The 57,671-nt window shown below is 63.6% G+C and carries 42 protein-coding genes (1 of these 42 running past the window's edge); 16 read left to right on the top strand and 26 right to left on the bottom strand.

What is annotated here, in order from left to right; translation table 11 throughout:
- The 6 genes from BLS08_RS17815 to cueR form a co-directional block, all read left to right on the top strand.
- Positions 1–608: part of a type VI secretion system Vgr family protein coding region (locus tag BLS08_RS17815; RefSeq protein WP_090337077.1), annotated on the top strand (this coding region is incomplete at its 5' end). The annotated region extends 1,285 nt beyond the left edge of the window; the window shows 608 of its 1,893 annotated nt.
- Between the two features lie 58 nt (positions 609–666).
- Positions 667–1,536, top strand: coding sequence for a DUF4123 domain-containing protein (locus tag BLS08_RS17810; protein ID WP_017678876.1), 870 nt, complete (start codon positions 667–669; stop codon positions 1,534–1,536).
- A gap of 2 nt (positions 1,537–1,538) precedes the next feature.
- Positions 1,539–2,282, top strand: a complete 744-nt coding sequence (locus tag BLS08_RS17805; RefSeq protein ID WP_017678875.1) for a hypothetical protein — start codon at positions 1,539–1,541, stop codon at positions 2,280–2,282.
- 7 nt (positions 2,283–2,289) lie between these two features.
- Positions 2,290–3,021: a hypothetical protein gene (locus BLS08_RS17800; protein ID WP_017678874.1), complete on the top strand. Its 732-nt coding sequence runs from the start codon at positions 2,290–2,292 to the stop codon at positions 3,019–3,021.
- Between the two features lie 414 nt (positions 3,022–3,435).
- Complete coding sequence (locus BLS08_RS17790) at positions 3,436–5,190, top strand: lipase family protein (RefSeq protein WP_017678872.1); 1,755 nt, start codon at positions 3,436–3,438, stop codon at positions 5,188–5,190.
- 148 nt (positions 5,191–5,338) lie between these two features.
- A complete protein-coding gene (gene cueR / locus BLS08_RS17785) occupies positions 5,339–5,770 on the top strand; it encodes a Cu(I)-responsive transcriptional regulator (RefSeq protein ID WP_017678871.1) in 432 nt (143 codons plus the stop codon).
- 152 nt (positions 5,771–5,922) lie between these two features.
- Here cueR and BLS08_RS17780 read toward each other — a convergent pair whose 3' ends face one another.
- Together BLS08_RS17780 and BLS08_RS17775 are read right to left on the bottom strand one after the other, a co-directional pair.
- The gene (locus BLS08_RS17780) at positions 5,923–6,810 is read right to left on the bottom strand and encodes a PA4780 family RIO1-like protein kinase (RefSeq protein ID WP_017678870.1); all 888 of its coding nucleotides are present in this window, start codon (positions 6,808–6,810) and stop codon (positions 5,923–5,925) included.
- A gap of 87 nt (positions 6,811–6,897) precedes the next feature.
- Entirely contained in the window at positions 6,898–7,785 is an 888-nt protein-coding gene (locus BLS08_RS17775; protein WP_017678869.1) for a LysR family transcriptional regulator, read from the bottom strand.
- 100 nt (positions 7,786–7,885) lie between these two features.
- On the opposite strand from BLS08_RS17775, the gene BLS08_RS17770 reads away from it, so the two are divergent.
- The gene (locus tag BLS08_RS17770; RefSeq protein WP_017678868.1) at positions 7,886–8,527 is read left to right on the top strand and encodes an NAD(P)-dependent oxidoreductase; all 642 of its coding nucleotides are present in this window, start codon (positions 7,886–7,888) and stop codon (positions 8,525–8,527) included.
- Positions 8,528–8,589: 62 nt separating this feature from the next.
- Positions 8,590–8,880: a DUF2218 domain-containing protein gene (locus tag BLS08_RS17765; protein ID WP_017678867.1), complete on the top strand. Its 291-nt coding sequence runs from the start codon at positions 8,590–8,592 to the stop codon at positions 8,878–8,880.
- Between the two features lie 4 nt (positions 8,881–8,884).
- On the opposite strand, the gene BLS08_RS17760 is transcribed toward BLS08_RS17765, so the two are convergent.
- Positions 8,885–9,628, bottom strand: a complete 744-nt coding sequence (locus tag BLS08_RS17760; protein ID WP_026088764.1) for a 5-oxoprolinase subunit PxpA — start codon at positions 9,626–9,628, stop codon at positions 8,885–8,887.
- 228 nt (positions 9,629–9,856) lie between these two features.
- Here BLS08_RS17760 and BLS08_RS17755 point away from each other — a divergent pair, with 228 nt between their 5' ends.
- Positions 9,857–12,085 carry a TonB-dependent receptor domain-containing protein gene (locus BLS08_RS17755; RefSeq protein WP_017678865.1) on the top strand — a complete coding sequence of 743 codons (2,229 nt, stop codon included), beginning with the start codon at positions 9,857–9,859 and terminating at the stop codon, positions 12,083–12,085.
- A gap of 186 nt (positions 12,086–12,271) precedes the next feature.
- Here BLS08_RS17755 and BLS08_RS17750 read toward each other — a convergent pair whose 3' ends face one another.
- The 5 genes from BLS08_RS17750 to BLS08_RS17730 form a co-directional block, all read right to left on the bottom strand.
- Positions 12,272–13,384, bottom strand: coding sequence for an alpha-hydroxy acid oxidase (locus BLS08_RS17750; RefSeq protein ID WP_017678864.1), 1,113 nt, complete (start codon positions 13,382–13,384; stop codon positions 12,272–12,274).
- Between the two features lie 62 nt (positions 13,385–13,446).
- Positions 13,447–14,115 (bottom strand): Fe2+-dependent dioxygenase, encoded by a 669-nt coding sequence (locus BLS08_RS17745; RefSeq protein ID WP_017678863.1) that lies wholly within the window; start codon positions 14,113–14,115, stop codon positions 13,447–13,449.
- 144 nt (positions 14,116–14,259) lie between these two features.
- On the bottom strand, positions 14,260–16,563 hold the full coding sequence (locus BLS08_RS17740) for a TonB-dependent receptor (protein WP_017678862.1): 2,304 nt from the start codon (positions 16,561–16,563) through the stop codon (positions 14,260–14,262).
- A gap of 271 nt (positions 16,564–16,834) precedes the next feature.
- Positions 16,835–17,998 (bottom strand): type III PLP-dependent enzyme, encoded by a 1,164-nt coding sequence (locus BLS08_RS17735; RefSeq protein WP_017678861.1) that lies wholly within the window; start codon positions 17,996–17,998, stop codon positions 16,835–16,837.
- Between the two features lie 417 nt (positions 17,999–18,415).
- Complete coding sequence (locus tag BLS08_RS17730; RefSeq protein ID WP_026088763.1) at positions 18,416–20,944, bottom strand: sulfite reductase flavoprotein subunit alpha; 2,529 nt, start codon at positions 20,942–20,944, stop codon at positions 18,416–18,418.
- 236 nt (positions 20,945–21,180) lie between these two features.
- Between BLS08_RS17730 and BLS08_RS17725 the strand changes: the two genes are divergently transcribed.
- A complete protein-coding gene (locus BLS08_RS17725; protein ID WP_017678859.1) occupies positions 21,181–22,764 on the top strand; it encodes a peptide chain release factor 3 in 1,584 nt (527 codons plus the stop codon).
- 82 nt (positions 22,765–22,846) lie between these two features.
- Here the strand turns inward: BLS08_RS17725 and BLS08_RS17720 are convergent, their stop codons facing one another.
- The 9 genes from BLS08_RS17720 to urtA form a co-directional block, all read right to left on the bottom strand.
- Positions 22,847–23,884: an AAA family ATPase gene (locus tag BLS08_RS17720; RefSeq protein ID WP_017678858.1), complete on the bottom strand. Its 1,038-nt coding sequence runs from the start codon at positions 23,882–23,884 to the stop codon at positions 22,847–22,849.
- Positions 23,885–23,978: 94 nt separating this feature from the next.
- On the bottom strand, positions 23,979–25,019 hold the full coding sequence (locus tag BLS08_RS17715) for an aliphatic amidase (protein WP_017678857.1): 1,041 nt from the start codon (positions 25,017–25,019) through the stop codon (positions 23,979–23,981).
- A 129-nt stretch (positions 25,020–25,148) separates the two neighbouring features.
- Complete coding sequence (locus BLS08_RS17710; RefSeq protein ID WP_017678856.1) at positions 25,149–25,496, bottom strand: FmdB family zinc ribbon protein; 348 nt, start codon at positions 25,494–25,496, stop codon at positions 25,149–25,151.
- Positions 25,497–25,592: 96 nt separating this feature from the next.
- On the bottom strand, positions 25,593–26,822 hold the full coding sequence (fmdA, locus tag BLS08_RS17705; protein WP_017678855.1) for a formamidase: 1,230 nt from the start codon (positions 26,820–26,822) through the stop codon (positions 25,593–25,595).
- A 275-nt stretch (positions 26,823–27,097) separates the two neighbouring features.
- Positions 27,098–27,787, bottom strand: coding sequence for an urea ABC transporter ATP-binding subunit UrtE (gene urtE / locus BLS08_RS17700; RefSeq protein ID WP_017678854.1), 690 nt, complete (start codon positions 27,785–27,787; stop codon positions 27,098–27,100).
- 97 nt (positions 27,788–27,884) lie between these two features.
- Positions 27,885–28,646: an urea ABC transporter ATP-binding protein UrtD gene (urtD, locus tag BLS08_RS17695; protein WP_017678853.1), complete on the bottom strand. Its 762-nt coding sequence runs from the start codon at positions 28,644–28,646 to the stop codon at positions 27,885–27,887.
- Positions 28,643–29,812, bottom strand: a complete 1,170-nt coding sequence (gene urtC, locus BLS08_RS17690) for an urea ABC transporter permease subunit UrtC (protein WP_017678852.1) — start codon at positions 29,810–29,812, stop codon at positions 28,643–28,645. The genes urtD and urtC overlap by 4 nt, the downstream gene beginning before the upstream one ends.
- Before the next feature lie 88 nt (positions 29,813–29,900).
- Complete coding sequence (gene urtB, locus BLS08_RS17685; protein WP_017678851.1) at positions 29,901–30,818, bottom strand: urea ABC transporter permease subunit UrtB; 918 nt, start codon at positions 30,816–30,818, stop codon at positions 29,901–29,903.
- A gap of 98 nt (positions 30,819–30,916) precedes the next feature.
- The gene (urtA, locus tag BLS08_RS17680) at positions 30,917–32,149 is read right to left on the bottom strand and encodes an urea ABC transporter substrate-binding protein (RefSeq protein WP_017678850.1); all 1,233 of its coding nucleotides are present in this window, start codon (positions 32,147–32,149) and stop codon (positions 30,917–30,919) included.
- Positions 32,150–32,506: 357 nt separating this feature from the next.
- Here urtA and BLS08_RS17675 point away from each other — a divergent pair, with 357 nt between their 5' ends.
- The 3 genes from BLS08_RS17675 (at position 32,507) to cobB (ending at position 37,476) form a co-directional block, all read left to right on the top strand.
- Entirely contained in the window at positions 32,507–35,902 is a 3,396-nt protein-coding gene (locus BLS08_RS17675) for an ATP-binding protein (RefSeq protein ID WP_017678849.1), read from the top strand.
- Positions 35,877–36,584 carry a response regulator gene (locus tag BLS08_RS17670; protein ID WP_017678848.1) on the top strand — a complete coding sequence of 236 codons (708 nt, stop codon included), beginning with the start codon at positions 35,877–35,879 and terminating at the stop codon, positions 36,582–36,584. Before BLS08_RS17675 ends, BLS08_RS17670 begins: the two co-directional genes overlap by 26 nt.
- A 184-nt stretch (positions 36,585–36,768) precedes the next feature.
- Positions 36,769–37,476, top strand: coding sequence for a Sir2 family NAD+-dependent deacetylase (cobB, locus tag BLS08_RS17665; protein ID WP_017678847.1), 708 nt, complete (start codon positions 36,769–36,771; stop codon positions 37,474–37,476).
- A 114-nt stretch (positions 37,477–37,590) separates the two neighbouring features.
- On the opposite strand, the gene BLS08_RS17660 is transcribed toward cobB, so the two are convergent.
- From BLS08_RS17660 to ptsP, 4 genes are all read right to left on the bottom strand, one after another.
- Positions 37,591–39,771: a hypothetical protein gene (locus BLS08_RS17660; protein WP_090337071.1), complete on the bottom strand. Its 2,181-nt coding sequence runs from the start codon at positions 39,769–39,771 to the stop codon at positions 37,591–37,593.
- Positions 39,772–39,918: 147 nt separating this feature from the next.
- Complete coding sequence (locus BLS08_RS17655) at positions 39,919–41,646, bottom strand: fructose-specific PTS transporter subunit EIIC (protein ID WP_090337069.1); 1,728 nt, start codon at positions 41,644–41,646, stop codon at positions 39,919–39,921.
- Between the two features lie 12 nt (positions 41,647–41,658).
- Positions 41,659–42,579, bottom strand: a complete 921-nt coding sequence (pfkB, locus tag BLS08_RS17650; RefSeq protein WP_090337068.1) for a 1-phosphofructokinase — start codon at positions 42,577–42,579, stop codon at positions 41,659–41,661.
- The gene (gene ptsP, locus BLS08_RS17645; RefSeq protein WP_090337066.1) at positions 42,579–45,440 is read right to left on the bottom strand and encodes a phosphoenolpyruvate--protein phosphotransferase; all 2,862 of its coding nucleotides are present in this window, start codon (positions 45,438–45,440) and stop codon (positions 42,579–42,581) included. Before ptsP ends, pfkB begins: the two co-directional genes overlap by 1 nt.
- A gap of 238 nt (positions 45,441–45,678) precedes the next feature.
- Here ptsP and cra point away from each other — a divergent pair, with 238 nt between their 5' ends.
- Complete coding sequence (cra, locus tag BLS08_RS17640) at positions 45,679–46,665, top strand: catabolite repressor/activator (protein ID WP_090337063.1); 987 nt, start codon at positions 45,679–45,681, stop codon at positions 46,663–46,665.
- A 53-nt stretch (positions 46,666–46,718) separates the two neighbouring features.
- Here cra and BLS08_RS17635 read toward each other — a convergent pair whose 3' ends face one another.
- Positions 46,719–48,776, bottom strand: a complete 2,058-nt coding sequence (locus tag BLS08_RS17635; RefSeq protein WP_090337061.1) for an AsmA family protein — start codon at positions 48,774–48,776, stop codon at positions 46,719–46,721.
- A gap of 136 nt (positions 48,777–48,912) precedes the next feature.
- Between BLS08_RS17635 and BLS08_RS17630 the strand changes: the two genes are divergently transcribed.
- The gene (locus tag BLS08_RS17630; protein WP_090337059.1) at positions 48,913–49,692 is read left to right on the top strand and encodes a TatD family hydrolase; all 780 of its coding nucleotides are present in this window, start codon (positions 48,913–48,915) and stop codon (positions 49,690–49,692) included.
- A gap of 207 nt (positions 49,693–49,899) precedes the next feature.
- Here BLS08_RS17630 and BLS08_RS17625 read toward each other — a convergent pair whose 3' ends face one another.
- From BLS08_RS17625 to BLS08_RS17610, 4 genes are all read right to left on the bottom strand, one after another.
- Entirely contained in the window at positions 49,900–51,930 is a 2,031-nt protein-coding gene (locus BLS08_RS17625; RefSeq protein WP_090337057.1) for a methyl-accepting chemotaxis protein, read from the bottom strand.
- 354 nt (positions 51,931–52,284) lie between these two features.
- Positions 52,285–53,118: a regulatory signaling modulator protein AmpE gene (ampE, locus tag BLS08_RS17620; RefSeq protein WP_090337054.1), complete on the bottom strand. Its 834-nt coding sequence runs from the start codon at positions 53,116–53,118 to the stop codon at positions 52,285–52,287.
- A 2-nt stretch (positions 53,119–53,120) separates the two neighbouring features.
- On the bottom strand, positions 53,121–53,672 hold the full coding sequence (ampD, locus tag BLS08_RS17615; protein WP_090337052.1) for a 1,6-anhydro-N-acetylmuramyl-L-alanine amidase AmpD: 552 nt from the start codon (positions 53,670–53,672) through the stop codon (positions 53,121–53,123).
- 388 nt (positions 53,673–54,060) lie between these two features.
- Complete coding sequence (locus BLS08_RS17610; protein WP_090337051.1) at positions 54,061–56,361, bottom strand: DUF1631 domain-containing protein; 2,301 nt, start codon at positions 56,359–56,361, stop codon at positions 54,061–54,063.
- Positions 56,362–56,764: 403 nt separating this feature from the next.
- Between BLS08_RS17610 and nadC the strand changes: the two genes are divergently transcribed.
- The gene (gene nadC / locus BLS08_RS17605; RefSeq protein WP_055984061.1) at positions 56,765–57,613 is read left to right on the top strand and encodes a carboxylating nicotinate-nucleotide diphosphorylase; all 849 of its coding nucleotides are present in this window, start codon (positions 56,765–56,767) and stop codon (positions 57,611–57,613) included.
- The last annotated feature ends 58 nt before the right edge of the window (positions 57,614–57,671 follow it).

Below are 57,671 nucleotides of genomic sequence, written 5' to 3'. Positions count from 1 at the left end.
CCGAGCAGATCTACATCCACGCCCAGCGTGACTGGGACGAAAACATCGAAAACAACCAGAAGATCCGCGTCGGCAACGAGCGCCACGATACGGTCGAAGCCAACAGCTACACCGAACTTCAGGCCGAAGAACACCGTACCACCGACCTCGACCGCAAGGTGGAAGTGCGCGCCAACGACCACCTCACCGTCGCCGTCACCCAGCACAACAAGATTGGCACCGGCCTGTTCATCGAAGCCGGCAACGAGATTCACTACAACGCCGGCAGCAAGGTGGTGATCGACGCCGGCATGGAGCTCACCGCCGCAGGCGGCGGCAGCTTCCTCAAGCTTGACCCGAGCGGCGTGACCCTGAGCGGGGCGACGATCAAGATGAATTCGGGGGGAGGGCCGGGTAGTGGAACGGGATTAAAGATTTTGATGCCGGTGATTCCGTGGGCAGCCGATCAGGACAAGGCCGGCGCCAAGCCTGAACGGGCGCTGGCCAACGTACAGCTGCAGATCGCGCGCCAGGCCCGGGAACTGGGCGCCAGCCGCTGCCCGATCTGCGAAGCCTGCCGCGAGGGCATATGCGACCTACCGGCTCCGGCCAGGGATTCCCGCCCATGATCGCCGCCATCAAGACCGACGCCCGGCAATGCAAAACGCTATTCATATGGAGGTTCGCATGAAACGGCATGACGACCTCCAACTCGACGCCTCATCGAATCAGGCTCGCGAGTGGATAACAGGGCAGTTTTCCCTGCAGCGCGACCTGCTGATCGTCCTCGACCCTCTCGCCGAGCCAGATCCGGTCGTGGCACTATTCGGCGCTGGCCTGGCGCAGGATCATCTCAACCTCTACCTGGGTACGGAATTCGCCGACCTGGCGCCGGTCGCCCCCTGGCTGGCACGTCTGCCCGATGGCGAGTCGGACTTCATCGACGACCTGCTGGCCAATCCTCAGCGCAACTGGGGCTGGCTGGCCAGCGTCGAGCGCTTCGACCGGGAGCTGCTCACCCAGCACTGGCGGGAACGTATGCTGATCGAAAACGACGGCCAGCGTGCACTGTACCGCCTGCAGGACAACCGGGTGATAGCGCACCACCTGGCTCACTTGCCGCCCGAGGATATCTCCCTGCTCCTGGGCCCTCTTACCAGTGCCCTGTGCTGGGATGGAGCAGCCTGGAGCAGTTTCGACAATCCCGCTCCCGGCCCCTGCCTGCGGCCATTTCCGACCCCATGGCAGGAGATCGCCGAACGGCAACCCGTCGCCGAGCGGATCGTGCGTCACAACCTGCTGCAATGGCTCTGGCAACGACATGCGACCGACACCGCTCGGCTGGCGGACTCAGAACCGCTGGACGACTGGCTGGACGGGCAACTGGCCAAGGCCAAAAACTGGCAATGGCAATCCCCCGAGCAGGTACGTTTCCTCATTCGCCACCAACTGACTCCCGAACTGGCGTCGCACCCGGCCTGGCCGGCACGGGAGGGGGAAACGCCCGAGCAGCACTTCATCCGCTGCCAAAGCCTGATCGATTCCGCGGAGGCCTGACCATGATGCGGCACGGCAACCCCACCTGGCTGCTTATCGGCACACTGCCCTTCGCCCTCAGCGCCTGCAGCTCGCTCGCGCCGCTTACCGGCGAGCGTTTCACCTTGGAGGGCGAACTGCCGGCCGATTTCGCCCTAAAAGCCCAGGCCCATTACGACGTGGCCAATAATTGCAATGGCCGCAGCCAGGCCCGTTCCTTCGAGAGTGATTTCCAGAGCACACCGCAGCAATATCGTTTCAATATCCCCGTCAGTTACCGCGACGGACTCTGCGCAATGCGCCTGGGGCGGGTCGGGCTGTTTATCCATGGTCGCTATGGCGACAAGGACTGGCAGCGTACCTACGACAACGGCGGCCTGACGCTGGTAGAAACCCTGCCACCGGGAGCGCCGAGCTTCGGAGCCGATGGCACCGTGACCAAACAGGCCGAGTGCACATGGCTGTTTCAGCTCAGCAAAGCTCATTCCAGGCAAGGTCAAATTAGCAAGCTCCTTAACTGTAAAGGTGCAGGCGCCTATCTGGTAGCCGATGAACTGCCAGGTAAGACGGTTCGCCTAGATTTCCAAATGACTGGAGAAGAACGCCCTTACATGCGGGGCTACTGGATCAAGACCCCGTCAGGCTGGAAACCCTGTACCGGACGTTGGGGCACACAATTCGAAGAACTCTGTACAGAACCACCACAGTTTCGAACCTTCCAGATGAACGGGCAGGAATGCACCGTCTACCCCAACTGCACGGAGTGAATCAGGGATGAACAAGCCCATTATCCATGTGTTATGGCTGCCGCTGCTGGGGCTGTCACTGAGTGCCTGCAGCTCGCTCGCGCCGCTTACCGGCGAGCGTTTCACCCTGGAGGGGGAACTGCCGGCCGATTTCGCCTTGAAGGCCCAGGCCCACTACGACGTGGCCAATAACTGCAATGGCCGCAGCCAGGCTCGTTCCTTCGAGAGCGATTTCCAGAGCACACCGCAGCAGTACCGCTTCAACATCCCCGTCAGTTATCGCGATGGACTCTGCGAGATGCGCCTGGGGCGGGTCGGGCTGTTTATCCATGGTCGCTATGGCGACAAGGACTGGCAGCGTACCTACGACAACGGCGGCCTGACGCTGGTAGAAACTCTCCCACTGGGGGCGCCGAGCTTCGAAGCCGATGGTACCCTGACCAAGCAGGCCGAGTGCACATGGCTGTTTCAGCTCAGCAAAGCTCATTCCAGACAAGGTCAAATCAGCAAGCTCCTGAGCTGCAAAGGTGCAGGCGCCTATCTGGTAGCCGATGAGCTGCCAGGTAAGACGGTTCGCCTGAACTTTCGGGAAAACCCGGAGGAAGAGCCCTCTTATGATAGGCGTTGGATCAAGACCGATGCAGGTTGGCGCCCATGCCAGGGAACGGAATCATCTGATCGCTGCCAGAACCCACCTGCGTTCAAAACCTTCCAGATGAACGGGCAGGAATGCACCGTCTACCCCAACTGCACGGAGTGATCAGGGATGAATGACTCGACTAAAACGAACAGGGTGGAAATGCTGGATTGCCCCCTACGGGGAAATTGGGTCAGTTTCCGGCTGGTCGACGAACATGGCGAAGGAAACCCTTATGCCGGCCTGCCCTACATGCTGCATGACAGCCAAGGTCAACAGTACGAAGGAGCCTTGGACGAGGATGGATATGCGCGTGTTGAAAATATCTACTGCGGCCCATCGGTTCTTTCTCTTCTGACTGACTATCGTGGCGGTGACAAATGGTACGAACATTTTCTTGACCGAAAATCCTTTCAACTCCCTCTGACAGCCCTACAAGTCGCCGCCGAACATTCCCCATCCGGCCCTCGCAACCCCGATGGCAAAACCTACCTGGCGGAGGGACGCGCGACACGGGAAAACGCCCGTTTTCTGAGGGTGGAGGTCAGGGACTTCGTCGAGGCCAAGGAGCATCTGCCGGATGCCGACAGTGACTGGTGGCCACGCCCATCCACCGTGCTCAAGCAGAACGCTGGCCTGGCCGCCGAACGCACCGGCGTGGCACTGGCGCCCAACCTGCACCACCTGCTCGAAGTCAAGGCGCTGCGCGCCTACAGCCCGCTGCTGTCGCACGACAAGGCCTTCTGCGCGCTGAACGCCTATCACCTGGCGGTGATGAGCACCTTCGTCTACGCCCCCTTCGGCAAGGCCAAGCAGCCGAAGGAGCGCTATGTGTCGACAGCCCCGCCCTATACCCTCCAGGGCAGCATCGGCCATGTACTGCGCGAGCAGCTTGCACGCCTGGCCAGGCCCACGCTTTTCAATACCGCCAGCTACCACCTGCTCTGCGAGGAAGTACCCTACTCCAAGCGCCTGGAGGTCATGCCCCACGACCCCGAACGCTACAAGGCCGAAGCGGAAAATGGCTGGAACAACCCGGAGGACGTGCACTTTCTCTATGACGAGAAGACCGAGACGCAGGCCTTCATCACCCACAACGACAAGGTGCTGCTGATCTCGGTACGCGGCACCCAGGAAACCCCGGATATCCTGCGCGACCTGGATGCCCGCCAGGTGCCCTACGCCGAAGGGGTCGGCCAGGCTCACCGGGGGTTTTACGGCGCCTTCCAGGCGGCCAAGGTATTCGTCGAGCGCTATATGGAGGCGTTCTATACGGATGAACAGACCGTAATCGTTTGCGGACACAGTCTTGGCGGAGCCATCGCTCTGCTTTTAGCTGAGTGGCTAAGAACGAACTGGTCTCAGAATATCCAGCTCTACACCTTCGGCGCCCCTCGCGCAGGCGACCGCGCCTTCGTCCAGGCCGCCGCAGCCCTGCCGCATCATCGCTTGGTCAACCATAACGACCCGGTGCCCGCCGTGCCCTTCACCTGGATGGACGCCGAGTGGAAATTGGCCAGTGCAGGCACCGTGGCGCTGTTCAGCTCTCCGCTGCTGGGTATCGCACTGCTGTTGGGTGGCCTGCTCAATTTGAAGGGCGACCCTTACGAGCACCACGGCGAGCAACGCCACTTCGTGCCGCGCAAACCGGGGGCCGGAAGCGAGACAGCCATTCTCTGGCAACCCGGCTGCGCAATTCTCGATGAGCGGGCCTGTGCAAGCTATACCGGAGCCGTCGATCTGCAGGGCGACATGCCAAAGCGCATGTCGCTGGTGAACCAGGCATTCTCCGCCGCGGAACACTCCAGCGACGGCGGTTACAGCCGCGCCATGCTCACCACCCTGCTGCGCTGGCATGCCGGCGTGGAAAATCGCGAAGGTGCGCTGTTCTCTCCCGCCGAGATTCAGGACATCCACAACCTGATTCAGCGTGCTGAAGAACAATTGGCTAGCTGGCAACCACGCAGCTTCGTCGAATTCCGCCATGAAATCAGAAAGCGTCACGACACGCGCTTCTACAACAAATCCGATCTGCAGCTGAGGCAGATGTATAACGAGGGCATCACCCTGGCGCGAACCCTGGGCCGGCAACAGCGTGAAGCACTGGAGCGTGCCAAGATGCGCCTGCTAAACCAGGCAGAACGACCGCTGACCGCCCAAGACGTTTTTGGCGACTTGATCGAGAGAGAGGATCTGCATGAGCTGGTAGCTCAATGGCGCTCCCTGGATGAGAACCGAGAGGCAGAACAGCTGGCCAAAATTTCCAGCCCTCCAGCTCGCCAGTACGCATGACCGGTTTGCTCATCTCTCCTGAGGTCAGGCGCGAAAAAGAGGTAGACCGCAGCAGTGAAATGGTACGACTGACTACTCCGCCGGAGGGGAAGACCCTTGGATATTTCTGAGATACTTCCCCGTCATTCCATTCGATGCGAAATCAACCATGAACATCGGCCAAGCCGCCAAACACACCGGCCTCAGTGCCAAGATGATTCGCTACTACGAGTCCATCGACCTGCTGCCCCATGCCGGGCGGTCGGAGAGTGGTTATCGGCAGTACAGCGCGGGCGATCTGCACCGTCTGACCTTTATCAAACGCGCACGGGATCTGGGGTTTTCTCTGGAAGAAGTCGGCAAGCTGCTGGCGCTGTGGCAGGACAAGCAGCGCGCCAGTGCCGATGTGAAGGCGCTGGCCGAGGAGCATATCGCCACTCTTTCACGCAAGATCGCCGAGATGAGCGCCTTGCGCGATACGCTGGTGGATCTGGCGAACAGTTGCCAGGGCGATAGCCGGCCGGATTGTCCGATTCTGCAGGGCCTGGAGGAAGGAGTGAGTTGCGGCGCGGCGGGATGTTCGTCGCACCGTCAGCCGTAGGGCGGGTGAAACCCGCCAGACCGACAACGGCGGGTTGCACCCGCCCTACGTCAGTGGCGACGCCAGTTCTAAAGCCCTTCCCATGGCACCGGGAGCAGCGTGAGGATGTGCGCACGGCGCACCCTACGGAGCAGAGCTCGGCAAAAGCTTTATCAGCGCATCCAGGGCGGTATCGGTTCGGCGTCCTTGGGTTCGTCTTCGGCGTTGAGTAGCGCCTGCTTTTTCGCTTCCTCGGCCAGGGCGGCCTTGATCTCGCGCATCACCGCGTCGATGTCGGCAGCGTCCTCAGGCTCGGCGAACTCGCCGGTCAACGCCGTATCGGGCAGCAGTTTGCCAGCCTCGTACAGCGCCCACATTTCCTTGGCGTACTTGGTGTACTTGAGCTCCGGGGCAAACTGGCCGAAGTACTCGGCCATGTTGCGCACGTCGCGCTCGAGCATGCTGAAGGCGTGGTTGTTGGCGGCGGCGTCCACGGCTTGCGGCAGGTCGATGATCACCGGGCCCTCAGGGCCGAGCAGCACGTTGAACTCCGACAAGTCGCCGTGCACCAGGCCGGCGCAGAGCATCTTGACGATCTCCTGGATCATGAAGGCGTGAAATTCACGGGCGTCGTCCGGGTGCAGGTCGACGTCATTGAGCCGCGGCGCAACATCGCCCTCGCCGTCGCCCACCAGCTCCATCAGCAGCACGCCGTCGAGAAAGTCGTAGGGCTTGGGCACCCTCACACCGGCATTGGCCAGGCGGAACAGCGCGGCGACCTCGGCATTCTGCCAGGCCTGCTCCTGCTCCTTGCGCCCATACTTGCTGCCCTTGGCCATGGCCCGCGCCTGGCGGCTGCCACGCACCTTGCGGCCTTCCTGATATTCGGATGCCTGGCGGAAGCTGCGTTTGTTGGCTTCCTTGTAGACCTTGGCGCAGCGCAGCTCGTCGCCACACCTCACCACATAGACCGCTGCTTCCTTGCCACTCATCAGTGGTCGCAGCACCTCATCCACCAGGCCATCCTCGACCAGGGGTTCAATACGTTTGGGCGTCTTCATCGGTGTGGATCACGGGTCCTTTCTGACGGAGAAAATGATTATGGCGCCATCCTCGCATAGCCAGAGGCGTATGCCGACTGTTGATCATCATGCACTGACCAGATGACGCCTGAGCGCCTCGATGGCATAGCGCACTTTGGCCGGTTGCGCATCGCGCCGTGGCGTGACGATATGCAGACCGATAGGCTCGAGTTGCCAATCCGGCAACAGCGGCAACAGCTCGCCGCGAGCCAGCAGTTCACGGACTTCCGGCACCGGCTGCAGCGACACGCCCATACCCGCCAGCGTGAATTGGCGCGCGGCCAGGATGTTGTTGCAGCTGATGCGCGTCTCCAGCCGCAGGCGCTGCTGCACTCCACCGGGGCCAAGCAAGGTCAGGTGCTGGCTGCGTTCCAGATGTAGGCCGATCCAGTCGAGCTTGAGCAATTGCGACGGTTCGATTGGTAAACCGACGCGTGCCAGGTAGGCCGGAGCGGCGCACAGGATCATGCGCCAATCGGTCACGTAACGGGCCACCAGGCTGGAGTCCTCCTGGCGGCCGACACGGATGGCGAGATCAATGCGCGACTCGATCAGGTCGATCTGTTCATCGTGAAAGAACAGGCTCAGGCTCAACCCCGGATGAGCACTGAGCAACGGCGCCAGCGCTTCGCTCAGCAGTGGCCCGGAAAACCCGACCGGGGCGGCGACACGCAACTCGCCCACTGGCGCATCACGCTGCTCGGCCAGGCGCTGCTCCGCTTGCTCGGCCAGCTCGACTATCTGTCGGCAGCTTTCATAGAACTGCGCACCCGCCTCGCTAAGGGTCAGCTTGCGTGTGGTGCGGTGCAGCAGCGTGACGCCAGTGGCCTCCTCCAGTCGGCGTATCTGCTGACTGACCGCCGAAGCCGTCATGCCCATGGCTTCGGCAGCCGCGACCATCGAACCCTTCTGCACCACGGTGGCGAACAACGCCATGCGCTTGAGCTGCTCCATTATGAAGTCCCGCTTAATTATCCATGTGCATCAGGCCACTTTTTCCGGGGTTTATCCAGCAGCGATCATGTGTTCATCGTCACTATTGGAGATTATCCCAATGAGAATCGCACTGATCGGTGCCACTGGCTATGTCGGCGCGCCGCTGCTGCAAGAGGCACTGAGTCGCGGTCATCAGGTCACCGCGCTGGTACGCCAGCCACAAAAGCTGAGCGTACACCCGCAACTCACCGTCGTTGAGGCGGACGTTCACGACAGCGCAGCACTGACCCGGCAGTTGCACGGCCACGACGCGGTAATCAGCGCCTTCAACCCAGGCTGGGGCGTGGCGGAGATTCGCGAGCAGTTCATCGCCGGCAGCCGCTCGATCATCGCGGCGAGCAAGCAGGCAGGCGTCAAACGTCTGCTGGTGGTCGGTGGTGCCGGCAGTCTGTACGTCGCCCCCAACGTGCAATTGATCGATACACCGGACTTTCCTGCCGATTACAAGGAAGGCGCCGAAGGTGCGCGCCAGACGCTGGAAATCCTGCGCGGCGAACAGGATCTGGAGTGGACCTTTCTCTCACCAGCCGCACTGCTCGTTCCAGGCCCACGTACCGGCAAGTTCCGCCTGGGCCGAGACGAGTTGCTTATGAATGGCGATGAGCCGGGCAGCATTTCGGTGGCCGACCTAGCCGTAGCACTGCTGGACGAAGTCGAGCAGCCGCAGCACATTCGCCAACGCTTTACCCTGGCGTACTGAACCACGCCGCGCTGTCGCAACACGGCAGCTATCAGGAAAGACACAGCCCAAGAGGATTTTGCATGACCCTATTCAGCAGCAGTGCCTTCGTCGCTACCGATACCCCGGCGCGCTATATCAGCCGTCTGTGCAAACACTTCGCGCACAAGATTCCAGTCAGCTTCGACGAGCACCAGGGCCGTATCGAATTCGGCGCCGGTGTGGCGACCTTGAAGGCGGAGAACCAGGGCTTGCGCCTACAGGTGGAAAGCGCCAACAGCGAAGACCTGCAACGCCTGGAGGGTGTCGTCGGCAGTCACTTCGAACGCTTCGCCTGGCAGGAGGAGCTGACCCTGGACTGGCAGCCCATCTGACCCCTCAAAGCGCATCCAGCCGCGCGCGCAAACGGCGCAACACCGCCAGCGACTCGGGATTGTCGCCATGCACGCAGAGGCTGTCAGCCCGCAGCCGCAGCGGCTTGCCATCGATGTCGGCAAAGGACTCGCCGCTGGCAATGGCCAACGCCTGGTCCAGGATTCGCTCGGGATCATGGTGCACCGCGCCGCTGAGCCGGCGCGGCGCCAGTTGCCCATCTGACAGATAGGCGCGGTCGGCGAACGCCTCGAACATCAGCGGCACATCGGCCTCGTCGGCCAGACGCAGCTCCCGATCATTGTCAGCCAGCGCCAGCACCATCAGCGGCAGGCCCTTGCGGTAGCTGGCACAGGCATCGAGTACCGCGGTGAGCAGCGCATCATCACGAACCAGATCGTTGTAAAGCGCGCCATGCGGTTTGACGTAAGCCAGCTGACAGCCGCGCGCTCGGCAAAAGGCATCCAGCGCCCCCACCTGATACAGCACCAGCGCGCGAACCTCTTCCGGCGAGCACTGCAGATGACGCCGACCAAAGCCCTGCAGATCCGGATAGGAAGGATGCGCACCAATGCTCACGCCATGCGCCACCGCCAGCTCGACGCTGCGCGCCATGATCAGCGGATCGCCCGCATGGAAGCCGCACGCCAGGTTGGCCTGATCGATCAGCGGCATGGCCAGTTCATCGTCGCCCATGCGCCAGGCGCCGAAGCCCTCGCCCATGTCGCAGTTGAGAAGAATAGGGTTCATGCCGGCAGCTTAGAGCGCCTGGAAAGCCTGCGTAAAGCCCGAGCAACACTCGAGAATTAATCGCATTTACAAAATTTACACCTGCCTGCAGCCCAACCACCACGGCCTCTCCAGCCGGTTGCCATGCCCATCGATATCATCCGCAATTGAACCTTATATGCAAATCACTATCATCCCGGCCGTTTGCAACCGTTCCGCCTGCACCCTCTTACTGCCAGGAGTAGATCGATGTCCGCCCTCAATTCCCGCACCGCCTTGGCCAGCGCCATTGCTCTGGCCGCCAGTTTCGGCGCCCAGGCAAACGAGCCTATCGCCCTGGGCGATGTGGTAGTCAGTGCTTCCGGCTTCGAGCAGAAGATCACCGAAGCCCCGGCCAGCATCAGCGTGATCAGCCGCGAGGAGTTGCAGCAGAAGAGCTTCAGCAATCTCGCCGAGGCACTCGAGGATGTCGAAGGCATCGACGTACGCCAGGGCACCGGTAAGACTGGCGGTCTGAACATCAGCATTCGCGGCATGCCCAGCGAGTACACCCTGATCCTGATCGATGGCCGCCGGCAGAATGCAGCCGGCAACGTCACGCCCAACGGTTTCGGCGAAACCTCCACCAGCTTCATGCCGCCGCTGTCGGCCATCGAGCGTATCGAAGTGATCCGCGGGCCAATGTCGACCCTGTATGGCTCCGACGCCATGGGCGGGGTGATCAACATCATCACCCGCAAGGTCGGCAAGGAATGGGCGGGCTCTCTGACCCTGGATCATACCTATCAGGAGAACCACGACTTCGGCGATGCCAGCAAGGCCAGCCTGTATGCCAGTGGCCCACTGGTCGACAGCCTGCTCGGCCTGCAACTGCGTGGCAGTCTGTATGATCGCAACGCGTCGGACCTGAGCTTCGACAACGACAGCACGGTGAGCCGTCGCGGCGCCTCGCCGGTCGAGGGTCGCAACAATAACGTCGGAGGCCGGCTGACTTTCACCCCCCATGAGGATCATGACTTCGCGCTCGATATCGAACGCGGTCGCCAGGTTTACAACAACGACGATTGCCAGCTCGGCAGCCTCGACGGCACCAACACGGGCAACAGCGCCCCCACCACCGGCTGCGGCCCGACTGCTCCCCGCGCCAGCGGCTATAAGGAAGAGCTGCGCTTCGAGCGCGATCAGTACGCCCTCAGCCACACCGCACGCCTGGGCTTCGGCACCTGGGACAGCAGCCTGACCCACAGCACCACGGAAACCTTCGGACGCACCATCCCCGGCCGTAACGCCGGTGGCGATATCGGCCAGCCGCTGCCCTCCGCCCCCTGGGCCGTCGTCGGCGATGATCGCGAACTGAAAACCAGCAATCTGGTGCTCGACACCAAGCTGGTCGCCCCGCTGGGTGAAAGCCATATCACCAGCATTGGCGGTCAATGGTGGGAAGCCGAGATGACCGACAGCCTGGCGCAGAAGGATTACGAGCAAAGCATGTGGGCGCTGTTCGCCGAGGACGAATGGCGCCTGCGTGACGATCTCGCACTCACCCTCGGCGTGCGCTACGACGATCACGAAACCTTCGGCGGCCATGTCAGCCCGCGCGCTTACCTGGTGTGGAATACCACCGACAACTGGACCCTCAAGGGTGGTGTCAGCCGTGGCTATAAAACGCCCGACCTGAACGACCTGCACGATGGCATCAACGGCATCACCGCGCAGGGTCGCGCAGTCACGGTCGGCAACCCGGACCTCAAGCCGGAAACCAGCACCAGCACCGAGATTGGTGCCTACTTCGACAGCCTCGCTGGCTTCAAGGCCAATGCCACCCTGTTCCACAACAAGTTCAAGGACAAGATCGCAACGGGCCCGAACATCGTCGATCACCCGCTGTGCCTGGACAATCAGAACACCAACGGCACCCCAAACCCCGGCTGTGCGCCGTTGGTCAACGTCGATGAGGCCGTTACCCAAGGCCTGGAACTGGCCAGTAGCTGGCAGTTCGCACCGGGCTGGACGCTGTCGGGCAACTACACCTACACCGACAGCGAGCAGAGCAGCGGCGCCAACAAGGGCGCACCGCTGACCAACACGCCTCAGCACATGGCGCATGCCAAGCTGAACTGGAAGCCGACCGACCGCCTGAGCCTTTGGTTCTCCGGCGAATACCGGGGTGAACGTGCCCGCTTCCTGCAGCGCACGGCCAACCTGTCGGCCGCCGATCTGGCAGTCCATGAACAGGTCGGCGACCTCAAGGCCTACGAAGTATTCCACCTCGGCGGCTCGTTCAAGGCTTCGCAGAACGTGACCCTGAACGCCAGCATCTACAACCTGTTCGACAAGGACTTCCTCGACGGCAAGGTGTATACGGACAACAGTGGCAACCCGGCCTGGTCGTCCTATTACATCCAGAGCGGCCAGTCCACCACCGGCACCGTGGAAGAAGGTCGCCGCCTGTGGCTGTCGGCAGTAGTCGAATTCTGACTGTCACCCCACAACGCAAAACGCCAGCCCTGGGGCTGGCGTTCTGCTTTCTAGCAATTGCCGACCCTGCAGGTGGGAAGCCACACCACTGCAGTCATCAGCGGCAGATCATCGAGTAGTAAGTCGTAGCCAACTCGGCATGGCGCAAACATTGGCCGTAGAAGCCATCTGCCAAAGAACGTTCGTCTAGCGAGTGGCAGGACGCCAGATCACATCCGGCCCGATGCTGGCCAGGTCGGCGCAACCGGTCAGAGCCATGGCCACCTCCAGCTCCGCGCGCAGCAGTTGCAGCACATGCGCCACCCCGACCGCACCGGCCGCTGCCAAACCAAAGACGTAGGGCCTGCCGACCAGCACGGCATCCGCTCCCAACGCCAGCGCCTTGAGGATATCGCTGCCACGGCGAATACCACCATCGAGCAACAGTGGCATCCGTCCTTGCACAACTGCCGCAATTTCGGGCAGCACCTCGATGGTCGCTGGCAGGCCATCCAGCGTACGCCCGCCATGGTTGGAGACGATAAGGCCATCCACGCCCGCCGCCAGCGCCTGTTCGGCATCGGCGCCGCTCAAGATGCCCTTGAGCAGAATGGGCAAACGCGTCTGCTCGCGCAGCCAGGTGAGGTCGGCCCAGGTCGGTGCCGCGGCCAGCAGTGGGCCGCCCAGGAGCAGGCTACTGTTCTGCGGGTCGGCCTGCGCCTGCAAGGGTCGCATCCCACGCAGATTGACCGCCTCGACGCCCGCCGGCAGGGCGAAGCCGGCGCGCTGCTCGCGATTGCGCACGCCGTTGACCGGGGCATCCACCGTCAGCACCAGCGCCTGGTAGCCGGCGCTTTCTGCACGGCGGATCAAGGCCGCGGTGAACTCGCGATCAGGCTGGATATACAGCTGGAACCACAGCGGCGCCTGCGCCTGCGCCGCGATGGCTTCCAGCTCGACACTGGCCTGGGTGCTGACCACCATGCCCGTGCCCAGTGCAGCCGCCGCAAGTACGCTGGCCAACTCGCCATCGGGATGGGCGAGCTTCTGGTACGCCACCGGCGCAAGAAAGATCGGGTGGGCGAAATCCTGGCCGAACAGACGCAGGCGCGTATTGCCGCCGCTCAGGTCTTGCAGCACCCGGCTACGCAGGCGCAGACGCTCGAACGCCGCCCGGTTGTCCGCCAGGGTCAGCTCATCCGCCGCGCCGCCGGCCAGGTAGGCCCAGGCCTGTTCGCTCATGCGTTCGCGGGCATAGGGCTCGTAGTCGACGACAGCGGCGATGGTCGGCGGAATCTGCTGCAGCTTGGGCAATGGCATGCTGTTTCTCGGCGGGTCGGTGCGTGGAGGGCAACGTTCGATCAGGGCGATGGATCGAGCGCTCAGGTCTGCGTCCATTGCCGCAGCAGATTGTGGTAGATGCCCGTCAGCCGTATCAGTTCGGGGCTGTCAGGCACCTGCTGGCGCAGCGCCTGGATGCTGTCGTCGAGTTCCAGCAGCACACTGCGCTGCTCGTTCTGGCGCACCAGGCTCTGCACCCAGAAGAACGAGGCCATACGCGCACCACGGGTCACCGGTTCGACCCGATGCAGGCTGCCACTGGAATAGAGAACCAGATGGCCGGCCGGCAGTTTGATGCGCTGGTCCTGCACCACCAGTTCACCGCCTTCGTACTCGTCCGGCTCGCTGAAGAACAGAGTAGCCGACAGGTCGGCACGAATACGATGCGGCGTGCCCGGCACGCTGAATACCGCATTGTCGATATGGTCGCCGTAGGTGCCGCCCTCGGCGTAACGATTGAAACGCGGCGGCACCACTTTCAGCGGCAACGCGGCAGCCATGAAACGCGGATGCTGGGCCAGGCAGGCCAGGATGAAATCGCCCAGCTGCTGCGTCAGTGGATCATCCTGAGCGAGCTGCTGGTTGGCCTTGACGTTCACCGCCTGGTACCCAGCCGTCAGCCGGCCATCCTGCCAGTTGCCGCCTGCGAGCGCGGTGCGGCACTGCTGCAGCTGTTCGGCATTCAGCACGTCGGGAATGCTCAGCATCATGTTCGGGGTTCTCCAGGGCCAATCGCCGTTGCGAATGATTCTAAAGGGCTGCAGCACTCGGACAGAAGCCCGATCTGCTGTCGCCACCAAAATGAAAACGCCCCGAGAGCGCTGCAATCGGGGCGTTGTACCACTCAAGCGTGCTTAGAAGTGGAAATTGGTGCTCAGCGTGAAGGTACGCGGATCACCCAGCAATGCACGGCGGCCCTGCCAGTTGGCCGAACTGACGTATTCCTCATTGGTGAGGTTGTCGATGTTCAGGCGCACATCCACATTGGCATTGACCTCATAGCTGGCCATCGCGGCGAAGGTGGTGTAGCTCGGCACACGCCCGTAGCGACCATTGGCGACAATACGCTCGACGTCATCCGGACGCCCCAGGTAGGACGAACCAACGTGCTGGGCGCCCAGGCCCAGGGTCAGACCGACGGGCAGGCGGTAGGTCGTCCACAGGTTGCCGGAGACCTTGGGCGTGAAGGCCAGCTCGTCACCGTCGGTGCGCAGCTCACTGCCGTAGTCGCCACTGTTGGCACGACGACGCACGTCATCCAGATACGCGCTGTGCTTGCGCTCGCTGTCCATGAACACGATGCCGCCGAAGACATCCCAGTTGTCGGTGATCTTGCCACTGGCGCCCAGTTCCAGGCCTTTGACCACTTGCTCGCCATAGCCCTTGAGCGTGGCAGGTCCGGTCTGACCGACGTCAAGACCGGTGATCGCCACCTTCTTTTTCTCGGTGTAGAACAAAGCAGCGGTGGTCGACAGGCGGCTGTCGAAGAAGTCCCACTTGGTACCAATCTCGTAGTTGTGCGCCCGCACCGGATCGGCGCCCTTGATCAGCGCCGGCAGGCCCTGGTCAGTACGCGAGATATCCGAGTTGGACAGGTACGAGCCCGGCGGTTGGGTGGATACACCGTAGGCCGCGTAGACGCTGCCGTTGGGCAGCGGCTTGTACACCACGCCCAGCTTGCCGCCGAGGCTCAGCTCGGTGTCGTCGAAGTCGTCACCCGGTGCGGCACCACCAGCCAAGCGTTTGTTGCTGATGCTCGCCTGGTACTGCTCCAGGCGCAGACCACCGGTCACCTGCCACTGCGGGTTGATCTCGATGGTGTCGTAGACATAGAGCGCGGCGGTATCGACGTCGACCTTGGTGAGATCACGCGGGGCCAGAGCGGCCGGCACGCTGCGTTCCCAGTCCGGATCGAAGACGTTGACCAGCCCCGGCAGCGTCTGCGACGCGAAGCCCAGCGACTCGGACTTCTCGCGACTCAGCTCGAGCCCAGCCGACAGGTTGTGGCGCAGCCCGGCGGTATCGAACTGAGTGGACAGGTTGGTCAGGTTGCTCAGCGACGTATTGACGCGGTCATACTGCTGACGCTGTACGTTGACCAGCGCAGCATTGGCGTTGTTGTCGTCATCCAGTACGTGGGTGTAACGCGCCTGGCGGTCAACACGGGCCAGACGCGTCTGGTTGCTGATGGTGACGCCAGCGGACAGATCATGTTCGAGGCGGAACATCAACGCATCGCTGGTGGTGTCGTCGAAGTCGGACTTGAGGCCGAAGTACTTGTCGCGATCAGCCGACCACACCGAGGAATCGAGCGGGGTGTTAGCACCCTTGAGCTGGTCACGCAGAGTCACGCCGGCCACACCCAGATCCGGGCGGTCGTTCATCTCGACGTGCTCGTAAGCGACGATGGCGCGAGTGTCGGTGCCCAGACCGAAGGCCACCGACGGGGCGATACCCCAGCTGTTCTTCTCGGCGTGCTCACGGCCCGCGACACCGCTGTCCTCGACCAGCAGGTTGAGACGGAAAGCGCTGCTGTCGTTGATGATCTGGTTGGTGTCGAGCGTGGCACGGCGGCGCGGCTCGGAGTCGTACTGGTCGAAGCCGAAGCTGGCGCCGCCGGCGATGAAGCTTTCCAGGGTTGGCGTCTTGGTCACCTGATTGACGTAACCACCGGCGCCACCGCGGCCGTTGTCGGCTGCCGGCCCCTTGAACACCTCGACCTGCTCGACGTTGAACACGTCGCGGGTGTAGCTGCCATTGTCACGCGCACCGTCGATGAACAGGCTGCCGCTGGTGTTGAAACCACGCAGACTGAAGTTGTTGGTGCCGGTGGCGAAACCGTTTTCGCCAGCCTCGAAGCTGATGCCGGGAGTATTGCGCAGGACATCGGTCAGGGTGCGGGCGTTCTGCTGACGGAACAGGGTTTCCGGAATGACGTTGACCGTCTGCGGTGTATCGAGCAGTGCAGCGGTTTGTTTCGGCGAAGATGCCTTGTCGACCTTGAAGCCCTTGTCCTGCTGCCCCTGAACGGTTACGTCGTCCAGTTCGACTGCCGACTCCTGGGCCACGGCGAAACCGGACAGCAGGGCCAGGCTGACGGCCGAGGCCAGCAGACGACGCTGGGGGAAAGGTGCACGCTTGTTGTGTTTATCGCTCACGAGAGTCACTCCAGATGGAAACTGCGCGCGATAGTATTTGAGATTAAATCTTAATCAATCTTTGCGAATGATTTACATAAACTTGTTTGTAACAAAAATGTCAGCGCCTTTCCCCCTGTTCCAGATGGAGCGCTCTAGGTCGCTGATTCAGCCCAGGTGAGAGGCTCTGGGCAGAAATGAAAACGCCCACACGAAGTGGGCGTCTGTCACGCAGCATGGCAGGCATAGCACCTACAGGGTGGCCTCCGGCTACGGTTAAGGCTGCAGCGCCTTACAGGTAGTAGGATTTCAGCGGCGGGAAGCCATTGAATTCCACCGCGCTGTAGCTGGTGGTGTAGGCACCGGTGGACAGCCAGTACAGGCGGTCGCCGCTGGCCAGGTTCAGCGGCAGGCCGTACTTGTAGTTCTCGTACATGATGTCGGCGCTGTCGCAGGTCGGGCCGGCGATCACCACCTCTTCCATCTCGCCCTTCTTCTCGGTCCAGATGGGGAACTTGATGGCTTCGTCCATGGTTTCGATCAGACCGCTGAACTTGCCCACATCGGCATACACCCAGCGCTCGACCGCAGTACGCGACTTGCGCGCCACCAGCACCACTTCGGAGACCAGCACGCCGGCGTTGGCGATCAGCGAGCGGCCCGGCTCGAGGATGATTTCCGGCAGCTCGTCACCGAAGTCTTCCTTGAGGAAGCGGGTGATTTCTTCGGCGTAGGTTTCCAGGTCATTGGTGCGCTGGATGTAGTTGGCCGGGAAGCCGCCGCCCATGTTGATCATCTGCAGGGTGATGCCGTCCTCTTCCTTCAGACGCTCAAAGATCACCTTGACCTTGGCGATGGCGGCGTCCCAGACATCGATATCGCGCTGCTGGCTGCCTACGTGGAAGGAAATGCCGTAAGGCACCAGACCCAGTTGCTTGGCCAGGATCAGCAGGTCCAGGGCCATGTCCGGCTGGCAGCCGAACTTGCGGCTCAGTGGCCAGTCGGCACTGGTCGAGCCTTCGGTGAGGATGCGCACGTAAATCTTCGAACCCGGCGCGGCCTTGGCGATGTTGCGCAGATCGGCTTCGGAGTCGGTGGCGAACAGGCGCACGCCCTTGTCGAAGAAGTAGCGAATATCACGGGACTTCTTGATGGTGTTGCCATAGCTGATGCGCTCCGGGCCAACGCCGGTGGCCATCACCTTGTCCAGCTCGTAGATCGAGGCGATGTCGAAGCTCGAGCCCTTGTCACGCAGCAGCTCGATAATCTCGGTGGCCGGGTTGGCCTTGACCGCGTAGTAGATCTTGGCGAACGGGAAGCAGTTGCCCAGTTGATCGTAGGCATCGGCAATGATCTGCCGGTCGATCACCACGAACGGGGTTTCGTGCTGATCGGCGAACGCCTTCATGCGCTGGAAAGTGGCGGGTGCGTAGTAGTCTTCGACCTTGATCGACATGCTGGGGACTCCAATGGCAAAACCGGGAACACATTGATTCGGGCAGCAGAACCGCTTACAGGTTCCGCCACGTCTCGGGGCTGGCCGCTAAGCGCTGGCCTGAACGTCTGACAGTTTCCCCACTTTGGTTCGCCTACTTCCCAAGGCATGTCGCCGAGCATCACCGGTACCGACCATTCGGCGGCCGGCAACCTCTCGTCGTCAGTACTTGAGCCGGATGGATCGTTTCCAGCATGGACGTTCGGGCGCGGACTTTAAGACCATGCGCCCCTCAGATCAACCGGAAATTCTGCCTAATTTCATCTCGTTCCAGATATCACACAAAACGTCCTGAAATGCTGAACAGGCGGGGCTTTCAGCCAGTTTGGTGCAGCCTTGTTTCAGGGCCATTGCAGCACCGAGAACGCCCCCACTATTTCAGTACACGTCACGGCGATATCGACCTTCCTCGATCAGCTCCTGCACCACCTCGTCGCCAAGCAAGTCGCGCAACGCCGCATCGACGCCGCCGGCCATGCCCTGCAGGCTGCCGCAGACGTAGATCGCCGCGCCCTCGGCGAGCCAGGCATGCAGACGCTGGTGCTGCTCGCGCAGCCGATCCTGCACGTAGAGCTTGTCGGCCTGGTCGCGGGAGAACGCCAGATCCAGGTGCTTCAGCTCGCCGGCGGCCAGCGCCGCCTGCAGCTCGTCGCCACAGAAGAAGTCGCAGGCGCGGTTACGCTCGCCGAACAGCAGCCAGTTGCGTGTCTGCCCGGCCAGTGCCCGCGCGCGCAGCAACGAACGCAGCCCGGCCAGGCCGGTGCCATTGCCGATCAGGATCAGCGGGCGGTCGTCGTCCAGCAGATGGAAACCACTGTTGCGCCGCACCCGCGCCAGCACCTGCCCGCCTGCAGGCAGATGTTCGGTCAGCCAGCCGGAACCGAGGCCAAGGCGGCCGTCGACCTGGACGGCCTGGCGCACTATCAACTGCAGCACGCCATCGGCCGCCACCGAGGCGATGGAGTATTCCCGCGTGCCCAACGGCACCAGCGCATTGATCAACGCCTGGGCGTGCAAGCCGACCAGGTGAGCGAAGCTGTCCGGCAATTGCCGTTCCGCCAGGGCTTCGCTCAGGCTCATCGCCTGGCCATCAAGGGTCACCGGCTCGAGGCCGTCGCAGCCGTAGTGCTGCAGCCAGGCCTGCACCCTCGCCGGGGCGTGACGCGGGCGAATTTCCAGGATGTCGCCCGCCTGCCAGGTGCTCTGCGCAGGCGGCATCAGGCCGATGAAGAAAACCGGCGCCCCCTGGCTGCCAGGATTGAGCAGGCGCCGCTCGGCCAGCGGCCAGCTCTGCCACGGCGTCTCCTCGAAGCGAATCGGCGCGGCTCCGGTCAGCGCGCTCAGGTGCTGCTGCCAGCGCTGCAGCGCGGCCTGGTCGTCGCCATCGACCTCAATGCTGTCGAACAGACGCTGTGCACCCTGCAACCCCAGCCAGTCGTTGATGCGGCGGGCGAAACCGCAGAAATGCTGGTACTGCCGATCCCCCAGCGCCAGCACGGCGTAGCTCAGCTGTTCGAGCGGCAGCGAGCCGCCCAGCACCTTGCGCTCGAAACCCTGCGCGGCATCCGGCGCCTCGCCGTCACCAAAGGTGCTGACCACGAACAGCGCCTTGCGCGTCTGGCGCAGGCTGCCGGCATCGAGGCGCGACAGCGGCTCGACCCGCACCGGGATACCGGCGGCCTGCAACTGCCCGGCGCTCTGCCAGGCCAGTTGTTCGGCGAAGCCGCTCTGGCTGGCGAAGCCGACCAGCCAGCCTTCGCCTGAATCATCCGTTTTCAGCGTACCGCGCGCAGCCAGCGCCGCACGCTTCTTGCGCCGGCGATCCAGGTACAGCAGCCAGCCGGTAATGAAGAACAGCGGCATGGCCGCCGTGGCCAGCATCATCAGGATGCGCCCGGGCATACCGAAGTACTCGCCCACATGCAGCGCATAGATGCTGGTCAGCAATTGCGCCTTGAAGCTCTTGTCGACGTAGCGCTCATGGCGGCTGACTTCGCCGCTTTTCGGATCAATCTGGAACTGGTTGAAGGCGCGCACATGCTCGGCGCCATCGAGCATGTAGAAGACCGTCGCCGGCTGTCCGGCCACCGGAGGTAGGCGCAGATTCCAGGCGATCATCTTGGGCCCGGCGGTCTGCTGGATGCTCTGCCATACAGCATCGTAGTCAACTTCCGGCGCAGGACCGCTGGGTGCCTGACGTACGCGACGATCACGCTCACCGCGCTGCTCGAGCGGCGTATCGGAGAGCAGGCGCGTCAGCCCTTCGCGATACCAGTCATAGGACCAATACAAACCGGTGAGCCCGGCACACAGATAGAACAGCAGCACCCAGGTGCCGGCTACAGCGTGCAGGTCCCAATTGAAGCTACGGCCCTTCTTCTTCCAGTCCAGGGTCAGCCAGGTGCGCCAGCTCAGCGCCTTGCGCGGCCAACGCAGATAGAGGCCGGAGAGGCAGAAGAACAGCAGCGCCAGAGTGCTGGCGGCAGTGATCTGCTTGCCCACTTCGCCCATGGACAGGAAGCGGTGCAACATCAGCATCAGGTGGAAGAAGTCCTGGCCAACGGGCTCGGCAAGGACTTCACCGGTATAGGGGTCGAAGACGATGCGCGGCCCACGCCGCTCGCCCGGCGGGGGTACGAGGAAAGCGGTGCCAGGTCCGTCGTGGCGACCATCGACCCACAGTGCGGTGACACGATCTGCGGTAGCGGCCTCGATCTTCGCAGCCAGCTCACCTGGGGTGAGATGCCCCTGTGCGCTGGACTGGATCTGCCAGCGCTCGGCGTTGAGCGCCCGGGTGATCTCACCCTCGAAGCTGTAAAGGGCACCGGTGATACCCATGACGGCCAGCACCAGGCCTGCACTGATGCCGAAGAACCAGTGCAACTGGAAGATGATTTTCTTGAACACGACGGAGCCACCCTTGCCCTGACCCACTGCGACGGGCGGCCACTCTATATGGGAATAATTTTCATAACCATTCATTTACGCGTTATTTACGCATCTACGGCACGGCCCGGCAGCATCACCTACCGGCCCATCTGAAAACCGATAGCCGCTCTCCGCCAGAGCTCGCAGTTATCGGTATAATCCCGCGTTTTACGGGTGCCAAGGCACCCTCAACGACTCCATCCAGGCACATATTCATGACCACCCAGGCCGCCGAAGTCGCCAAGCGCCGTACCTTCGCCATCATTTCCCACCCGGACGCCGGTAAGACCACCATCACCGAAAAGCTGCTGCTGATGGGCAAGGCAATTGAGGTCGCGGGGACCGTGAAGTCGCGTAAATCCGACCGTCACGCCACCTCCGACTGGATGGAGATGGAGAAGCAACGCGGCATTTCCATCACCACCTCGGTGATGCAGTTCCCCTACCGCGAGCACATGATCAACCTGCTCGACACACCCGGCCACGAAGACTTCTCCGAAGACACCTACCGCACCCTGACCGCCGTGGACAGTGCGCTGATGGTGCTCGACGGCGGTAAGGGCGTCGAGCCGCGTACCATCGCCCTGATGGATGTGTGCCGCCTGCGCGATACGCCCATCGTCAGCTTTATCAACAAGCTCGACCGCGACATCCGCGACCCCATCGAGCTGCTCGACGAGATCGAGGCGGTGCTGAAGCTCAAGGCCGCGCCGATCACCTGGCCGATCGGCTGCTACAAGGACTTCAAGGGCGTCTACCACCTGAGCGGCGACTACATCGTGGTCTACACGCCGGGCCACGGCCACGAGCGCACCGAAGCCAAGATCATCCAGAAGCTGGATTCCGACGAAGCCCGCGCGCACCTCGGCGACATGTACGAGCGCTTCGTGGAAGAACTGGAACTGGTGCAGGGCGCCTGCCACGCCTTCGAACCCGACGCCTTCCTCAAGGGCACGATGACCCCGGTATTCTTCGGCACCGCGCTGGGCAACTTCGGCGTCGACCATGTGCTCGACGCCGTGGTCGATTGGGCCCCGCGCCCACTGCCACGCGCAGCCAACGAGCGCACGGTGGAGCCGACCGAGGAGAAGTTCACAGGCTTCGTGTTCAAGATCCAGGCGAACATGGACCCGAAGCATAGGGACAGGATTGCCTTTATGCGCATCTGCTCGGGCAAGTACACCCAGGGCATGAAGATGCGCCACGCGCGCCTGGGCAAGGACGTGCGCGTCGGCGACGCCCTGACCTTCTTCTCCAGCGAGCGTGAACACCTGGAAGAAGCCTACGCCGGCGACATCATCGGCCTGCACAACCACGGCACCATCCAGATCGGCGACACCTTCACCGAAGGCGAGAACCTGGGCTTCACCGGCATCCCGCACTTCGCCCCGGAGCTGTTCCGCCGCGTGCGCCTGAAGGATCCGCTGAAATCCAAGCAGCTGCGTCAGGGCCTGCAGGAGCTGGCCGAGGAAGGCGCCACCCAGGTGTTCTTCCCCGAGCGCAACAACGACATCATCCTCGGTGCGGTCGGTGTGCTGCAGTTCGACGTGGTCGCCAGCCGCCTGAAGGAGGAATACAAGGTGGAATGCGCCTACGAGGCGATCAACGTCTGGTCGGCGCGCTGGATCGAGTGCAGCGACGAGAAGAAGCTCAAGGAATTCAAGGACAAGGCCTACGAGAACCTCGCCGTCGACGGCGGTGGTCACCTCACCTACCTCGCCCCGACCCGCGTTAACCTGAGCCTGATGGAAGAGCGCTGGCCGGAAGTGATATTCCGCGCCACGCGTGAGCATCACTAAAGGTCTGCACGACTACTCGTTTGTAGGAACCGGCTTGCCGGCGATCATGGCGGACTAAAAAGCATCGCCGGCAAGCCGACTCCTACGAAGAACGCGGCCTTATCTGCAGGGCATCGTGCTCGCAGGTACAGAGCAGTCGCGTCGCAGCTGGCTCAGCCAACAGCCGCTCGGCAATTGCCGGTTCCAGTTCGGTACGTATACGGCGCGCCAGGGCCCTGGCTCCGAAGCGGATATCATGCTCGCGGCACAGCCAGGCGCGGGCGCTGTGCTCCACCTGTAGCGAGCGGCCCTGGCGCCCCAGGCGCTGATTGAGCTTGTCCAGTTCGATGTTCAGCAAGGCATCGAGCCATTGCTCATCGACACGTTCGAACACCAGTATGCGGTCGAGGCGATTGAGCCATTCCGGCTCGAAACGCTCGTGCAGCACCTGCTCCAGCAGCGCCGTTTCGCCTTTCGGAGCAAGCCCCAGCCAGCGCCGCCAACCACGGGTGAAACGCTCGCGGTAGCGCTGCGCCTGCTGCGCACCGACGTTGCTAGTCATGAAAATCAGGCTGTTACGGAAATCCAGGGTGCGACTGCCGGCAGTCAATGTAAGGCGGCCATGTTCGAGAATGCCGAGCAGGCTGCGCAGCACTTCGGGGCTGGCCTTCTCCAGCTCGTCGAACAGCACGATGCCGGGCCTGCCGAAACTGCCGGCGATGGCCTCGGCATCGAACAGCGTGGTGCCTTCCTTGCTACCAACGTAACCAGGCGGCGCACCGGTCAGAGCGGCGGCGTAGTGTTCCTGGGCCAGGGTGTGCATGTCGATGCGGCACAGGGCATCGACACGACCATGGATGGCCTGCGCCAGCAAGCGCACGATCTCGGTCTTGCCGACACCGGTCGGGCCCATGAACAGGTTGACCGCCAGTGGCCGCTCGCGCTCGCCGATATCGGCCTTAACCACCTTGAGCATGGCCTCGACCTGCGCCAGCACCGCGTCCTGACCGACGATGCGCGAATGCAGCAGGGCCATGACTGCCGTGGTCTCGAAGAGGAAACGCGATTGCAGCCGGGTCGCGGCGCCCTGCTCGATCAGGTGCTCGCGGTTGTGTTCGATCAGGTCGTTGGCGAAGGGCATAGACCGCCTCAGGTGTTGGAAAAGCTCGCGGCTAAAGCCCCTCCTACAACGGCGGTATCCCGTGGGAGGGGCTTTAGCCGCGACAGACGGAGGTTCAGGCCGTGCGTTCCTTGCCCGGATGTGGCAACTCACCCACGGGGCAGTCGGCCACGCCGATGGTCGAGCGGGTGAGTTTCTCCACGTCCTCCTGGGCCTTCTGCGCATCCAGCACCCAGGTGCGGTAGAACTCGAACGGGCAATCGGCCACGCCCTTGTCGCCATCACCGGAGTTGTAGACGCCGGTGTAGCCGCGATGCAGCAGCTTGAACAGGTGGTTCTGCGACTGGTCGTTGGCGCGCGCATCGCGGATCTGCGACACCGACAGCTGGGCGTACTGGATGCCCATTTCCTCCTCGCCGCACTCGCCCAGGGTGCGGCCGTCGAAGCCGATCAGCGCGGAGTGGCCAAAGTAGCTGTACACGCCATCGAAGCCGGTAGCGTTGGCCACCGCCACGTAGCAGTTGTTGGCCCAGGCCATGGTCTTGGCCATCAGCACCTGCTGATCCTTGGCCGGGTACATGTAGCCCTGGCAGCGCACGATCAGCTCGGCGCCCTTCATCGCGCAGTCGCGCCAGATTTCCGGGTAGTTGCCGTCGTCGCAGATGATCAGGCTGATCTTCATGCCCTTGGGGCCTTCGGAGACGTAGGTGCGGTCGCCGGGATACCAGCCCTCGATGGGGCACCAGGGAATGCACTTGCGGTAGCGCTGGACGATCTCGCCCTGATCGTTGATCAGGATGAGCGTGTTGTACGGCGCCTTGTGCGGGTGCTCTTCATGACGCTCACCGGTGAGCGAGAAGATGCCCCAGGTCTTGGCCTCGCGACAGGCGGCGGAGAAGATCGCCGTTTCCTCGCCAGGGATGGTGGCGGCGGTGGCCATCATCTCGTCCTTGTCGTACATGATGCCCATGGTGCTGTACTCGGGGAACACCACCAGGTCCATGCCGGGCAGGCCGAGCTTCATGCCCTTGATCATCTCGGCGATCTTGCGCGCGTTGTCGAGCACTTCGGCCTTGGTATGCAGGCGTGGCATCTTGTAATTGACGACGGCGACGCCGACGGTATCAGGGCTGCTGGAAATATCGCCGTGGCGCATGGCTGTATATCCTCCGGTGACTGCTTGTTAGTGGGAGCGGCTTCAGCCGCGAAATTCTCTATGTGTCGCCGTTTATCGCGGCTGAAACGGAATGCCGCCCAGCCGCTACTACGGGCACATCCGCGGCCGTCAGTGGCTGATCATCCACGGCCGTGCCGATGGGCTGGCCTTGAGGCCGTGGGGGTTGGCCTTGGTGCGTTCGACCGGCTTGCTCGGGCCGCAGCAACTGCAGCCAGCCGGGTGCTTGCGGTTGGCCTTGTATTCCTCGAGGCTCTGCGGCGCGTGGGCGCTGCGCTCGTTGGTTTCATGGGCGCGGCGCTGGCTGCCGGCCATGCTGGTCAGGCCCGGCGCGCTGAGGATCACCCGCTCGCTCGGCGTATCGCAGTACGGGCAGGCGCAAGCGGCGTCACGCTCGGCCATCGGCCGCAGCACGGTGAAATCGCCACAGCTCGGGCAGTCGTATTCGTAGATGGGCATGGCTGGTTCCTCGCAAAAGATAGGACGACGGCGCATTGTGGGAGGCGCTTTAGCGGCGATTGTCGCGGCTGAAGCCCCTCCCACAGGCGGGTACGCTCACTTGTCGTAGGCGATGGGCAGGTCGATGCTGCCGTCGAGGAACTTGGTCGGGCCGCTGGCGCTGGGGTTGATGTCGAACTCGAAGATATCGGTCGGCAGCCACAGCGTGGCGCAGGCGTTGGGGATATCGACCACGCCGCTGATATGCCCCTGCACCGGCGCCGAGCCGAGCAGCGAGTAGCCCTGGGCCGGCGAGTAGCCGAACTTGGTCAGGTAGTTGATGGCGTTGAGGCAGGCCTGTTTGTAGGCCAGGTTGACGTCCAGGTAGTGCTGCTTGCCGTCGTCGTCGACCGAGATGCCTTCGAAGATCAGGTAGTTGTTGTAGGTGGGCACGATCGGGCTGGGCTTGAAGATCGGGTTCTTGATACCGTACTTGGCCATGCCGCCCTTGATCAGCTCGACCTTCATGTGCACCCAGCCAGCCATCTCGATGGCGCCACAGAAGGTGATCTCGCCGTCGCCCTGGCTGAAGTGCAGGTCGCCCACCGACAGGCCGGCGCCATCGACATAGACCGGGAAGAAGATCTTCGAGCCACGCGACAGATCCTTGATGTCGCAGTTGCCGCCATGCTCACGCGGCGGCACGGTGCGCGCGCCGGTAGCGGCCGCCAGGTCGCGTGCCTCGCCCTTCATCTTGCCCATGTGCGCGGTGCTGGCGAACGGCGGGTTGGCCAGCGGCGGTACGCGGGTCGGGTTGGTGTCGATCAGTGCCTGCTCGCGCTTGTTCCAGTCGGCGAGCATCTTGTGATCTGGCAGGCAGCCGATCAGCCCCGGGTGGATAAGGCCGGCGAAACGCACGCCGGGAATGTGCCGGCTCTTGGTGAACATGCCCTCGAAGTCCCAGATCGACTTCTGCGCCGAAGGGAAATGATCGGTGAGAAAACCGCCGCCGTTGTTCTTCGAGAAGAAGCCATTGAAGCCCCACAGCATGTCCTGCTTGGCGCCGATATCGAGCAGCTCGACGATCAGCAGGTCGCCCGGCTGAGCGCCTTTCACGCCCACCGGGCCGGACAGGTAATGCACGGTGGACAGGTCGACGTCACGCACATCGCTGGCGTCGTCATTGTTCTTGATCGCACCGCCGGTCCAGTCGTAGGTCTCGAGAATGAAGTCATCACCCGGGTTGACCCAGCAGGCCATGGGAATGTCCGGGTGCCAGCGGTTGTGCACCTGTTCGTTATCGGTAGCAGCCTGGTTGAGGTCGACCTTGATCAGGGTATCGGTCATGACTGAGCTCCATAAGACCTGTGAGGAATGCCGGCCTGTGCCGGGTACGGAGCCAGTCTCGGACGCGTGGTGAAATCGGCCAATACGTTGGATGACGTATGCCCGCACAGCAGGATTAATGCGGCCTGCAGGCATATTTCGCAGGCGCGAAAAAGCGGCCGCTGCATGGAGAACACAGCGGCCGTAAAGCGGAAATCAATGGTGTAGCCCGGATGAAATCCGGGGACAGACCGAACCTTCGCCCCGGATTGCATCCGGGCTACAAGAGCGGGTCGTCACACCGACAGATAACGGCTGATGCTCGCCTCATCGACCTTGTCGCGAGTTTCCTCGACGACGAACTTGCCCTTTTCGATGACCAGAAAGCGGTCGGCGATTTCCATGGTGAAAGACAGCACCTGCTCGGACACCACGATGGTCAGATCGCGCATGTTGCGGATCTCCTTCAGGCTGCGGGCGATGTCCTTGATGATCGACGGCTGGATGCCCTCGGTCGGCTCATCGAGCAGCAGCACCTTGGGGTTGGTAGCCAATGCGCGGGCGATAGCCAACTGCTGCTGCTGCCCACCGGAAAGGTTGCCGCCCTTGCGGTGGCGCATCTCGAGCAGCACGGGGAACAACGCATAGAGATCGTCCGGCACCTTGCCACCGGCCGACGCCGGCAGGCCGGTCTGGATGTTCTCCAGCACGGTCATGCTGGGGAAGATCATCCGCCCCTGCGGCACGTAGGCGATGCCGCTTTCCACGCGCTGATGGGTTTCCAGTTTCGACACGTCCTTGCCGTCCACGCGAATCTGCCCGCCCCACTGCGGCAGGATGCCCATCAGGCTCTTGAACAAGGTGGTCTTGCCCATGCCGTTGCGGCCCATCACCGCGACGATTTCTTTCTTCGCCACGTCGAGGTTGAGCTCGTGGAGGATCTGGCTCTGGCCGTAGCCAGAAGCGAGGTTGCTGATCTGGAACATGTTTGTCACTCCAACATAGGCGGTGCGCACGGCGCACCCTACGATCTGATACCCGGGTGTAGGGTGCGCCGCGCGCACCGTTTCGTAGCCATGGCCATCAATGCCCCAGATACACCTCGATGACCTTGGGATTGCTCTGCACCGCCTCCATGCTGCCCTCGGCCAGCACCTTGCCCTGGTGCAGCACGGTGACGCGATGGGCGATGCTTTTTACGAACTCCATGTCGTGCTCGATGACCAGCACCGAGCGGCCCTGGCTGATGCGGTTGAGCAGATCGGCGGTGGCCACTCGCTCGCTGACGCTCATACCGGCCACTGGCTCATCGAGCATCAGCAGTTGCGGGTCCTGCATCAGCAGCATGCCGATCTCCAGCCACTGTTTCTGCCCATGCGAGAGCAGATCCGCCTGACGGTGCAAGTGATCACCGAGCATGATTTCCTGCGCCACCTGTTCGACCCGTTCGATCACTTCTTGTGTGCGCTTGAAGAACAGCGCGCCGAACACCTTGCGCCCGGCCGGGTAGGACATTTCCAGGTTCTCGAACACCGTCAGGTTTTCGTAGATCGACGGGTTCTGGAACTTGCGCCCGACGCCGGCACGAACGATGTCGAACTCGCGCATTTTGGTCAGCTCACGGCCGTCGAAATCGATACTGCCGGCAGTGGCCTTGGTCTTGCCGCAGATCAGGTCGAGCACCGTGGTCTTGCCAGCCCCGTTGGGGCCGATCACCACATGCACTTCGTTGCGGTCGACGTAGAGGTTGAGATCATTGACCGCCTTGAAGCCGTCGAAGGACACGGTCAGCCCTTCGATGGCCAGTACCGGCTTGGCGGCCTGAAAGCCTGCTGGGCTGTTCATGGCGTGGTCTCCAGTTCAGGGGTTGGCCGCTTGCTGGGGGCAACGGCAATGGGCTTTGGCGCAGCGGCCACCTGTGGCTTGCGCTGCAAGCGGGCCAGCCAACGCTTGCCGTGGCTGTCCCACAGCCCTGCCAGGCCATTGGGGAAGTACATGACCACGACGATGAACAGGCCGCCCATCAGGTACAGCCACAGCTCGGGGAAGCTCTCGGAGAAGTAGGTCTTGCCGAAGTTGACCAGCAAGGCGCCGTACACCGCGCCGAGCAGCGACAGGCGCCCGCCGACTGCGGCGAAGATGACCATCTCGATCGACGGTACGATGCCGACGAAACTCGGCGACATGAAGCCCACCTGCAGGGTGAACATCGCCCCACCGATACCGGCGAATGCCGCGCCGACGCAGAACACGAAGATCTTGAAGCTGGCCACGTCGTAACCGGAGAAACGCACCCGCTCTTCCTTGTCGCGCATCGCCAACAGCAGGCGACCGAGCTTGGACGCGATGATGAAACGGGCGATGAGAATGCAGCCGATGAGCAGCACCGCACTGACGAAGTAAAGAATCAGCTTGGCCTCGTCGCTGCGGATGTCCCAGCCCTTGAGCGTGCGCAGGTCGGTGATGCCGTTGACCCCACCGGTGAGCCCCTGCTGACCGATGATCAGCACGGTGAGAATCAGCGCGATGGCCTGGGTGACGATGGAGAAATACACGTCACCGACGCGGCGCTTGAACATCGCGATACCGATCACCAAGGCCAGCAATACCGGCACCGCCACTACCGCGATCAGGGTGAAGCTCAGGCTGTGGAAGGGCTCCCAGAACAGCGGCAGTTCGGTGATCTGGTTCCAGTCCATGAAGTCCGGGATGCCGGGGGTGGACTGGATCTTGGTGCTCTCCGGGTCGGATGCCTCGAGCTTGAGGAACATAGCCATGCAGTAACCGCCCAGGCCAAAGAAGATGCCCTGGCCCAGGCTCAGGATGCCGCCATAGCCCCAACACAGCACCAGGCCAACGGCGACGAAGGCGTAGGTCAGGTACTTGCCCACCATGTTCAGGCGGAAGGCATCCAGCGCCAGCGGGAACACCACCAGAATCAGCGCGGCGAGCAGCGCCAGGCCGATGGCGCCTTGCTTGCCGCCAAGCAGTTTGTCGAGTGTCGGATTCATGCTAGTGCCCTCAATTCAACAGTCCCGTAGGAGCCCGCTTGCGGGCGATGAACAGGTTTGCAATCGCCCGCAAGCGGGCTCCTACTTTTCATTTGCGCACCTTGGCCGAGAACAGACCTTGCGGGCGCAGCATCAGGATCAGCACCACGGCAGACAGGGTCAGCACCTTGGCCATCGAACCGCTGGTGAAGAACTCCAGTAGCGATTGCGCCTGGGCGATGCTGAATGCCGAGGCGATGGTGCCGAGCAGGCTGGACGCACCGCCGAACACCACCACCAGGAAGGTGTCGACGATGTACAGGGAACCTGCGGTCGGCCCGGTCGAACCGATGGTGGTGAAGGCCGCGCCCGCCACGCCGGCGACGCCACAGCCGAGGGCGAAGGTCATGCGGTCGACGCGCTTGGTATTGATGCCCACGGAGCGCGCCATCACCCGGTTCTGCATGGTGGCGCGCACCTGCAGGCCCCAGCGCGAGCGGTAGATCATTAGAAACAGCAGCGCGGTGAGCAGCAGGGTCAGGCCCATGACGAACAGGCCGTTGCGCGGAATGTCGATGGCCTCGGTCGGGTTCCAGGAACCCATCAGCCAGTCCGGCAGCGTGGCGCTGACCTCACGCGCGCCGAAGATCGAGCGAAAACCCTGCTGCATCACCAGAGACAGACCCCAGGTCGCCAGCAAGGTGTCCAGCGGACGCTGGTAGAGCTTGCTGATCATCGCCCACTCCACCAGCCAGCCGATGGCGCCGGCGATGAAGAACGAGAGGATGATCGCCAGGAAGAAGTAGTAAGGCCCGAAGGCCGGTGCGTAGCTGGACGTCAGCGAGGACACCACGAAGGTGGTATAGGCGCCGATGGTGAGAAACTCGCCGTGGGCCATGTTGATCACGCCCATCTGCCCGAAGATGATCGCCAGCCCCAGAGCCATCAGCAGCAGCACGCAGAACACGGACAAGCCGTTGAACCCCTGCATGGCTGCGATGGCGCCGAATTCCGATAGCCATTCCATGTCGATGGTCTCCAGAAGAAAAGAGAAAAGCCGGTAGGAGCCGGCTTGCCGGCGATTCATTGATCGCCAGCAAGCTGGCTCCTACGAGAGGGTGTTGCTTACTGGTAGCCTTCCGGGAAGGGGTTCGGCTCGATCAGGTCGGATTCGAACACCACCTTGAACTGACCGTCCTTCTGCACTTCACCGATGCGGGTCTTGCTCCACAGGTGATGGTTGTCGTGCACCTTGACGTAGCCTTCCGGCGCGGTGTCCAGCTCGATGCCCGGAGAAGCGGCGACCACCTTGTCGATGTCGAAGCTGCCGGCTTTCTCCACGGCGGCTTTCCACAGCCACGGACCGAGGTAGGCGGCCTGGGTCACGTCACCGATCACCGCGTCCTTGCCGTACTTGGCCTTGAAGGCTTCGACGAAGGCGGCGTTGTTCGGGTTGTCCAGGCTCTGGAAGTACTTCATCGAGGCGTAGAAGCCGGCCATGTTCTCGCCGCCGATACCCAGCAGCTCGTCTTCGGTGACCGACAGGGTCAGCAGGGTCTGTTTGTCGGCGGTGACGCCAGCGGCTTTCATCTGCTTGTAGAAGGCGACGTTGGAGCCACCGACCACGGCAGCGAAGACTACGTCAGGCTTGCGCAGCTTGATCTTGTTGATCAGCGAGCCGAACTGAGTGTTGCCCAGCGGGTAGTACTCTTCGCCGACGACCTTGCCGCCGAGCACGTTTTCGATGTGCTTGCGTGCGATCTTCATCGAGGTGCGCGGCCAGATGTAGTCTGAGCCGAGCAGGTAGAAGGTCTTGGCGCCCTTCTCCTTGGCGACCCAGTCCAGGCCCGCGAGTATCTGCTGGGTAGCTTCCTGGCCGGTGTAGATGACGTTCTTCGACTGCTCCAGGCCTTCGTAGAAGGTCGGGTAGTAGAGCAGGCCGTTCTCCTTCTCGAACACCGGCAGCACCGCCTTGCGCGAAGCCGAGGTCCAGCAGCCGAACACGGTGGCGACCTTGTCACCAACCAGCAGTTTGCGCGCCTTCTCGGCGAAGGTCGGCCAGTCGGAAGCCCCATCTTCCTGAATGACCTTGATCTGCCGGCCGAGCACACCGCCACTGGCGTTGATCTGCTCGATGGCCAGGCGCTCGGCCTGGATCGAACCGGTTTCGGAAATGGCCATGGTGCCAGTGGCCGAGTGCAGGATACCGACCGTGACCTCGCTGTCGGTCACCGCCAGGCCGGTGGTGTTCACCTCGGCGCTGGCCACATGGCTGAACAGGCTGGCGGCCAGCAGCGAGAGCGCTGCCGCCCCCGCCGCCAGCCGGCGCGGAAGAAGTCGAATCGGTTGAGAGTCCATGGTCGTGCTCCTGTGCTGGTTATTCGTGCCGAACCACGCCGGCTTCGCAGCTAGGATGCGTTTGCCCCTACGAGCGGGGTATACGCAGCATGACGTAAGGGCATACGTCATCTGACGTACAGCGCCCTGCGCCAGCCTGGTGCAAGCTCAGCGCAGAAAAACCAGGCAGACAGAAGCCCGCGCGCGCGGCAGAAGCCTCGCCGAGCCGGGGCATGGAAGTTGCACTTTCTACGCACCGTAGAAGCCTGCTTGCGGGCGATGCGTCCTTCCTGGTCACGCAGATCGCCGGCAAGCCGGCTCCTATAGGGACGCGCGACAGGGACGGTCTTACCCGATAACGTCAGCAGGACTTCGCCCGTGCAGCCAACCGGCACCCAGCGCATCATCAAGATCCGCCGCGACTACAACGCCTGGGTCGCCGACGAGACCATGGAGGATTACGCCCTGCGCTTCACGCCCAGGTCATTCCGCAAGTGGTCGGAGCTGCGCATCGCCAACACCGCGCTCGGCGCCGTGTCGTTCCTCGCCCTGGAAGCCATCGGCGGCGCACTGGCGCTGTCCTACGGTTTCACCAACACCCTGTGGGCGATCCTCGCGGTCAGCCTGGTGATCTTCCTCACCGGCCTGCCGATCAGCTACTACGCCGCCCGCTCCGGCCTGGACATGGACCTGCTGACCCGCGGCGCCGGCTTCGGCTACATCGGCTCGACCATCACCTCGCTGATCTACGCCAGCTTCACCTTCCTGTTCTTCGCCCTCGAAGCGGCGATTATGGCGCTGGCCCTGGAGCTGTACTTCAACATCCCGCTGGCCCTGGCCTATGTGATCTGCTCGATCATCATCATTCCGCTGGTGGCCTATGGCATCACCCTGATCAACCGCCTGCAGATGTGGACGCAGCCCGTGTGGCTGTTTCTGCTGGTGTTGCCCTACGTGTTCGTCATCGCCAAGAACCCCGAAGCCCTATCGGACTGGACCAGCTTCGCCGGCCGCGAGGGCGAACCCGGCAGCTTCAACCTGCTGCACTTCGGCGCCGCCTGCACCGTCGCCCTGGCCTTGATTACGCAGATCGGCGAGCAGGTCGACTACCTGCGCTTCCTGCCGGAGAAAACCCGCGCCAACCGCGTGCGCTGGTGGACGGCGCTGCTGCTGGCCGGCCCCGGCTGGATCATCCCCGGCGCGCTGAAGATGCTCGCCGGCGCCTTCCTCGCCTTTCTCGCCCTGCAGCACGAAATCCCCATAGAGCGCGCCGCCGAGCCGACGCAGATGTACCTGGTGGCCTTCAACTACGTGTTCGCCTCGCCGCAATGGGCACTGGCGGCCATGGTGCTGTTCGTCATAGTCAGTCAGGTAAAAATCAACGTCACCAACGCCTACGCCGGCTCGCTGGCCTGGTCGAATTTCTTCGCCCGCATCACCCACAGCCACCCCGGTCGCGTGGTGTGGCTGGTGTTCAACGTGGCCATCGCCCTGATGCTGATGGAGCTGGGCGTATTCGAAGCGATCGAGGAAGTGCTCGGCCTCTACGCCAATATCGCCATCGCCTGGATCGGCGCACTGGTGGCCGACCTGGTGATCAACAAGCCACTGGGCCTGTCGCCGAAATACATCGAGTTCAAGCGCGCGCACCTCTACGACATCAACCCGGTGGGCGTCGGCGCCATGCTGATCGCCTCCCTGCTCTCGGTGCTTGCCCACGGCGGCCTGTTCGGCGCCCTGGCGCAAGCGGCCTCGCCAGCCGTGGCGCTGGGCTCAGCGTTCCTGCTGGCGCCACTGCTGGCCTGGCTCACCGACGGGCGTTACTACATCGCCCGCGAACGCCAGCCGCACCTGCTCTACCCCTACACCGAAGCCGGCCAGGTGCAGTGCTGCCTGTGCAACAACCGCTTCGAAGAGCCGGACACCGCACACTGCCCGGCCTACGGTGCCCCCATCTGCTCACTGTGTTGTTCGCTCGACGCGCGCTGCGAGGATCGCTGCAAACCCAGAGCCCGCCTCAGCGATCAGCTCGACGACTTCATCGGCTGGCTCTTCCCGCGCGTTTCCATCCCGCGTCTGCACAGCCGCCTGGCGCAGTACCTGGGCCTGCTGAGTCTGCTGGTGCTGATGCTGTTCGGCGCCCTGGCGCTGATCTACAGCCAGGTCTCGCTGAGCCTGCTGACGCAGGAACCGGAAGTCCGCCAGACGCTCTACCAGGCTTTCCTCAAGGCCTTTCTGACCCTCTCGTTGTTCGCTGCCATGCTCGCCTGGTGGCTGGTACTGACCCGCGAAAGCCGCCGCGTGGCGCAGGAGGAGTCGGATCGGCAAACCCTGCTGCTGATGCAGGAGATCGAAGCCCACCGCAAGACCGACGAAGCCCTGCAGCAGGCCAAGGAAGCAGCGGAATCCGCCAACGCGGCGAAAAGCCGCTACGTCACCGGGCTGTCGCACGAATTGCGTACGCCGCTCAACAGCATCCTGGGCTACACCCAGATCCTGCAGCGTGACGCGGCCATGCCGAGCCAGCACCAGGATGCCCTGGCCACCATCCTGCGTAGCGGCTCGCACCTGCTGTCGCTGATCGATGGCCTGCTCGACGTGGCCAAGATCGAAGCCGGCAAACTGCACCTGGAACTGGCGGAAATTCCCTTCCCAGAATTCATCGACCAGATCGAACGCATGTTCACCCCGCAGGCAGCCGAGAAAGGCCTGCGCTTTCGCCTCGAATGCATCGGCCGCATGCCGGCGGTGGTGCGTGGCGACGAGAAACGCGTGCGGCAGATCCTGATCAACCTGTTGGGCAACGCCGTGCGCTTCACCGAGCGCGGCGAGGTGCGTCTGCGCGTGGGCTACATGCGCGAGACAGCGACCTTCGAGATCATCGACACCGGTATCGGCATCGCCCCGGAGCAGATCGAACGGATCTTCCAGCCGTTCGAACGCGGCGACCTGATGCGCCAGGACAACGGTGTCGGCCTCGGCCTGACCATCACCCGCATGCTCACCTCATTGATGGGCGGCGAGCTCTCGGTGCACAGCGAACCTGACCAGGGCACGCGCTTCCAGGTCCGCCTGTTCCTCTCCGAAGTGCGTGTGCCGCAAGCGGTGGTACACGTCGAGCACGACATCACCGGCTACCAGGGGGAGCGCCGTCTGATTCTGGTAGTGGACGATCACCTCGAACATCGCCGCGTGCTCGTCGGCATGCTCGAACCGTTGGGCTTCGAGGTGATCCAGGCCGCCAGCGGCCAGGAGGCGATTCGCCAGGTGGCGCTGCACAACCCGGCGTTGATCCTGATGGACCTGTCCATGCCGCAAATGGATGGCTGGGAAACCAGTCGCCTGATTCGCCGCAACACACGCTGCCAGGCGCCGATCATTGTCATTTCCGCCAATGCGTTCACCGACGACCGCGAACGCAGCATCGCCGCTGACTGCGACGACTACCTGGCCAAACCGGTGTACACCCCACAGTTGCTCGAACGCATCCAGCACCAGCTCGGTCTGACCTGGCTGCGCCGCACTCAGGAGCCGTTGCCGCAGCCTGAAGCCATCACATTGCCGGGCAACGACGACCTACAGGCGCTGCGCGAACTGGGCGCTCTGGGTTACGTGCGCGGCATCCAGCAACGCCTGGACGATATCGACCAGCGCGACCCGGCCTGCGCGGGCTTCACCGCCGCCTTGCGCCTACTGGTGAAGAACTTCCAGCTCGATGAATTCAATCGCCAACTGAAGGAGGCCGAACATGAATGCGCCGCTCCACCAGCCTGAGTCGTGCTCGCCCGCCAGCCTGTCGGCCGAGCGCGGCATCATCCTCATCGTCGACGACACACCGGACAACCTCGCCCTGCTCTCCGACGCCCTCGATGACGCCGGCTACATGGTGCTGGTCGCGCTGGACGGTGTAAGCGCTTTAGGCCGCATCCAGCGGCGCAGGCCCGACCTGATCCTGCTCGACGCGATGATGCCGGGGCTGGATGGTTTCGAGACCTGCCGGCGAATCAAGGCCGAGCCGAGCAGCGCCGATATCCCCGTGCTGTTCATGACCGCCCTGACCGACAGCGAGCACGTGGTGCAGGGCTTCGAGGCCGGCGGCATCGACTACGTGACCAAGCCGATCAACCCCGAGGAGGTGCTCGCCCGCGTCGCCTCGCACCTGCGTACCGCGCGCATCCTGCAGGCTGCACGCGCGGCGTCGAAACCCGTCAGCCTCAGCCTCGACGATGCTCCGGCGCATGCCAAGCTATCGGCGCGCTTCCAGCTCACCGAGCGCGAGGTGCAAGTGCTGCGCTGGGTAGCCTGCGGCAAGACCAACCGCGATATCGGCGACATCCTCGGCCTCAGCCCGCGCACGGTGAACAAGCACCTCGAGCATGTGTACGTGAAGCTCGGCGTGGAAACCCGCACCGCCGCCACCTCGGTGGCGCTGGCGGCAATGAGCGAACGGGGATGATATCCGTGTAGGGCGGGTGCAACCCGCCATTGCCGAACCGGCGGGTTTCACCCGCCCTACAGGATAAGTGAACGCGCGTAGGATGCGCCGTGCGCACCTGGGCAAAGGCGCTGGTGCGCGCGGCACACCCTGCGGATTGGTAATTGGCTTAGAGTTACCGCAACGCACCTGCTTCGGAGCCGCCATGCCCCATCCCAATATTGTCATTCTCACCGGCGCCGGTATCTCCGCCGAGAGCGGCATTCGCACCTTCCGCGCCGCTGACGGTCTCTGGGAAGACCACCGCATCGAAGAGGTGGCCACCCCCGAAGGTTTCGCTCGTGATCCGGCGCTGGTGCAACGTTTCTACGACATGCGCCGCGCCCAATTGCGTGATCCGGCCATCGCGCCGAATGCCGGGCACCTGGCACTGGCGGAACTGGAGGCTGCCTGGCAGGGCGAGTTTCTGCTGGTCACGCAGAACGTCGACAACCTGCACGAACGCGCCGGCTCCAAACGCTTGCTGCATATGCACGGTGAGTTGCAGTCGATTCTGTGCAGCAATAGTCAGCAGCGTTTTTCGCTCTTCGAGGACATGCCGGTCACGCAGGCGTGCGCCTGCTGCGGCCTGGTCGGCACCTTGCGCCCGGATATCGTCTGGTTCGGCGAGATGCCCTATCACATGGAGCGCATCTACGACGCGCTGGAGCAGTGCGAGCTGTTCGTCAGCATCGGCACCTCGGGCCACGTATATCCGGCGGCGGGTTTCGTCGAACAGGCACGTCGCGCGGGCGCGCATACGCTGGAGATCAATCTGGAGCCGAGTCAGGGCCATTCGCTGTTCACCGAGAAACGCTATGGCCCGGCCACCGAGCAATTGCCCCGCTGGGTGGCGGAGCTGTTGGCGGGTTGAGAGGGAACGTAGGGCGGGTGAAAACCGCCAATTGTCGAGCCGGCGGGTTACACCCGCCCTACGCTTATCAGCTGACTGCCCCTCTCCCGCAAGCGGGAGAGGGGCGACGAGCACCTACTGCACAGCGGCGTCAACAGGCGCCGCCGCTTCGGCTGGTACCTCCGGCTCCGGACTGAACACGCCGTTGATCCAGGCGTAATAGCCCAGCCCCAGCGCCAACAGCAGAGCGATGATCCAGGGCCATACCACCGGTTTGTTGGCATAGGGATCGCGCAGTGCACGGTCGCTGCCCTTGGGCAGTTCCGCCATCTGCGTCAGAGCAGTGCCGAAGGGAATGCTGATGCGCGCCTGGGCATTCACCGCCCAGCCGTTGCCGTCGAGGATCGGCCCCAGGCTGCGCCGGCGCAGCTTGAACCAGGCCAGCAGCATGGCCGGCCCGGAGATGGCCAGCAGCACGCAGAGAAACAGCAGCGGGATCTGCCACCAGACCAGTGACAGAATCCCCGTGACCACCGCGGCCAGCGCCGTGCCCAATGCGCCGACTGCGAGGCCGATAGCGGCGAAGATACCGGCGAATTTGGCGATATCGAAGGCCGGGGCAGGTGTGGCGGCTGGAGCAGACCCGGTTTCGCCGACCTTGGCGGCGGTCTTGCTGACCATGTCGGCGTCGCGACTGGCTGCAAGCTTCTGCACCTGATCGGACACCAACTTGGAAACGCGTCGATACGGCGACCAGAACGCCTCGCGAATGCTGATCGCATGCTGTACCACCTTGACCACAGTGGCATCCCAGTCATTACCGTCGCGGTCGTAGAACAGACCATGGCGACCGGCCTGCAGGTCGCCCTCGCTGCCGGCGGTCACCGCCGCCACGATGTTCAGCGCCTCCTTGCCACGCACCGGCTCGCCGCGACGGGCGCAGGCGCAGTAGAGCAGAAAGCACTCACTGGCCGCCGCCACCTTGGCATGCGCCTCGACATCACCGACCTCAACCACCAGCTCGCAACTCTTGCCGTCGATATAGAGCACGCCAGCCTGGAACACGGCCTTTTCCTGCCGCGAATAAAAGGCCTGGAAAGACACGAAGTTGCGCAGCAGTCGGACCAGGCCATGACGCAGGCGAATCAGCTTGTCCAGTTCGACCAGCCCGTCCGCCGCTTCGGCCACGGTCTTGTCCTCTGCCACCAGCGCCAACAGGCGCGCTTCGGCGCCCTGCTCCACCAGTTCGAGAATACGTCCGCGCTCAAGCACCTCGGCAATCGCCACTTTCGGCGTCTCGGCGCGCCAGGCCAGGTAGTTGCCGCACAGCGCGACCAGGTGCTGCCACTGCTCGCGCGACAGGCTGTCCTGCTCGCCATACACCGGCACCACCACACGCTGGCGGAATTCATCGACGGCGTGCTGCCAGGCCGGGTTGAGGCCCTTGCTCAGTGGTAGCTCGTCACCGTGTTGCACAGTTGCCAGAGGCAGGCCAGCCACCTCGCCGGCATCTGCCAGCGACAGCGATGCCAGACGCACCAGCTCCTCTTCCCTGGCGTTCATCAGGGCGGCTGCACGCGGGTCGAACTCGGCCATGGCCACGCGGGTGAAGTAATCGTCGATCTTGGCACGCACGGCACTCAGCGCCTCGACCGCCGCCACCGTGCCTTCACCGAAAGCATCCAGTCCCTGCTCGGCGGCACGCGCATGCCAGGCATGCAGCTGACGCGCCTGATCGAAGAAGGCGGCGATCTGTTCGGCGCCGATGGCAGGCTCGCCACTGCGGTCGGTCTGCGCCCCCAGGCAGGCGATGATGTCGGTGATGGCGGCCTTGAGTTCGGCATCGTCGGTAAAGGTTGCCGGTACCAGGCCGTCGCCGTTGGCCTCATGCGGCGGGAACAGCTTCGCCAGATCAGCGGTATCGGCAGGCGTCAGGCTCTCACTATCGGGCCGGCCGAGCACACCCAGCAGGCGCTGTGCAGCCAAACGCAGGCGCACACCCACGGCATCGTCGGTGAGCGACAACAACAGCAGCGGCCCCTCCTGGAACAGCACGGCCGGATCACGCAGGCGGGCCAGCGTCCAGTCGACCACATCGAGAATCTCCGGCGCGCGAATACGACCGTCATTGTTCAGGTCGATGTACTGCAGCATGCGCCGGTCCAGCTCCAGGTTGTTCACCGGGCAGGCCAGGCTGGCCCAGAGTTTCTGGTCCAGGCCGCGCAGGGCGGCGAGGTCGGCCGGGGTTTCCAGTTGCACCTGATCGAAGCCGCCGGCACGGAAGAAGCGCCAGCGATGCGCGAGAGCTTGAGTCATCTACAGAGGATCCTTTCTTTGTGGGGGCGACTGCGCCACGAAGCCAAAGGGGGCCATCGCAGCGCATCGGCGCACCGCCCCCTTCAACAGACTCCTACTTGTCCGGCGCTGTTCAACTCAGTGTAACCGAGGCAACGGACCCTGCGCTTATTGCGCCCCAACCGCCAGCGGCTGCGCCTCGGACTGCTTGATCAGCGCATAGAGCACGCCAGTGACCAGGCTGCCAGCGACGATGGCGAGCAGGTAGAGCAACGCGTGATTGATGGCGTTGGGAATCAGCAGCACGAACAGACCGCCGTGCGGCGCCATCAGCTTGCAGCCGAAGTACATCGACAGCGCGCCGGTCAGTGCGCCGCCGGCAATACTGGCCGGGATCACTCGCAGCGGGTCCTTGGCGGCGAACGGAATCGCCCCTTCGGAGATGAAGCACAGCCCCAGCACCCCGGCGGCCTTGCCAGCCTGACGTTCGCTCTGGGCGAACTTGCGCCGTGCCAGCACGGTAGCGATGGCCATGCCGATGGGCGGCACCATGCCGGCCGCCATGGTCGCGGCCATCGGCGCATAACTGCTCGACGCCAGCAGGCCGACGGAGAAGGCATAGGCCGCCTTGTTGATCGGCCCGCCGAGATCGACGCACATCATGCCGCCGAGCAGCACACCCAGCAGGATCGCATTGGTGCTGCCCATGCCATCGAGAAAGGCAGTAAGCCCTGCGAGCATGCCTGCTACCGGACTGCCAACCAGATAGATCATCACCAGCCCGGTGAACAGGCTGGCCACCAGCGGGATGATCAGAATCGGTTTGAGCGCCTCGACGCTGGCCGGCAGGCGCACCCAATGGGCGATGGCCTTGGCCGAATAGCCAGCAAGGAAACCGGCGATGATGCCGCCGATAAAGCCGGCCCCCAGCGAACTGGCCAACAACCCGCCGATCATCCCCGGTGCCAGGCCCGGACGGTCGGCGATGGAATAGGCAATGTAGCCGGCCAGCAGTGGCACCATCAGTTGAAAGGCGCTCTCGCCGCCAATCTTCATCAGCGCGGCGGCCAGGGTGCCCTCCTCCTTGAATGCCTCGATACCGAAGACGAACGAGAGGGCGATCAGCAGACCGCCCGCCACCACCATCGGCAGCATGTAGGACACGCCGGTGAGCAGATGCTTGTAGGGGCCGGTTTTCTCGCCACTACTGGCGACGGCCTTGCCCTCGGCTGGCGCGGCTTCGCTCAGCGGTCGCGCCTCGCTGAGCGCCCGTTCGAGCGTCTTTTGCGGATGTTTCAGTGCCACGCCGGTGCCACAGCGGTAGACCTTCTTGCCAGCGAAACGGCCGGTGTCCACCTCGATATCGGTGGCCAGCAGCACGGCATCGGCAGCGGCGATGGCAGCATCGTCGAGCAGGTTGCGCGCACCGACCGAGCCGCGGGTTTCCACCTGCAACTCGATGCCCATACGCTGCGCCGCCTGCTGCAGGGCTTCGGCAGCCATGAAGGTGTGCGCCACGCCGGTGGGGCAGGCGGTCACTGCGACCAGTCGGCGACGGCCGCTCGGGACAGGCTCGCTACTTTCACCATAGGGCTGAGCGCGCTCGGCGGCGTCACGCAGAAAACGCTGTGGGTCGGCCAATGCCTCGGCCGGCGAAGCCTGAAACAGACGCTTGCCGGCAAAACGGGCCAGCGGCAGCTCACCGGTCTTGACCACCAGCACCCAGTCGGCGGCGGCGATCTGCGCTTCGCTCAATGGCGAACCAATCGCGCGCGCGTCATGCACCTCGACACGGGTTTGCCAGCCCAGACGCTCGGCTGCGGCCTGCAACAAGCGCGAACACAGCACGCTGGTGACCTGGCCATTGGGGCAGGCGGTGACGATCAGCAGATTCATGGTGGGTGCCTCTTATTTTTCTAAAGGGTGCAATTGCACGGCCGCTTCGAAGCGGGCCAGTTGCTCGCGATCATGGATGCCGAAGCCGATCTGGGTGACTGCCTGCGCTGCCACCGCGGTGGCCAGGCGCAACGTACGCTCGGCCGGCCAGCCCTCGAGCAGGCCGTGCAGGCTGGCCGCCAGCAGCGAATCGCCGGCACCGACCGTGCTGGCGACCTCGACACGCGGCGGCGTGGCACGCAGGGCGATGTCCGGGCCATGCCAGTCGACACCGTCGGCACCACGCGACAGCAGCACGTGCTCGATACCCTGCGCACGCAGCATCTGCACGGCGGCAGACAGGTCGCTGCCGCATACCTCGGCCAGCTCTTCTTCGTTGGGTTTGATCAGCCAGGGGGCGACGCCCAGGGCCGCCTGCAGGGCAGCACCACTGCTATCGACCGCCAGCGGCACGCCGCTGGCCTTGATCCGCCGCAGCAAGCCGGCGAACCATTGCGGGGTGACGCCACGCGGCAGGCTGCCGGCCACCACCACGGCGTCATGCCCGGCGAGCAGCGGCTCCAGCTCAGCCTCCAGGCGCTCCAGGTGCTCAGCCTCGACCTGCGGGCCGGGGCCGTTGAGGTCGGTGATGCAACCATCGGCCTCGGCCAGCTTGATATTGCTGCGCGTCTCGCCCGGCACGCGGACGAACAGGTCGTGAAAACCGCGCTTGTGCAGCAGACTCTCGAACGGTGCGGCATTGGCGCGGCCGAGAAAGCCGCCGACGCTCAGGCTGTGGCCAAGGTCGGCCAGCACCTGGGCGACGTTCAGGCCCTTGCCGGCGGCGTGGCTGCGCAGCTCATGGCAGCGGTTGATCGCGCCGGGCTGCAGGCGGTCGAGACGCAGGGTCAGGTCCAGCGCCGGGTTCAGGGTCAGGGTCAGGATTCGGGCCATCAGTGCATCTCCGCCACCAGCGCGCGCACGGCGCTGGCACTGTCCAGGGTCAGGGCGCGGTCAGCCAGGGTTCGCGCCTGGCGGCTGTCCAGCTCACGTACGCGCGCCTTGACCAGGGCAATCGAGCGCGGCGTCACGCTCAACTCGTCGACGCCCAGGCCGACCAACAGCGGCACGGCAAGCCGGTCGCTGGCCAGCTCGCCGCAGATGCCGACCCACTTGCCCTGGGCATGGGCAGCGGTCACGGTCATCTCGATCAAACGCAGCACGGCGGGATGCAGGCCATCGGCCTGTGCCGACAACTGCGGATGGCCGCGGTCGATGGCCAGGCAGTACTGGGTCAGGTCATTGGTACCGATACTGAAGAAGTCCACCTCACGCGCCAGCACCGGCGCCAACAACGCTGCCGAGGGCACTTCGATCATGATGCCGATCTGCAGGTCGCGTACTTCGATCTCTTCGCGCAGGCGCTGCACCATGTCACGCGCCGCGCGCCACTCCTCCACCGAACCGACCATGGGGAACATGATCCGCAGCGGGCGACCATCGGCCGAGGCGAGCAAGGCGCGCAGCTGGGTTTCCAGAATCTCCGGACGCTGCAGGCTCAGGCGAATGCCACGCACGCCAAGGAAAGGGTTCTCCTCAGCCGGCATCGGCCAGTACGGCAGGGGTTTGTCGCCGCCGACATCCAGCGTACGCACCACCAGCGGGCGCCCGGCGAGGGCATCAAGCACGCGCCGGTACTCGCGCTCCTGCGCGGCGTGATCCGGGGCCTGGGCATGCTCCATGAATACCAGTTCGGTGCGCAGCAGGCCCACCGCTTCCGCGCCCAGCTCCACCGCGTCGGCGGTTTCGCCGCTGGCACCGATATTGGCCGCCACTTCCACACGCACGCCATCGCGCGTCTGCGCATCGTTGAAGCGCGCGGCATGCGCCTGCTCGCGCCGCTGCTGCGCCGTCTCACGTTCATGCAACGCCTGGTCGCGCTCAGCTGTATCCGGGGCGATGCGCAGCAGGCCGCTGTCGCCATCGAGCAGCAGCGGCGTGCCTTGCGCCAACGCCAGCACGCCATCGCCAGCACCGACCACGGCGGGAATCCCCAGGGCCCGGGCGATGATCGCGCTGTGCGCGGTGGCGCCCCCCTGCGCGGTCAGGATGCCGGCCACGCGCTGCCGGTCGAGGCCAGCGACGTCCGACGGCACCACTTCAGCCATCACCAGGATGTACGGCTCGTTCGGCTCGCTGGGCAGCTCTACGCCACACAGATGCGCCAGCACACGGTTGCCGATATCACGCAGGTCAGCCGCCCGTTCGGCCAGCAGCGGGTCATGCAGCGCCTCCTGACGCTTGGCCGCGGCCTCGACCTCGAGCTGCCAGGCCGCTTCGGCGCTCGCGCCCTTGGCCAGGCGGGCGTCAACGTCTTCACGCAGCGCTGGATCGGCGAGCATGGCCAGGTGGGCACTGAAGATTTCCCGAATGCTCGCCACACCGGCGCCATCGACCAGACGCTGAATCTGCGCCGCGACAGCCGCCAGGGCTGCATCCAATCGCGCACGCTCCTGCTCGACTCCCTGACCTTGCTCGGCGAAATGAAACGCCGGCGGCGTACGCACCAGCGCCGGGCCGATGGCGATACCGGGCGAGGCACCGACCGCCTGCAGACGGCTACCGGCAACAGGGGCGACCGCTTCGACCGGTTCCAGCTGCGTCGCGACCTCGGGCAGCGCTTCATTCAGCGGCTCGACCGTTTCGCCCAGGCCACTTTCCAGCGCGGCGCGAATGGCCGGCAGCGCGCTGTCGGCAATCGCCGGTTCGGCGCTGAATTCGAGCATCTGCCCGCGGCGCGCGCCCAGTGCCAGCAGGCGGCTGAGGCTCTTGGCCGAGACCCCGGCGCCCGTATCGCCGAGCAAGCGCACACGGATCTCACCGGCGAAGTCCTGCGCCAGTTCGCTCAGCGCCTTGGCCGGACGTGCGTGCAGACCATGGGCATTGAGCAGCGGCACGCTGAGGCTGGGCCAGTCCGGCGGCACTTCACCGCCCAACGCCTCGATCACCTGGCGGCTGTCGCTGGCTTCACTGAACGCCGCCGCCCGACCACCGATCAGCACATCGCACAAACGCTCCAGCGCCTGACGGTGCGCCTCGCCCTGGCTGGCCAGGCAGAACAGACCGCGCAACGCCTCACCGCGAAAACTCAGCGGCTGCGCCGGGGTGACGAAAGCCAGCCCAGGCCGTTCGACGCTGGCCTCGCTGTGCAGCCACCACAGGCCATCGCCCAGCGGCAGCGGCTCGCCACGGGCCAGCCCCAGGGCGAAACCGCTACGGGCGCAGCCAGCCTGGCGCAACAGGCGCGCGCCCTGCCAGAGCAATTCGTCGAAGTCTTCGGCGGGCTGCGCCAGCGCCACCAGTTGACCGTCCAGTGCCAGCGCCTGCGGTGCGCCCTGCAGCAGTTCGAGTATCTGCGCCGGCTCGCGGGCTTCACGCAGCGCCTGGCTCAGGTCCCCCTCGCCGAGGGCACGGGTCAGCAGTTGCAGCAGGTGCAGGTGCTCGTCGGATTGGGCGGCAATGGCAATGGCCAGGTACACCTGCTGGCCGTCGCCCCAGTCCACGCCCGCGGGGAACTGGATCAGGCTGACGCCGGTGCGCAGCACCTGATCGCGGGTCTGCGGCGTGCCATGGGGGATGGCGATGCCCTGACCGAGAAAGGTCGAACCCTGGGCTTCGCGCGCCTGCAGGCCTTCGAGGTAAGCCGCAGTGGCCAGGCCGGCACTGGCCAGCGCATCGCCGAGCATGGCCAGGGCTTCGCCCTTGTTCGCCGCCGCCCGGCCCATCTGGATTTGGCTGGCATCGAGTTCGAGCATGGTGGTCTCCGGCTTGGATTCTTGTTCTGATTGAGAAGGGTGTTCACGGACTCGGCGCTCACTTACGCCACCCAAACACCTTCAAGACTAGCTGATGAATCGCACCGCTGAAACGTTTCATCAAACGCTGGCACCTTATCCGATAATGGGTAATCCTTGAAGCCCGGCCGTCGTCGAGTCGGTGTAGACTCGCCGCGCTCGCACGCTCGAAATCCTTTCCCTGCATGGTGCTGCGCCCGTGAAACTCAGCGACATCGCCCGCCTGGCCCAGGTCTCGGTGACCACCGCCAGCTACGTGATCAACGGTCAGGCCGAACGTCGGCGCATCAGCCCTGCGACCGTGGCCAGGGTGCTGGCCGTGGTCGAGGAGCATGGCTATCGCCCGGACCAGCAGGCCGCCAGCCTGCGCCGCGGGCAAAGCCGCTGCCTGGGTTTCATCCTGCCGGATCTGGAAAACCCCAGCTATGCGCGCCTGGCCAAGCTGCTCGAACAGAAGGCGCGCGCCGCCGGCTATCAGTTGCTGATCGCCAGTTCCGACGATGACCCGAGCAGCGAGCGGCAGTTGCTAGAGCTGTTCCGCTCACGCCGCTGCGAGGCGCTGATCGTCGCCAGCTGCCTGCCTGCGGACGATCCGCTGTATCCGGCCATCGTCGCCGCCGGCCTGCCGGTCGTGGCCGTGGACCGCGCGCTGTCGCCCATCCACATCCGCTCGGTGGTCAGCGACGACGAACAGGCCGGGCGCACCCTGACCGAAAGCCTGTTGACGCCCAAACCCCGGCATATCGCCCTGCTCGGCGCGCGCGCGGAGCTGGTCATCAGCCACGCGCGCGAACGCGGCTTCCGTTCGGCATTGAAAGGTTTCGACGGGCGTATCAGCGTCTATCACGGTGAGCTGTTCAGCCGTGCTTGCGGCTACCGACAGATGCAAACACTGCTGGAGGAAGTCGGCTCGCCGGATGCGCTGCTGACCACCGCCTACGTGCTGCTCGAAGGAGTGTTCGATGCGCTACGCGAACAGGGCAGCGAACAATGGCCTTCAGTGCGCCTGGCCACCTTCGGCGATACCCAGTTGCTGGATTTTCTGCCGCTGCGAGTCAATGCCATGAGCCAGCAGCACGAACGCATCGCTGAGCGCGTGCTGGCGTGGACGCTACGGGCGGTGGAACACAACGACTATCAGCCCGGCATCGAGGCCATCGGCCGCAGCTTCAAGGCCCGAGCCTGAATATTGGCCCTTGAGGGCGAGGCGGGTTGCACCCGCCCTACGCGCTGAGCGGATTACTGGCCGCCCTGAATTTTCTGCAGCAGCGGCGCGCACTGGCTCGGCTCATCGCCAGCGCTGGGGGCCACCAGCGCCAGCAAGCCGGCCGCCGGCGCCACCGCAACGCCCAGCGCTACCAGCCCAACACCACGCAGCGCCAGCGGCGTGGCCTGCACGCCTGGTGACGGCTCCTTGAACGTGCCGCGCACATACAGCGGCGAACGCAGGGAAAAGATACGAAAGCCCTTGGTCGCGGGCGTGATGGTGAAGTTCAGCCGCTCGTTGGCGAAGTTGGCACTGCCGTCGACCTTGATCACCGCATTGTCGGTGTCGATGACGAACAGCCGCGTGCTCATCAGCCCCTGCTTGATGCCGAGATCCGCTGCCGCGCAGTGGATCTTCACATCCTCGTCGCCGAACAGCCTGCCGACCAGGTAGTTGCCGACGTTCAGCCCGGCGATTTCCATCAGCCCGCGACTCACCGCGCCATCGTTGATCAGCATCTTCAACTCGCCATCGGCGCTGCCGAGCAAAGCGGCCACCGAGTTGCCACGGCCGCTGATGCGTGCATCGCCGTTGAGCTCACCGAGGCTGGTCTGCATCGGCGCGAAGGTGGGAAACAGCTGCTTGAGCTTGAGGTCACGCGCGCGCAGACGCATCTGCCCCTGCAACGGCGTGGTCGCACCATTGAGACGGATCTGCGAGTCGAACACACCGCCGGCCATGCCGAAACGCAGTGGCTCCAGACTCAGCATGCCGTCATTGAGCACCACATGGGTGTCGAGATCGGTGATCGGTAACTGCTCACTGTGCACGATGCGCTTGCCGACGAAACGCACATCGGCGTCCATCGCGCGCCAGCGGTCGGTGCGAAACTCGGAAACGGGTAGCGCCTTGTTCGCCGGCTGCACGTCCCGCTCGCCACGCGCGCGCTTGTCCGCGCTGGAGTCGGCGCCGATCAGCGGCGCCAGGTCACTGAACAGCAGTTGGTTGGAGGTCAGCCTCCCCGACAGTTTCGGCCGTGGCTCGCGGGCCACGAACGTCAGGTCGCCATGGATATCGCTGTCACCGATCTGGCCGTTGAAGCCGAGGTAGCGAAAGATCGCCCCATCGGCATCGTGCAGGTCAGCCTGCAAACGACCGTCGGTGCTGTACGGCGGAGTATCCGGCAAGGTCACGCCGGTCAGCGGATACAGATGACCGAGGCTGGCGCCGGACAGGCGCAAGCGCAGATCCAGAGCCCCCAGGTTCTGCGGATCGGTCAGACTGCCGGCCAGCACGATACGGGTCGCGCCAATGCGCAGATCGGCCTGCAACGGGAACGGCTGCGACGCGTCATGCAGCGCCAGCAGACCACCGACCTTGCCGCTGCCGGTCAACGGCTGGCCACGGAAGCTGCCCTTGGTCTGCCAGGCGAAAGCGTAATCCTGGGCGCTGGCATTGCTCTCGGTCAGGCGCTCGGCCGCGCTCTTGCCGACGATATCGGCGAATGGGATCGGCTCGCCCAGCGGCTGGATAATCGCCTCCAGGCGGGTATTGCTGACCTTGTCGTCGACCTTCACCTGCCCCCTGTCGAAGCCGATGGTGCCAATATCCAGCGTCCAGGGACTGGGCTGCTTGCTGTCGTCCGCCTCCTCCTTGCCCAGATCGAACACCCAGTTCGCCCGGCCATCGGCCAGGCGCTGCAGATCGGCGACCGGCGCGCCGAGTTCGATACTGGGAATGCTCACCGTTTTCCACAGCAGCGGCAGGGGCGACAGGCGTAAACGCACGCTGTCGAGACTGACGAAGGTATCGCCCTGCGCCCAGTCCGGATTGCCCAAGCGCAACTGCTCGGCAGCAAAATGGGGCCAGGGTAGCCAGGCGCTCAAACCCTGCTGACCGGCTTCACGCTGCCAGACCACGCGCAGATCGCCCTCGATGGCAAACGGCCGATTCAGGGCCGCAGAAACCTGTTCATTGATCAGCGGCCGCGCCCGATTCCAATCGAACAGCACCAGAAACAGCATCAACGCCGCCAGCAACAACAGGAAAACGGCGAACAATGCGCCTACAAACTTGCGTAAATGGCGCACCCAGCGACCTCCTTATTTCACTGCCCGAGTGAAACTCGTCCATGTCCATACGACTGAAAAGATTCGCCAACGCTCCCTTGCCCTGGCGTGAAAGGGGAAAATAGCCGATTCTGAACGCCCGCTGGTGAGCAGACCGATGCGCCTGATCGACACCCATACGCACCTGGACTTCCCCGACTTCGACGCCGATCGCGACGAAGTACTCGCGCGCAGCCACGCGCTGGGCGTGCAGCGCATGGTGGTGCTGGGCGTCTACCAGGCCAACTGGCAGCGGTTGTGGCAGCTGGTCGAAGAGGATGAGGGCCTGTACGCAGCCTTCGGCCTGCATCCGGTCTATCTGGACGATCACCGCCCAGAGCATCTCGATGAGCTGCGCGACTGGCTGGGCAAACTGGCCGGGCACCGCAAGCTGTGCGCCGTCGGTGAGTTCGGCCTGGATTATTACCTGGAACACCTGGATCGGCAGCGCCAGCAAGCGCTGTTCGAAGCGCAGCTGCGACTGGCCGCCGAGTTCGAGTTACCGGTGCTGCTGCACGTGCGCCGTGCCCATGCCGCGACCATCGCCACACTCAAGCGTTTTCGCCTGGCACGCGGTGGCATTATCCACGCCTTCGCCGGTAGCCATGAGGAAGCACGCGAGTACATCAAGCTGGGCTTTCGCCTCGGTCTCGGCGGCGCCGCCACCTGGCCGCAGGCCAATCGCCTGCGCAAGGTGGTGGCGCAGCTGCCGTTGGAGAGCATCATGCTGGAAACCGACTCGCCGGACATGGCCCCGGCCATGCACCCCAACCAGCGCAACAGCCCGGAATACCTGTCTGACATCTGTGCCGAGCTGGCAGCGTTGCGTGGCGTTACGGCCGAAGAGCTGGCTACGGCCAGCAGCCGTAATGCGGATGAGTTGTTCGGCTGGGCATAGACCGCACAGATGGTCAGGCAAATCGCCCTTCACGACCGTCCGTAGGAGCCCCGCCTCGGGGCGCATGTTTCCAGACCGTGTCGCCCAGATTCGCGGCGGGGCGCCGCTCCTACAGGGCCAACGCGACGGCCGCGGGAATGCTGTGGGAGGGGCTTCAGCCGCGACGACTACAAAAGCATCGCCACTGAAGCGCCTCCCACGCAGCGATCAGACCCGGAATGCGCCGATCAACTGCTTGAGACGCGTAACCAGCTCGCTCAGCTCGCGGCTGGCCTGCTCGGTCTGGCTGGCACCGGCAGCGGTACGCTCACCCGCGTGGTTGATCTCGACGATATTCTGGTCGATATCGTGCGCCACCGCCGTCTGCTGCTCGGCCGCCGCGGCGATCTGCTGGTTCTGGTCGACGATCATGCCCACCGCACCGAGGATGTTCTCCAGGGCCTGCTGCACCTTGGCCGACTGGCTGACCGTACCATCCGCCATCTGGTGACTGGCGTTCATCGCCTTCACCGCCGCCCCCACACCGCCCTGAAGCTTGGCGATCATCGCCTCGATTTCCTCGGTGGACTGCTGCGTGCGCTTGGCCAGATTGCGCACCTCGTCAGCCACCACGGCGAAACCGCGACCCTGTTCACCAGCCCGCGCCGCCTCGATGGCAGCATTGAGCGCCAGCAGGTTGGTCTGCTCGGCGATACCCTTGATCACATCGAGCACCTGGCTGATCGCCGCACTGTCGCTGGCCAGTTGGTTGATCACCGCCACCGACTGGTCGATTTCACCGGCAAGACGCTGGATCGCACCAACCTGTTGCTCGACCAACGCGCGGCCACTGACCGTTTCCTGATTCACGCTCTGCGCACTGCCTACCGCTGCGGCAGCGCTACGCGCCACCTCCTGGGCAGTGGCGGACATCTGGTTCATCGCCGTGGCCACCTGCTCGATCTGTGCACGCTGACCGGCCACCGCCTGGTTGCTCTCGCCTGAAACCAGCTCGACGCGATCCGCCTGGCCACCGACCTCGCCCACCGTATGCCCGACGCGCTCGATCAGGTCATGGATACGCACCACGGTCTGGTTGAACACCTGCCCCAGCTCGCCCAGCTCGTCTCGGCTCTGTGCCTGGAAGTTGGCCGTCATATCGCCTGCGGCAACCCTATCCATCACCTTGCCCAGATTTTTCAGGGTAGAGCGGGTGGAAACGTAGAAGCCGCTGTAGAGGTAGACGATCAACAGGAACACCACCACCAACGCCACCACCAGCAACACCATCTGTGCACGGTTCTCGGTCAGCCGCTCACTCAACTGGCTATCGAGGAACGCCAGCAGACCGTCGTTGAAGGCGTAGGTCTTGGCCATTTCCTGGCTGACCTGATCGTAGAACTGCGCCCAGGGCGTATCCAGGCTGTCGGCGATGATCACCTGATCCTCGAACAGCACGCCGCTGTCCTTAAGACTCTGGCGACTGGCTTCGGCCAGGCTGCCCAGCCCATTCTGCGCCGCGACGTTACCGGCCAGTGCCTCCTGCAGATTCAGGCCGTACTCGGCATGCAACTTCTCCAACTGCAGCAGCAGATCATCGAACTTGGTACTGGCCGCCGAATTGAGAAAACCCTGCCCCAGGGAATAGGCGCCGATGGCACGGCCTTGGCTGAGCACATTGGTGATCTGTGGGGTGACGTTGGTGATCAGCTCGGTAATCTGCCGCACCTGGCGTTGCGGGTCCTGGCTCAACCCCGCCTGGCTGGCCACCAGCTTGATGAAGACCTGGGAGGAGCCCAGCAGCTTCTCGACGATGACAGTCTTGCTCTGCAACGAGGTCTCGGCCTCCGCGCTTTTCAGCTCGGCCAGCAATTCATCGCGCTTGGCGACGAACTCCGCTGCCTGCTCGGCATCGCCGGTCACCGGCTGCAGGCCTTGCAGGCCGGCATTGAGCGACTGCTGCAGTTGATCTATACGCCCTTCCAGATCCCCCGCCTGACCGGACTGACCGATCATCGAGTTGATCTGCACCAGATCGTTGAGGCTTTCAAGATCGCGGCGCAGCTGCAGGCTGCTGCCGAGTAGCTCGAGGCTTTCCAGGGCAGTCTGGGTGCCGACGAACTGACGATAGGAGTCGCGCACCAGATAGAAGTTGGTGACGAGCATGGGCAGGAAGAATAAAACGCTGATCAGGCTGAACTTCATACCGAAGCTGAGGCGATTCATCAGCGCGATGGCCGGATACAACACGGTCTTCACTAGACGTCTCCAGTTGCCATTATTGTTATTGGTATCGCTTGGATCGCCGCCGAGCCTCTCACGGGCTGACAACGGCGTCCTGCGCAGCCCGACCTGTGGCGCGTGAATCTACGCGGCGAATACAGGCAGATAAAGTGACGAAAATCACCAAACAGGGTCGGCTACCGCCTCCTTATACCCCTTATCGACACGCGTCTCTGTAACTTAAGGTTAAATGCGCGCCCAGCGAATCCAGCTAAGGCCGTGTAGGAGCCCCGACTCGGAACGAATACTGTTTTGCCATTCGCCGCAGGGCGCAGCTCCTACAAAACCAGCACGACGAAACAGAGAGGCTCAGGCTCTCGATGGGCACTTCTAGATGAACAACACCCAGACCGCGTAACCGGCGTACCAGACCACCGCTGCACGAATCAGCAGTTGCCACAGCTGATCCAGGGTATTGACGCCTTCCTCGCCCATCACCGGCGGCGGCATCTCACCGGCCGCACGTCCGGCCTTGATCACCAGTTGCGCGGCAGAAATGTCCCAGCTCAGCAACTCATGCAGCAAAGCGCGGCTGACGGCGACGAAATTACCGACCAGCGCAAAACTGGAAGCCAGTACCCGCGCCGGCAGCCAATCGAAGGCGTGGCGCAGTTGCACGGCGCGCTCACGCAGAGCGGCTTGCTGTGCATGCTCGGCGCTCAAGGCCAACAGGCGATAAGCCAGCGCCGCCATGGGGCCGAGCAGCAGATACCAGAAGATAACGGCGAAGAAGCTCTGATAGGCCTGCCACAGCAGATGCCCCTGAACCTGCTGCAACAGTTCGGTGCCCTCCTCCGGCTGCAACGAAAGATCACGTTCAGCCACGTGGTAAGCCGCCTGACCGTCACCGCGCCGCCAGGCGTCGCGAAACGGCCCTAGCGCCGCAAGCAGATCACCACGCCCCAGGCTGTAGATCAGTACCAGCAAATGCACTGGAAATGCCAGCCAGCCATATGCCAGCGGCTTTAGGATCAGCAACAGCAGACCCAGCGCCAACACCGGCAACAGCACCAGAATGGCCAGGCACAGCCATGGGGCTTGCTGCAAACCGCCTTGTTGCAGGCGCTGCAGTTGCGCCAACCAGGGGCCGTCCTGCTGGATGCGCAGACGCCAGGCAGAAAATTTCTCGACCCACAGCACCAGCAGAATCACCAGAAAACTCATTGCTACCTCTCCTTCAATTCGGCGTGCAGACGCGACCAGTCGAACGCTGCCCCCGGGTCGGTCTTGCGCCCAGGCGCGATATCGCTGTGGCCACGGATACGCTGCGTCGACAGCGCCGGGTAGGCGTCCAGCAACTGTCGCGTCAGCTCGACCAACCTGGCGTACTGAGCGTCGGTGTAGGGCAGATCATCCGTCCCTTCCAGCTCCACTCCTAGCGAAAAATCATTGCAGTTGTCGCGCCCCTCGAACCAGGAAACCCCGGCGTGCCAGGCACGATCCAGACAGGAGACGAACTGCGTCAGCCCGCCATCACGCTCGATGAAGAAATGCGCAGAAACCTGCAGGGACGCGATCTCGGCGAAGAAAGGATGCTCGTGCACGGGCAAGCGGTTCTGAAAGAACGCCTGCACCTTGCCGGTGCCGAACTGCCCAGGCGGCAGGCTGATGTTGTGCATCACCAGCAGAGAGATCTCGCCACCGGGGCGAGCGTTGAAATTCGGCGATGGGCAGTGAGGGATGCCCTGAAACCAGCCAGTGGAAGGGTCGAGCTGCATGTGACACTCCTGAACGTGTCACCACTCTAGAGCAGGCGGCTACGGCGGCCAAGCGCGAGGCCGCAACAGGATGTGCAAAGGCGGGGAAAATCGAGGGAAACTCAGAAAAACTCATTCATCGTCACGCCCGCGAAGGCGGAAACCCAGGAAAACCGCAGGTTCTGAATTATCCCCCCTCAGACCAGCGCAAGCGCTGTTCAACGATAAAGCTGCTGTCCCGCCTGCGCAGCAATGACGTTTTTCAGAATATCCCGAGGATCACGCCCTGTAGGAGCCGCGCCTCGCGGCGAATCGATATCGAGCACGCCGCAGGATTTAAAAGCTTCGCCCCGGGGCGGGGCTCCTACAGACCAGGCCGTTGCCAGGCGCGAAGCGCTCCTGGCAACAATCAGCTGTGCTTCAGCTTGCGTAAGTTACCGATGACCGACTCCAGAGCGCGGTCGAACAGCAGCGCATCGTCAAGCAGGCGCACAGCGTTGCGGCGGAACTCCACCGCCAGAGCGTTGCGCGTCTTCTCCAACACCTTCATGCCGGTGCGATTGACAAACACGTACTTGCCAGTGGGTTTGATGATGGCCGCCAGCTTGCAACGCAGCTTGTGCTCTTCATCTTCCTGGATTTCCACCCAGCTACCCACACGCAGGCTGTCTACCTGCAGCAGCGCCTCGTCGTCGTCCGGAAGCACCACGTCCGGCTCCTGCGGACGGGTCTGGCCCGGCGCGAGCAGAATGATCTCTTCGACCACCTCGACCATCGCCGGAGCGTCCTCGACCTCTTCGGCCGCCGGCAGTTCCAGCAGTGGCAACTCGATGCCGGCTTCGCTCAGCTCGGTGTGCGCAGCGTCCTCGACAACGGCCGTCTCGGCTTCCGGGGCCGCGCGCTTGAAGCGCTGGAAAGCCTGTACATGCAGCACTTCCAACTGGCTGAAGAATTCGCTGGTAGAGAACGGATCGAACGCCGCACTGGCCATGCCTTCACGCAGCGCCTTGAGCAAACCAGGCACCAGCTCCAGCAAACGCAGACGCGCCTCGGGATCCTCGTGCGGGGCGACACTCCAGACCAGGTCATCCATGGTCTGCAGCGCAGCCTGCCATTCGTCCGACTCCACGCCATGCTTGAGGCAAGTGAGCATCAGCACCTTGCTCCAGGCTTCCTGCAGCAGCCGCACCACCACTTCCGGCAGGGTCTTGCCCAGCAGCCGCTCGTTCAGTGCATGTTCGACCTGGCGGCGGGCCAATTCGGCCTTCGCGCTGCCTTCCTCGGCGTCACGGGTACGCTGCTCCAGCAGTTCACTACGACGACGCTCATCGCCAGTGAACGCCATGAATTCGGCCAACAGCTCGGAGAAGATCGCCGGATCATCGACGAAATCGTTCAGCAGGCGCTGAACCACCTGTTCGATCTTCTGATAGAGGCTGTCACGCTGCGCATCGTCCTGGTCGACCCAACCCAGCGCGGCTGAGGCGATTTCGTTGAGCAAGCGGCGCGCCGGATGGCTGCCACGGCTGAAGAAGGTCTTGTCCAGCACCGCAACCTTGAGCATCGGGATCTGCAGACGGCCAATCAGTGCCTTGAGCGAATCCGGCAGGGTGCGGTCATCGAGAATGAACTCGAACAGCATCGATACCAGATTGATCACATCTTCATCGACCTCGCCAACCACCCGCGCCTTGCCACTCTTGGCACTGGCGCGCTCGAGCAATCGTTCGAGCTGGTCGCGAAGGTCGAAATCTTCGACGGTGACCTGCGCCGGGGCACGCTGCTGTATGTGCGATAGCAGGCGCATCAGGTCGCTGCTGGTGATCGGCATTGCATCGGCTGTCTGAGCCCGGCGCGGCATCGATGTGCCACGCACTTGCGAGAGCAGATCCTGCAGTGCGCCGAAGACTTCCTGCACGCCCTGATCAGCGCCTTCGAGCAAGGAAATGCCTTCCTCACCGGACGACTGGGCATAAGTGGAAGCTGCCGGGCGCTGCTGACGGCGCGGCGGTGCGGACTTCAGTTCAGGCAACACGCCCGCACTGACCAGCGCCTGATTGGCCTCGGCGTAAAGCATGTCGCAGCTGCCGAGCACGTACTTTTCGAACAGCTTGAGGATGATCAGCTTGACCTTGATCTCCACACCCAGGCTACTGCAGGCGTCGAGGAAGTATTCGCTGAGCAGGGTGGGGCCGAGCGGATTGCTCTTGTCGTCCAGCTTCTTGCTGATCACCGCATTGAGGCGCGTGGTGAGATGGCCCAACGCAACAGCGTCTCGGCTCATCACCTTGGCCACCATGGCGTCCAGCGCCACGGTTTCTTCCAGCTCGTCGTTCTGCACCAGGCTCAGGCTGTCGAACGACACCGCATCCAAGGCTGGCTGTGGTTTGCCGATTTCGTACTGATTGAGATTAGCGAAGGACTCGAACACCTTCTGCAGAAAGCCGCGCTCGATATTCTTGCGCTTCAGACGCAGGTCACGCATGGCTTCGAAGAAAGCATTCTGCTCGGTATTGCTGGTCGCCCGATCCGCCATCTCGAAGAGGGTATCGTCAGCATTGTCGAACAGGCTCTGCAGGTTCTGCTTGAGCTGTTGCGCCGCTTTGTCACGCACCTGAATCAGCGCCACGGGCAGTCTTCCTACCGGCGAAGTTGGCGATTGCTCTGCGGTCGCCTTGGTCAGGGGCACCACATTCGCGTCGGTCTTCATTCTAGTCTCCCGCAGACTGCCCGAACTCGAGCTTCCTGGTCTGCACAGCGTCAACCGAGCGTCGTCCGTAACGTCAAAGGCCTGGCGTCAATAATGAAAAAAGTAAAGCCATTATAGGGAGGCTGCGCGTCATACCAAGCCAATTTTTCCCACAGACATGACCCAGATCACAGATAGCTACACGCCACCTCCAGACGGTAGCCAATACACGACAGCCGTATCTCTACAGCCTAACGCTGACAGCCCTGTGACGCTGCCCCGCTGGTCGGGCCGCACAAGCCTCTTCTGACGCTGCACGCCGCAGCGAAATCCTTTGCCCTTCGATGGCTGCGAGCACACTCCAGCCCATTGCCCTGCCCCTGCCTGCCTCTATAATCGCCGCTCGTCTACACCGGAGCCGATCATGCCCAACCTGACCCTCGCCGACCTCAGCAGCGAAATCGAAGCCAACGTCCGCCGCGCCCTCGCCGAAGACATTGGCAGCGGCGACATCACCGCCCAGCTGATTCCGGCCGAGCGCCTGGCCAGCGCCCGCGTGATCACGCGTGAAGAGGCAGTGATTTGCGGCACCGCCTGGGTCGATGCGGTATTTCGTCAGCTCGACCCGCGCGTCGCAGTGCACTGGCAGGTGCAGGATGGTGACAAGGTAAGCGCCGACCAGACCCTGTTCCGCCTCGAAGGCCCGGCCCGCGCCCTGCTCAGCGGCGAGCGCAGCGCCCTGAACTTCCTGCAGACCCTGTCTGCAGTCGCCACCCGCTGCCGCCACTATGCCGACCTGGTTGAAGGCACCCAGGTAAAGCTGCTGGATACCCGCAAGACCCTCCCCGGCCTGCGCCTGGCCCAGAAGTACGCCGTGACCTGCGGCGGCTGCCACAACCACCGCATCGGTTTGTACGATGCTTTCCTTATAAAGGAAAACCACATCGCTGCCTGCGGCGGCATCGCCCAGGCCATCAGCGCCGCCCACCAGATCGCCCCGGGCAAACCGGTGGAAGTGGAAGTGGAAAGCCTGGAAGAACTGCGCGAAGCGCTGGAAGCGGGAGCCGATATCGTCATGCTCGACGAACTGTCACTGGACGACATGCGCGAAGCCGTGAGACTCACCGCCGGCCGCGCCAAACTCGAAGCCTCGGGCGGCATCAATGACAGCACCTTGCGCGTGATCGCAGAGACGGGGGTGGATTACATCTCGCTAGGGACGCTGACCAAGGATGTGAAGGCGGTGGATTTGTCGATGCGCCTGGCCTTGTAAGCCACCGACCCACTGTAGGAGCCGCGCCTCGCGGCGAATCGCAGCCTCACCGAAATCG

The sequence above is a fragment of the Ectopseudomonas chengduensis genome, from assembly GCF_900102635.1.
Classification (GTDB): Bacteria; Pseudomonadota; Gammaproteobacteria; order Pseudomonadales; family Pseudomonadaceae; genus Aquipseudomonas; species Aquipseudomonas chengduensis.
The sequence above is the reverse complement of the archived record's forward strand: the minus strand, read 5'-3'. Positions and strand labels throughout refer to the sequence as shown.

Bases quoted from the DNA above. Each gene is read 5' to 3' on its own strand.
- BLS08_RS17810 (WP_017678876.1), top strand. From the start codon at position 667: ATGAAACGGCATGACGACCTCCAACTCGACGCCTCATCGAATCAGGCT.
- BLS08_RS17805 (WP_017678875.1), top strand. From the start codon at position 1,539: ATGATGCGGCACGGCAACCCCACCTGGCTGCTTATCGGCACACTGCCC.
- BLS08_RS17800 (WP_017678874.1), top strand. From the start codon at position 2,290: ATGAACAAGCCCATTATCCATGTGTTATGGCTGCCGCTGCTGGGGCTG.
- cueR (WP_017678871.1), top strand. From the start codon at position 5,339: ATGAACATCGGCCAAGCCGCCAAACACACCGGCCTCAGTGCCAAGATG.
- BLS08_RS17780 (WP_017678870.1), bottom strand. From the start codon at position 6,810: ATGAAGACGCCCAAACGTATTGAACCCCTGGTCGAGGATGGCCTGGTG.
- BLS08_RS17775 (WP_017678869.1), bottom strand. From the start codon at position 7,785: ATGGAGCAGCTCAAGCGCATGGCGTTGTTCGCCACCGTGGTGCAGAAG.
- BLS08_RS17770 (WP_017678868.1), top strand. From the start codon at position 7,886: ATGAGAATCGCACTGATCGGTGCCACTGGCTATGTCGGCGCGCCGCTG.
- BLS08_RS17765 (WP_017678867.1), top strand. From the start codon at position 8,590: ATGACCCTATTCAGCAGCAGTGCCTTCGTCGCTACCGATACCCCGGCG.
- BLS08_RS17760 (WP_026088764.1), bottom strand. From the start codon at position 9,628: ATGAACCCTATTCTTCTCAACTGCGACATGGGCGAGGGCTTCGGCGCC.
- BLS08_RS17755 (WP_017678865.1), top strand. From the start codon at position 9,857: ATGTCCGCCCTCAATTCCCGCACCGCCTTGGCCAGCGCCATTGCTCTG.
- BLS08_RS17750 (WP_017678864.1), bottom strand. From the start codon at position 13,384: ATGCCATTGCCCAAGCTGCAGCAGATTCCGCCGACCATCGCCGCTGTC.
- BLS08_RS17745 (WP_017678863.1), bottom strand. From the start codon at position 14,115: ATGATGCTGAGCATTCCCGACGTGCTGAATGCCGAACAGCTGCAGCAG.
- BLS08_RS17735 (WP_017678861.1), bottom strand. From the start codon at position 17,998: ATGTCGATCAAGGTCGAAGACTACTACGCACCCGCCACTTTCCAGCGC.
- BLS08_RS17725 (WP_017678859.1), top strand. From the start codon at position 21,181: ATGACCACCCAGGCCGCCGAAGTCGCCAAGCGCCGTACCTTCGCCATC.
- BLS08_RS17720 (WP_017678858.1), bottom strand. From the start codon at position 23,884: ATGCCCTTCGCCAACGACCTGATCGAACACAACCGCGAGCACCTGATC.
- BLS08_RS17715 (WP_017678857.1), bottom strand. From the start codon at position 25,019: ATGCGCCACGGCGATATTTCCAGCAGCCCTGATACCGTCGGCGTCGCC.
- BLS08_RS17710 (WP_017678856.1), bottom strand. From the start codon at position 25,496: ATGCCCATCTACGAATACGACTGCCCGAGCTGTGGCGATTTCACCGTG.
- fmdA (WP_017678855.1), bottom strand. From the start codon at position 26,822: ATGACCGATACCCTGATCAAGGTCGACCTCAACCAGGCTGCTACCGAT.
- urtE (WP_017678854.1), bottom strand. From the start codon at position 27,787: ATGTTCCAGATCAGCAACCTCGCTTCTGGCTACGGCCAGAGCCAGATC.
- urtD (WP_017678853.1), bottom strand. From the start codon at position 28,646: ATGAACAGCCCAGCAGGCTTTCAGGCCGCCAAGCCGGTACTGGCCATC.
- urtC (WP_017678852.1), bottom strand. From the start codon at position 29,812: ATGAATCCGACACTCGACAAACTGCTTGGCGGCAAGCAAGGCGCCATC.
- urtB (WP_017678851.1), bottom strand. From the start codon at position 30,818: ATGGAATGGCTATCGGAATTCGGCGCCATCGCAGCCATGCAGGGGTTC.
- urtA (WP_017678850.1), bottom strand. From the start codon at position 32,149: ATGGACTCTCAACCGATTCGACTTCTTCCGCGCCGGCTGGCGGCGGGG.
- BLS08_RS17670 (WP_017678848.1), top strand. From the start codon at position 35,877: ATGAATGCGCCGCTCCACCAGCCTGAGTCGTGCTCGCCCGCCAGCCTG.
- cobB (WP_017678847.1), top strand. From the start codon at position 36,769: ATGCCCCATCCCAATATTGTCATTCTCACCGGCGCCGGTATCTCCGCC.
- BLS08_RS17660 (WP_090337071.1), bottom strand. From the start codon at position 39,771: ATGACTCAAGCTCTCGCGCATCGCTGGCGCTTCTTCCGTGCCGGCGGC.
- BLS08_RS17655 (WP_090337069.1), bottom strand. From the start codon at position 41,646: ATGAATCTGCTGATCGTCACCGCCTGCCCCAATGGCCAGGTCACCAGC.
- pfkB (WP_090337068.1), bottom strand. From the start codon at position 42,579: ATGGCCCGAATCCTGACCCTGACCCTGAACCCGGCGCTGGACCTGACC.
- ptsP (WP_090337066.1), bottom strand. From the start codon at position 45,440: ATGCTCGAACTCGATGCCAGCCAAATCCAGATGGGCCGGGCGGCGGCG.
- BLS08_RS17630 (WP_090337059.1), top strand. From the start codon at position 48,913: ATGCGCCTGATCGACACCCATACGCACCTGGACTTCCCCGACTTCGAC.
- ampE (WP_090337054.1), bottom strand. From the start codon at position 53,118: ATGAGTTTTCTGGTGATTCTGCTGGTGCTGTGGGTCGAGAAATTTTCT.
- ampD (WP_090337052.1), bottom strand. From the start codon at position 53,672: ATGCAGCTCGACCCTTCCACTGGCTGGTTTCAGGGCATCCCTCACTGC.
- BLS08_RS17610 (WP_090337051.1), bottom strand. From the start codon at position 56,361: ATGAAGACCGACGCGAATGTGGTGCCCCTGACCAAGGCGACCGCAGAG.
- nadC (WP_055984061.1), top strand. From the start codon at position 56,765: ATGCCCAACCTGACCCTCGCCGACCTCAGCAGCGAAATCGAAGCCAAC.